Consider the following 57671-nt stretch of genomic DNA (forward strand, 5'->3'; position numbering starts at 1 on the left):
AGTGTAGGGGAGAGTTGTTCAATAACAGGCAGGGATAAAAAGCGATCCATACTCACATGCTCCTGTGAACCGGAGATAAGATAAAATGAACGGTAAATTTCAGTTATAAAAAAAGGCGGCTCAACGCCACCTTTTTATTTGATTCACTCAGGATAACCTATTTTGGCTAATCCACTCGAGATTAATCATTCAGATAAGGTATCTAAAATAATTACTTAGAGATGTGAGCGATCAGATCCAGAACTTTGCTGGAGTAACCCATTTCGTTGTCGTACCAAGATACAACTTTAACGAATTTGTCAGTCAGCTGGATACCGGCTTTAGCATCGAATACAGAAGTTTGACGCTCGCCCAGGAAGTCAGTAGAAACAACTTCATCTTCGGTGTAACCCAGAACGCCTTTCATTGCGCCTTGAGAAGCCGCTTTCATTGCGTCACAGATTTCAGCGTAAGTTGCTGCTTTCTTCAGGTTAACAGTCAGGTCAACTACAGATACGTCTGGAGTTGGAACACGGAATGCCATACCAGTCAGTTTGCCTTTCAGCTCAGGGATAACAACACCCACGGCTTTCGCTGCACCAGTAGAAGATGGAATGATGTTTTGAGCCGCGCCACGGCCACCACGCCAGTCTTTAGCAGATGGACCATCAACGGTCTTCTGGGTAGCAGTTGTTGCGTGAACAGTTGTCATCAGGCCTGATTCGATACCGAAAGTATCGTTCAGAACTTTAGCAATTGGTGCTAGGCAGTTCGTGGTGCAAGATGCGTTAGAAACGATCTCTTGACCAGCATATTCGCTGTGGTTTACGCCCATAACGAACATTGGGGTCGCATCTTTAGAAGGACCAGTCAGAACTACTTTCTTCGCGCCAGCAGCGATGTGCTTACGTGCAGTTTCGTCAGTCAGGAACAGACCAGTTGCTTCAGCAACAACGTCAACACCGATAGCATCCCACTTCAGGTTAGCTGGATCACGCTCAGCGGTAACGCGAACGGTTTTGCCGTTAACAATCAGGTTGCCGTCTTTAACTTCAACGGTACCGTTGAAACGACCGTGAGTAGAGTCGTACTTCAGCATGTAAGCCATGTAGTCAACGTCGATCAGGTCATTGATACCAACAACTTCGATGTCGTTGCGCTCGCAAGCCAGACGGAATACGAAACGACCGATACGGCCAAAACCGTTAATACCTACTTTAATAGACATATTCATTCACCAACTAAGTGTTCGTTGATTAAAAGATGGTTGTAAACTTACAAAAACCCTACAAACCGTCAAGAGGAAATGTGTCAAACCTTGCAGAAAATCATAAAGCAAGACAGATTTCTTCTCTATTTTTTCGTGTTACTTCACTTTTTCAACCATATCCCGATCATAGTTCTACAATTATTTATCGGGTTATTCTACTCATTTTTCAACTCTATTATGCGTGAGCTAAGATGCTGAATCGATAGAGCTAACGAGTATAGTCAGTTTTAATTTGTTTATTGTGATTATTATCACGTTTCTTTGGATGATGGCAAAATGTAACCCACTTTCACGGTATTTTTAAGTACATTTAACCTGTTATGAACATTAATACATCAGAAGTGTGGTGATATGTCTGAGAAAAAGCGTGCATCTGAAATTCTGACCCCTGAGCAACAACACGTTTGCCGTGAGCAGGGTACTGAAGCGCCCTTTTCGGGCCGTCTGTTACATAACCGAAAAACGGGGTTGTACCACTGTGTCTGCTGCGATCATCCGCTGTTCTCTTCAGTGGATAAGTTTGACTCGGGCTGTGGTTGGCCGAGTTTTTCTGCGGCGTTAACCCCAAACTCGCTGCGTTATCTGGATGATTTTACACACGGTATGTGCCGAGTAGAGATCCGCTGTAAACAGTGTGATGCACATTTAGGGCATGTGTTTCCTGATGGGCCAGCACCGGAAGGGGATCGCTATTGTCTGAACTCCGTTGCACTTTGTTTTGTTGATCAGGCATCGGGTGAGAAAACGGTAGGTTAACGTTTTGTGTAAATGTAAAGCTATACCTGAGAATCATTCGATAATAATGAGCCATGATAAATAATCGGTAATACTCGTAACCTGCAATAGAGAGCACATCATAAATAAAAGGGCTGTGGATAGGCCTTCCTTGAGTAAAAAAGGCATTTTTCACCGTAACATTTTCAGGTGCTGTATTTCAGCCGCCATATTTTCAGGAGCAATGAGGATGCAGTTGGACAGTGTGATTGCCGCTATGACGGCCGAGGTGTATGAAAGGTTACGTCAGGCTGTTGAGACAGGTAAATGGGCTGATGGGACACGGTTAACGGATGCACAAAAACAGACCAGTTTGCAGGCAGTATTAATCTGGCAGTCTAAACATAACAGCGATCCGCAGCATATGACGGTTGGGCCAGACGGTGTATTGGCGCATAAGTCGAAACAAGAATTAAAGCAGCAGTTTTCTGCATCTTCGGTTATACCGATAGTGAGTTCGTTATCAAGCGATGAAAACAGACGAACAAAGTAATACGATGTAAAAACAGACAGCCAATATGCTGTCTGTTTTTGTTTGGTTCGATGGTTGTTTGTTTAGCGCCGGTGTCTATTTAATCTCGGCTTAATTCCCCACACAAGCTCTGTTGCATCAGGGCTCGCATGGTATCGACTGGCAGGTCTTGACTAAGCAGGTAATGCAGTTTGGCGAGCGCAGCTTCAACAGTCATATCGTATCCACTGATAACCTGTGCCTGAGCGAGAGCATTTCCGGTGGCATAGCCGCCCATGTTCACTTTGCCGGAGAAACATTGGGTCAGATTGACGACAATAATACCGCGTCTGGCGGCTTCTTGCAGTTCGGCTAGCAGCGCTGGATGTTGAGGGGCATTACCCACTCCGTAGGATCGCAAGATCAGTGCTTTTACCGGCTGGCGCAAAAAGTTACGCACAACTTCTGAGGATATCCCCGGATAGAGTGACACGACACCGATAGGCTGTGGTGTGATGCTGTGCAGTTTCAGTGCGGTGCTATTTGTTGTCTGTGTGGATGGTGTGATGCGGCGGATATGGATGCCCGCTTCCATCAGCAACGGAAAGTTGGGTGAGGCAAAGGCATCAAAGCCATCAGCATGGGCTTTGGTGGTACGGTTACCGCGAAACAGTTTGTTGTTGAAAAACAGGGTGACTTCATTAATAGGATAAGTTGCCGCCAGATAGAGGGCGTTGAGCAAGTTGGTCTGGCCATCTGAACGCAGTTCTGCCAGCGGTATTTGTGAGCCAGTGATGATGACCGGCTTATTTAAGTTTTCCAGCATAAAAGAGAGTGCTGAGGCTGTGTAGGCCATGGTGTCTGTACCGTGCAGGATCACAAAGCCATCATAGTGATCATAATTAGCATAGATATCATCTGCTATGCGCTGCCAGTCAGCCGGTGTCATGTCTGATGAGTCGATCAGGGGGGCATATTCATGAATACTAAAGTCGGGCATTTCGGCACGGTGGAATTCTGGCATCAGCTCCAGTTGCTTTTGCATGTAGCCGGAGACAGGAATGTAGCCATGCGCTGAGTGTTGCATGCCGATAGTGCCGCCGGTGTAGGCAACATAAATAGATTTTTTCTGCATAAATATCCGCTGATTGTGAGCCTAAAGACATCAATAGGGTGGATTATCTGGCCTGTATTGGGAAAAGGGCAGCTAAATGCGCTTTATATGACGCAAATTATAGAAGAGTCTGTGGTGAAAAAAAGCCCAGATTGACTGGGCTTGGATGATTTTTATCAACATAGAGGGTGATTTTTACTGTTCACCCTGTGTGTGTGGTTGAAATAAAGCGCTAACCGGTGATTTGCCCGCAATTTAAGCAGTACGCGTAGCGGCCATTCGGATCATTGAATTCACTGAGTATAGAGGTCTGCTGCTGCCATGCTTTAAGCGTTTGCATCAGCGGAGCCGGAACAGCCACGCCAGCAGGCATCAGAGCCTGAATTTGTACGCTAAATTGCGACAAGATCAGATCACGCGTAGACGGGCTTTGTTGTACCCAATTTAGCTGTGGGTTTTTCAGTTTTGCCAGTTCAGCGGCTTTAGCTACTGCGGTATCGAAATCACCCAAGGCATCAACCAGCCCTTTTTGCTTGGCATCAACCCCTAACCAAACTTGCCCCTGAGCCATGCTGTCAACCTGCGGGATGGTCATTTTCCGGCCTTGTGCTACAAGGGTCAAAAACTGCTGATAGCCGCGCTCGATAGAGAGTTGAATGAGATCAGTTACGTGCGGGTTGAGTTTTTTGGTGATGCTCAGATCAGCCAGCGGGCCGGTAGAGACACCATCAGTATTGACTCCGATGCTGTTTAGGGTGTTTTCAAAGGTGTTTATTACACCGAAAATACCGATTGAACCTGTGATGGTGTTCGGGTTGGCGACGATATAGCTGGCATCGGCTGAGATCCAATATCCACCGGATGCGGCCATTGACCCCATCGAGATAACCACCGGTTTACCGGCTTTCTCTAGTGCGACCACCTCATTGCGGATAATTTCAGAGGCAAAAGCGCTGCCACCGGGGCTATCAACCCGCAATACCACTGCTTTGATTTTGCTATTGGTGCGGGCCTGTCGCAGCAACTCTGCAGTGCTGTCGCCGCCAATGCTGCCCGGTTGCTGTGTGCCATCCATGATTGCACCGCTGGCAATAATAACGCCGATATTACCATCAGCAGGGGTGCGATCAAGCGGGTTGGCGCTGAGGTAACTTTGATAGTGGGTGGCGATAAAGCCTTGCGGAGTTTTATCCTCTCCAAACTCTTTTGCCATGGCGCTGCTCATCTCCTGACGCGTGGCCAGTTGATCAACTAGCTTACGTTGCACTGCGTAGGCTGCGCTGTCACCGCCAAGTTTTTTTAGGCTGGCAAGCAGTGTATCTGCATCCGGAACGAGATCATTGGGGTGCAGTTTACGGTTGGTAGCAATATCGGTTCGGATATTTTGCCACATCAGATCAACCCAGCGCTGGGTGTTTTCACGCGCTTCAGCCGACATGTCATTACGGATAAACGGCTCTACGGCGGATTTGTATGTGCCGACCCGGAATACATGGGTGTTTACCTTCAGTTTTTCCAGCAGGTCTTTGTAGTACAGCGCATTCATGCCCAAACCGTTCAGATCAATACTGCCCTGTGGTGACATGAAAATCTTGCTGGCATAACTGGCAAGATAATATTGGCTTTGTGAATAGGTATCAGCATAGGCATATACCGGCTTCCCGGCCTCTTTGAACTCTTGCAGCGCTTTACCTATATAGGTAATTGACGGTGCGCTGGCACTGGTTAAGTTATTGAGATAGAGAACAATACCTTTTACTTTACTGTCAGTTTTTGCCTGACGGATAGCATCAACCAGATCAAAGACTGAATTTTCCGTGATGCTACTATTATTGCCAAAAAATTCTCGGCCCATTTGTTGAATTGGGTTAGAAAAGCGCGGCTCTTCAACGATAACGCCTGAGAGATCAAGCAGCAGCGCGCCTTGCTTCATTTCGGGGCTTTCGGGCTTTAAAAAACCATAAATAACGATGCCGAACAATACTAGTACAACCAGTATCAGATTAAGAGTGGCTTCGCGAATAAAATTGATGATTCGCCATGCCCAGCTAAACAAATTTGCAACCAGTCGCCACAATAAGCGCATGGTATCTCCAGTAGGTTAAGTGATAATTAATAGGGTTATCAGGCTATCGTAGCGCGAACAGCGCTAAAGATCAGCTTCTCATGCTGTCTGGCAATTAAGCCGATTTTTGTGCGTGTGGTTGCGCAGCAAGATGTAAACAAAATGTTTGCGGTTATTTGCATCCTTTCGTAAGCTGGTCAGACCATAATAATAAGGACAGTTATGTATGCCTTCCTCTATGCCTCCCTCTCTTTTGTTGTCTGAGCCAGTATCACCTTATCCGCATTTGTTGCAGCCACTGGACTTGGGGTTTACCCAATTACGTAACCGTGTATTGATGGGATCAATGCATACCGGTCTTGAAGAGGCGCGCGGCGGGTTTGATAAGCTGGCTGTGTTTTATCGGCAGCGTGCCGAGGGCGGTGTCGGGTTAATTGTCACTGGCGGTATTGCGCCTAATTTTCGTGGCCGTTTAGTGCCACACGGTGCGCAGTTGAGCTTTCCGTGGCAGGTGGGTAAACACCGTAAAGTGACCACCGCAGTGACCGAGGCCGGCGGTAAAATTTGCCTGCAAATTTTACATGCGGGGCGTTATGCTTATCACCCGTTTTCGGTTGCGCCTTCTGCGGTGCAATCTCCGATTACCCCTTTTAAGCCGGGCGCATTATCGGTACGCCAAATTCAAAATACGATACGTGATTTTACCCAAACTGCGGTATTGGCACAGGAAGCGGGTTATCACGGCATTGAAATTATGGGATCAGAGGGGTATCTGATAAACCAGTTTATTTGCGCCCGAACTAATCAGCGCACCGATGGTTGGGGCGGCGATTTTGCTGCACGTAGCCGTTTCCCGCTGGAAATTGTGCGAGCTGTGCGTGAGCGAGTCGGGCGTGATTTTATTATTATCTTTCGTTTATCGATGCTGGATTTAGTTGAACAGGGAAGCAGCTGGGATGAGGTCGTGTTACTGGCTAAAGCGCTTGAGAGTGCCGGGGTGACCTTGCTCAATACCGGTATCGGCTGGCATGAGGCGCGTGTGCCGACCATTGCAACCAGTGTGCCGCGCGGGGCGTTTAGCTGGGTAACGGCCCGTTTGCGTGCTGAGGTAAATATTCCGCTGATCACCACTAACCGCATTAATACGCCACAAATTGCCGAGGATATTCTGGCCCGCGGTGATGCCGATATGGTTTCAATGGCCCGCCCGTTTTTGGCTGATCCTGACTTTGTGCGAAAAGCGGCCCGCAATCAGGCCGACCGTATCAATACCTGTATTGCCTGTAATCAGGCCTGTTTAGATCACGTGTTTATCGGTAAGCGGGCTAGCTGTTTAGTCAACCCGCAAGCTGGGTATGAAACCGAGTTGCGTTATCTGCGCAGTGCAGCGCCAAAAAAGGTTGCGATTGTGGGCGCGGGGCCAGCGGGATTATCTGCGGCTTGCGTTGCCGCAGAGTGCGGGCATCAGGTTACGCTGTTTGAACAACACCATCAGATTGGTGGGCAGTTTAACTATGCTAGCCAGATCCCCGGTAAAGCAGAGTTCACCGAAACGCTGCGTTATTTTGCCGTACGGCTAGCCGACAATGCGGTTGATGTGCGTTTAAATCAGCGGGCTGATGCGGCCATGCTGACCGGTTTTGATGAGGTGATTATCGCCACCGGCATTGTTCCGCGTGTGCCGCCAATCGCCGGGATTGATCACCCAACTGTGCTGAGCTATCTCGATGTACTGCGCGATCACCATCCGGTGGGTAAGCGTGTGGCGATTATCGGCGCGGGGGGGATTGGTTTTGATGTGGCTGAATATCTGGCCGTAGTGTCGGCTATCTCAACGCAACAACAGAATCATCAACAGGATATTGCGCACTGGCTGCAAGAGTGGGGTATTGATGCACAAGTTAAGGCGCGCGGCGGGTTACAACCGGCTGTTGCACCGGTAACACAACGTGAAATCTGGCTGCTACAGCGTAAAGAGAGCAAAGTTGGGGCGGGGCTTGGGAAAACTACCGGCTGGATACACCGTGCAAGCTTACAGCAGCATAATGTACAGATGTGGGCAGGTGTTCAGTATCACAGCATTGATGATCAGGGGCTGCATATTGAGTCTGCCGGTCAGCACCAAATTCTGGCGGTTGACAACATTATTTTGTGTACAGGGCAAGAGCCGCTACGTGAGCTAGCCGATCAGTTGCTGGCATTAGGGCGTAAGCCGCATGTAATTGGCGGGGCTGATGTGGCCAGTGAACTGGATGCCAAACGGGCGATTCGTCAGGGTGCTGAGGTCGCATCGCGCCTGTAATTGTGTGCATAGTGGTTACGCGCTACTAAATCGTTGTGATCACTAATACGTGATCGCTAATAGATAGTAGATGACGTAGATAATAGATGGCGAATAATTTCACAGTTGAGAACTATTCGTATTTGTTAGGCGGCGGTTGAGCATGGTAATCTAACCACAGTTTTGCTTTCACGTTCACTGCCGCTTTGCTGTAACAGCCGTTGCAGTTAGGCGCTATCTTTTTATGCAAAGTGTTATGCAGGGTTTTTGCAGGGAGTTACCTATGCACGCGTTGGATTTACTGTTGCACCGCCGTTCGGCTTCACGTTTGCAAGCCCCCGCGCCACAGGGCGAGGCATTAGATACCATCATTCGCGCGGGTATGCGCGCGCCTGATCACGGTGCATTACAGCCGTGGCGTTTTACCCTGATAGAGGGTGAAGGATTGCAGCGTTTTAGTGATCTGCTAGTCTGCGTGGCTGAGCAAGATAACGAGCCTGCCGAATTTATCGAAAAATCACGCCAAGCGCCGTTTCGCGCACCGCTGATTATTGCAGTAGCGGCGCACTGTAGTGATCACCCTAAAGTACCCCACTGGGAGCAGATTATGTCGGCGGGCTGTGCGGTTCAAGCCATGCAAATGGCGGCGTTTGCACTCGGTTTTGGCGGGATCTGGCGCAGTGGAAAATGGACAGAAGATCAGCGGATTAAAGCGGCTTTTGGCTGTAGTGAACAAGATGCGCTGGTGGGCTTCCTCTATCTAGGTACAACACCGTTAAAACCACAAAAAGTGAAACCGGCTGATATTGCACCTTTTGTCAGACATTTTTAATGTGAATCGGTGATTTATTCCACGAGATAGGCTTTTATCGTACTTTATCACCCACAACACCCATCATTTTTGAGCATCTCACGCTATGCGCGCTTATAATAGGCGCATTGCGTGTTACGGCACGCCTGTCATTTTCATAATTTGATGATAGGATTTTTTCCCCATGAAAGCTCTGCGTTTAACTCAATACAGCCACGGTGCAGGCTGTGGCTGTAAAATTTCGCCAAAAGTACTTGATACGATTTTGCATTCAGAAATGCAGAAGTTTGTAGACCCAAATTTACTGGTTGGCAACGAAACCAAAGATGATGCCGCTGTGTACGATATCGGCAATGGCACGGGCATTATCAGCACCACCGACTTTTTTATGCCGATTGTGGACGACCCGTTTGATTTTGGTCGTATCGCCGCCACTAATGCCATCAGTGATGTGTACGCGATGGGCGGAAAACCCATTATGGCGATTGCTATTTTGGGCTGGCCGATTGCCAAATTACCGGCAGAAGTAGCGCAAAAAGTGATTGATGGCGGGCGTTACGCCTGTCAGCAGGCCGGTATAGCACTGGCAGGTGGCCACTCAATTGATGCGCCTGAGCCGATTTTTGGCCTTGCCGTTACCGGTATTGTTGAAACTGCATTGGTGAAAAAGAACAGCGCGGCAGAAGCCGGTTGTAAGCTCTATTTGACCAAGCCGTTGGGTATTGGCGTGCTAACCACTGCAGAGAAAAAAGGCAAATTACGCCCGGAACATGTGGGTGTAGCAACCGAGACCATGTGCCAGATGAATACTTCAGGGACTGATTTTGCCCACTTAGCTGGCGTTACCGCGATGACCGATGTCACCGGTTTTGGTTTGCTTGGCCACTTAAGTGAAATGTGTCAGGGTTCTGATTTGACGGCTACCTTATGGTTTGATGCAGTGCCAAAACTCGATGCCGTAGAAGCCTATATTGCCGAAGGATGTGTGCCCGGCGGTACGCTGCGTAATTTCGACAGCTATGGCCATTTAATTGCCCCGCTGACTGAATTACAGCGCAATTTATTGTGTGATCCGCAAACCTCGGGCGGGTTGTTACTGGCCGTACGCCCTGATGCCGAAGCTGAGGTTCAAGCCGTGGCAGCGCGGCATAATCTGATACTCTCAGCCATTGGTGAATTACACCAACATGCACTGCAAGGTGCACCGGATACCGCTCTGATCGAGGTTAAAGCATGCCGCGTTTAAATGCAGCTGAAGTGGATTTTAGAACGCTGTTTTTAACGGATACCCCGCTCATGGATGTGCGTGCGCCGGTTGAATATTTGCAAGGTGCATTCCCGACTTCAGTTAACTTGCCGCTGATGAATGATCGCGAGCGGGAGGCAGTCGGGATCTGTTACAAAGAGGAAGGCCCCGAGCGTGCGCTGCGTTTAGGGCATAATTTGGTGCGCGATGATGTAAAAGGCGCGCGTCTTGCTGCCTGGTCAGCCTATTGTCATACGCATCCACACGGTTACATGTACTGTTTTCGCGGCGGTCAGCGCTCGCATATCACACAGGCATGGCTGAAAGAGGCGGGCGTTGATTACCCACTGATTGAAGGTGGTTACAAAGCCTTACGCCGTTTTTTAATGGATCAAACGGTTGAAGCGGCAAAATTACCGGTGACACTGATTGGCGGTAACACCGGCAGCGGTAAAACACGCCTGATTAAATCACTGCCAAACAGCGCCGATCTTGAGGGCGCAGCCCGTCATCGCGGCTCATCTTTTGGCCGTATGGTGGTCGATCAATCTACCCAGATTGGGTTTGAAAATCAGTTGGCCATTGAACTGCTCAAGTGTATGGATAGCGGCGCAAACTCACTGGTGCTTGAGGATGAGGGGCGGATTATCGGCTCGGCACACGTACCGCTAGAGCTGTTCGAGTCAATGACTGCAGCGAAAATTGCCGTTATTGAAGACCCTGTTGATGTTCGATTAGTGCGTCTGCGTGAAGAGTACGTCGATTTCATGCTAAATGGCTTTATCAGTGTCTATGGCGAGCAACAAGGCTGGATGCAGTTTGCTGACTATCTACGTCACGGCTTATTCGGCATTCGTAAACGCTTAGGGATGTCCCGTTTTCAAGAGATTACCGAGCTGCTGGAGAATGCACTGGTTCAGCATCAGCAGGGTCAATCTGCAGACGTACACATGAGCTGGTTAGCGCCGTTACTGGTTGAATATTACGACCCGATGTACCAGTATCAACTGGGTAAAAAAGCCGATCGCATCTGCTTTAAGGGCACGTATCAAGATGTTGAGGCATTCTTGAAAGATCAGCGCGTTTAACCTGTATCGGGTGGCTGCTTTTTACGTTATCACACAGGCCGCATTGCACTCTCATGCGGCCTGTGCTCCACTGTTTATGCTGTATATCACAAAGCGATTTATCATAAAGGTTGTCAATGCGTCTTTTCATCGCGGAAAAACCCAGTCTTGGTCGTGCTATTGCCGATGTATTGCCAAAACCACACCGAAAGCAAGACGGCTATATTGAGTGCGGTGAGGGAAATGTGGTGAGCTGGTGTATCGGCCACTTGCTTGAACAGGCCGAGCCTGATGCTTATGGTGAGCAGTACGCGCGCTGGAATTTACTGCATTTACCGATAGTGCCGCAAAAATGGCAGCTGCAACCTAAACCCTCTTCCCGCAAACAGCTCAACGTGCTGGCCTCACTGGTCAAGAAAGCGACACACATTGTCCATGCCGGTGACCCTGATCGCGAAGGGCAACTTTTGGTGGATGAAGTGCTGCAATACTTGCCATTATCGGCAGCGGCTGCCACCGATATTCAGCGCTGCCTGATTAATGATTTAAACCCCTCGGCTGTTACGCGGGCGATTGACCGTTTGCGGCCAAATCGGGAGTTTATCCCCCTGTGTGTTTCGGCACTGGCTCGTGCGCGGGCCGATTGGCTGTATGGCATCAACATGACCCGCGCCTATACGCTACTTGGCCAGCGGGCAGGTTACAAAGGTGTGCTCTCGGTTGGGCGGGTACAGACCCCGATTTTAGGCTTAGTAGTGCGGCGCGATGAAGAGATAGAGCACTTCATCCCTCGAACCTATTATGAAGTGCGTGCGCATATTCAAACGCCTGCCAACGAAACATTTTGTGCGCAGTGGCAGCCGAGTGAAGCTACCGAACCCTATCAAGATGAAGAGGGGCGGATTATTAGCCTGAAACTGGCACAGCACGTAGCCGGACGCATTAGCGGCAAGCCTGCGCAGGTTGATGATTACGAAGATAAGCGCGAAAAAGAGCCGCCGCCGTTGCCTTTTTCACTTTCAGCGCTGCAAATTGATGCTGCGAAAGCCTTTGGGCTAAGTGCTCAACAGGTTTTGGATACCTGCCAAAAGCTGTATGAAACGCACAAACTGATCACCTATCCGCGATCTGACAGCCGCTACCTGCCGGCAGAGCATTTTGCCGATCGGCATTCGGTGCTCAATGCGCTTACCGTGCATGCTGCATCGCTCGATGCCTCACATGCAGGGTTTGATGGGCAACAGCGTGGACGCTGCTGGGATGATGGCAAAGTAGATGCGCACCATGCAATTATTCCAACTTCCCGCACCAAACCGGCTAATCTGACATCTGATGAACAAAAAGTGTATACCCTAATTGCCCGTCAATACCTGATGCAATTTTGTGCGGATGCCGAGTATCGTAAATGTAAAATCCGGCTGACCATTGATGGCGGGAAGTTTCACGCGCAAGCGCGTAACCTGCAAACCGCCGGCTGGAAAGCGTTACAGGGCAAGCAGGATGAAGAGAAAGATGATGAGAGCAGTGCACCTTTGCCATCGGTCAGTAAAGGCGATGTTCTGACCTGTGATCGCGGCGAGGTGATGCACAAAGAGACCCAACCGCCGCGTGCTTTTACCGATGCAACGTTGCTTTCTGCGATGACCGGTATTGCCCGTTTCGTGCAGGATAAAGATCTGAAAAAAGTGTTGCGTGCAACCGATGGTTTAGGCACAGAGGCCACGCGAGCCGGTATTATCGAGCTGCTGTTTAAGCGGCAATTTTTGCACAAAAAAGGGCGTACGATTCAATCAACACCCGCAGGGCGTGCGTTGATCCACAGCTTGCCTGATGTCGCAACCCGACCAGATATGACTGCGCAGTGGGAGTCAACTCTGACTGCGGTTAGTGAAAAACGGTGCCGCTATGATGACTTTATGCAGCCACTGATTACACAGTTGCAGCAATTGATTGATCAGGCCAGACAATCACGTACACCGCAGGCACTTAGCGGTATCCAGCAGATGCAGTCTGCGGTAGCGGGGAGCACAACACAGACCCGCAAGCGCACGGGGGCGGCAAAAAGTACCTCAGCAACGAAGCGTTCTGCGCAAGCAAAACGTGCCAGTGCTAAAAACACGGATCACAGCACCGCGGCCAGTACCCGCAGTAAAAAAGCACCCGCCAAACACCGTGCGGCAGGTAAAAAGAGTCAGGGTTAACGCTTTGTCTTACTTAATCCTATGAACATACGCTATGAAAAGTATTTCATGAAAAGGAGTTCTTTATGTTTCAGATTTTGCTCTCTAAACGGTTAGAACAGTTGCAGACGTGGCGTAAATTACAGCCGTATTTTCCGTTGTTTTTATTGCGACATTTTAGCGCTGGGCGCCGGTGGCGGGCAGTGTGTTATTGCATGCTGCTTGGCGGAATATCAAGTAACACGGCCTATGCAGACGTTATAACAACCGGCGTACAGGGCATGCAAAACAGTACGGTATTTAGTACCGGAAGCCGTAATCAAACGCTTTCAAATAATCTGATTGCGGCTGATGCCGACTCACTGACGTCAACAACTGAAGCCAACACCAGCAGTACGCGCTGGGGAAACTCTGACCGTACCAAGCTCAATATTGATATTGATAGCGGGGCATTAATGCAAGGTCCGGCCTGTTATTATGCCGACCAGCGTTACTCTGAAGGCGCATTGCTGGATGTCGGAAATAGCGTAATGCGCTGTATCAAACAAAAACCAGAGTTCAATAATAGCCCGCTCGAATGGCAGATTTTTAAGACTAATAGTGAGAAGCCGTGACGAATTCATTTACAAAAATGAACAGAATATGAATAAACTCCTCAGCTCAGATTAAGGCAATAAGGTGTTTAATACTCCTATCAACTATTTGAGGAGTACATCATGAAACCTATTACTATCGTTACCGCTGTATTACTGCTGACTTCTGCTTCTGCAATGGCTGCCGATCACCATACAGCCAATATTCCTGCGGCAGTCAGCCAGAATGCTTATCAGGGGCCGGTGAAAACCACGACTATTGCAGAATTACAGGCAATGAAAACGCCGTTTAAAGATCATAATGTGGTGATGGATGGCTATTTAACCAGCCAGATAGATGCTAAGCACTACACATTTAGTGATGGAAAACAGCAGATTACTGTGGAAATTGACCATGATGTCGTCATGCCACAAGGTGTTACCGATAAAACCAAAGTGCGTTTGTACGGGGAATATGAAACCGGCATCACCAAGTCAGAGCTTGAAGGAAAACGTATTCAGCTACTGTAACCCGCAAAATGGTTATAACTGAATCGAGAAAATAGAGTGGCAATATCGCATGATAATTCCTTGTTTATAAAGGAAAATCCAGAGGTATTACCGCTGCTGGCTGTTACGGATCAGATGAGTCATTTCATGAAGCACACTGAATTACCAGCACTATCATTAGTGATATTACAGGCGCTATTGCTGGCAGTGACGTTAAGCTTTGCTATGCCAATGCAGGCACAGGCTGATCCGTTATCGCCTAATTATGCCCCCCCACCACTAGAGTTTGATGATGATGTGCAAGACACCGCACTGGCAGCAACTCAAGCAGGGCTGATTCAGCCATACAGTGCGTTGCTCACTCAGGTTGAAAAAGATTTCTATGGCCGGATTATCGAAGTTGAGTTAGATGAAGATGATGATGTCTGGGAATATGAGTTAAAGCTGCTCAGTGCAGAAAATAACCTGATTAAAGTTAAATACAACGCTAAAACTCTGCAAGTGATCAAGATGAAAGGCCGCCAACTTGAGAAAGCCTTGAAGCGTAACATTGTGCCGCTTGATGATTAAAGTATTGCTTGATAATTGAAGTATTGCTCGATGATTCAAGTGCCGACTGCGTGTTGTAATTGCAGCTAATGCTCATTACAGATCACGCATTACAGATAACAGATAACAGATAACAGATAACAGATAACAGATTATAGATATCAGCCATACGGGATCGTACATGAAAGTACTGGTGGTAGAAGATGAGCAGACATTGGCGGCGCAAATTGCCGAGGCGCTCACCCAACATCAATGGATAGTTGAGCAGTCGCACGATGGTATTGATGCGTTGTACCGTGCCACTAGTGAAACCTGGGATGCGATAGTGCTCGATCTTGGCCTGCCCAAACTCGATGGCCTGACGGTATTGCGTAGTCTGCGATCAGAAGGTATTCATACACCGATTATTATTTTAAGTGCGCGAGCAGAGCTGCACCAACGTATTGATGCCCTCAATGCCGGAGCGGATGACTATTTAACTAAACCTTTCCAGATGGCCGAGCTGGTGGCTCGGTTATCCGTGCAGCGTCGCCGTGCGGCGGGGCATGCCGCCTCTGTGCTACAGATTGGTGCATTAACGCTCAATACTCAAACAGCCGGTGTGACATGGCAGGGCAAAACAGTGGATCTGACCTCACTGGAATATAAAGTCTTGGCGTATTTAATGCACAATCAAGGCAAGGTTGTCTCCCGTACCGATTTGGTTGAACGTATCTATCAACAGGATTTTGATCGTGACTCCAACACTATTGAAGTCTTTATCGGGCGGATCAGGCGTAAAATTGACAGCCAGATTATTCAGACTGTCCGCGGCTTAGGCTACCGGATTAATGATCAGTAGCCCTGCTAGCCTGCGTCAGCGGGTATTGAGTGCAACCATCGGTTGGTTACTGTTGGTGTTACTCACGGCAGGGGTGTTGTTACCCGCTATTTTTAACCACTATTTGCGTGATGAAGCTAGCAAAACGTTGACGCTGTACCTTGATGAGCTGAGCGCGCGAATCGAATTATCTGCCGAGGGAAAGCCGGTTGTCACCGGTTTACTCAGTGACCCGCGCTTTCGTCAGCCCTATAGCGGGCTTTACTGGCAGGTCAGCTCTCCGGCGGGTGTTATTCGCTCACGATCATTGTGGGATAGCCGCCTGCAGCAAAAACCATCGGAAGATATTATTGCCGCAGACAATGCTGATCGGCAGTGGGTTGGGCCAGAAAACAGTGCTCTAATTACGGTTTCGCGTACGCTCACGTTACCCGACTATGCATATCCGTTGCACCTTCAGGTCGGGCAGGATGAGTCTTCACTGCGGCAGACACTAACACGGCTGACCCACAGTTTTTGGGGCGTATTACTTGTACTCGGCCTTGGCGTGGTGGTGATTATTGGCGGGCTGATCAATTGGTCACTGCGCCCATTACGCCGTATGCAGCAGCAACTTTCCATGGTCAGAACGGGTGAGCAAGAGCAACTCAACGGCACTTTTCCGCGTGAAATTGCGCCACTGGCCGCTGATCTGAACGCACTGCTGTTTCATTACAGTGCACTGCTGACCCGTGCTCGCCACCATACCGGCAATCTGGCACATGCGCTCAAAACCCCGCTGGCGGTGCTTGGCAACCAGATAGCGCTGTTACCTGCGGCTCAACGCCAGCCAATGCAGCAGGTTTTAGCACAGTTGCAACAGCAGATTGACAGCCATCTGGCGCGTGCTCGCATCGCAGGTGCCAACAATATTCTGGCCGTGCGCTGCATTCCGGCGTTACGCGCCGATCGTATTATTATGGCGATGGAAAAAATCTATGCAGGGCGGAATATCGTCTGCATTAATGAGCTCGACAGTGATCTGGCATTAGCCGTGTCGGATGATGATTTTGATGATATGGCCGGTAACCTGATTGAGAATGCCTTCAAGTGGGCAGGTAGCATGATTACGCTCAGTGCCATAGAGCAGGCTGAATCGCTGATGCTGGTGGTTGATGATAACGGCTCAGGGCTGGATGAAAAGCAGTGTCAGCAGGTATTACAACGTGGTGTGCGGCTTGATGAAACCGTGGTAGGCAGCGGTCTGGGGTTGAATATCGTTAATGAGATGGCGCTTTCGTATCGTGGAACGCTACAGCTGCAACGCAGCCCGCTTGGCGGGCTGCGAGCAATACTGATATTACCCAAGGCTCGCCCTAAGGTATATCGAGAATCGTAATCGTAAATGTTTCACGATTTACTGTAGTTACTGCACCATCCCGCGTGCCGGATGGGAATTCTCACACCGCATCTGCCACAGCATCCAGACAGCCAGCAGGGTGCTGCACGCTGGCATGGCCATCCAGATACCGTTAACGCCCCAGAAATGTGAGAATACCAACAGAAAACCACCAATGAACAGCAATTTACCGCCGGTTAGGGTTGAGGCCAGCAGCGGTTTATTTACTGCCTGAAAATAGGTTGCGCCTACCAGTAACAGCCCTTCCATCGGTAAGCCCCAGAAGTAGCGGTAAATCCCGTTAACCGCTTCCCTGTTCAACGCAACATTATCGCCGGCAAACAGCTGAGTCACCAGATGCGGGAAAATATAGAGGAATGTCATGCCCAAAATACCCAATCCGGCGGTAATCCCTAAGGCCAGATTCCGTATTTTTCGCACGCGATCTTCTAGACCCGCACCGGCATTAAAACTGGCAATCGGCTGAATACCGAGCGCGATCCCCTCAAAAATCAGGTAGAAAAAAGCCTCGGCATAGCTGACCACACTGTAGGCTGCTACATGCAGGGCATTTCCCACGCTCATAAATGCTTTGTTGTGCAGTGCCAACACCACTGACAGATAGAGATACATTAATAGGCTCGATGTGCCTAAACGCAGGATCTCTACAATCAATTTTATACGAGGGATCAGTGCTCGCCATGATAGGCGTAACTGGCTGCGCTTAGAGCAAAAATGCGCCAGACACAGCCCACCGCTGATCAGCTGTGACAGCATAGTGGCAAGGCCCACACCGGCTAGCCCAAGCGGAATAATGGCTAGAAAAGTATAATCAAGCAGCACGTTTAGCGTACCGCCAAAAATCATAATATAGGTAACCCGTTTTGGTTCACCATCATTGCGTAGCAGGGCAGAGAAACTCATTGAGAGCATCGCTGAAAAGCCCAGCATAAAATACCAGCGCAGGTACTCAATTCCGGCTGTAAATATCTCTCCGGTAGCACCTAGCCAGCGCAACATAGTACCACCATAGGTCAGCCCGATAGTGCCGATAATAATTGCCGCTGCGATTACCAACACAAGGGCATTGCCGACAATATTTCTTGCCTGCTCAATCTTCCCCTGACCTAAACGCAGTGAAACCAGTGATGATGCACCCATTCCGATCATAGCGCCGATTGCATATAGCACTGATCCCACCGGATACGCCAGCATTACCCCCGCAAGACCCTGTTCGCCCAAATAGTGGCCGACAAAAATACCGTCAACGGTCACGTACACACCACTGATCACCATGGCGGTAATGGTAGGCAGTGTATAGCGCCAAAAAAGCGTTAACAGCGGTTCGGTGGCCAGCGAAGTATCATTTTCCTGTGGCGGTACGGCAGTTGAAGTCATGGTTATTGGCTCGGTCGCGTAATAATTGCGTGATTAACGGATTAGCATAATGAACAGAATAGTCTGCATATTCCGGCGGAATTGTAGCAAATTTACCAATAATGTAGGCGTAGTTACTAATTAAAATACAACAAACAGTCTAAAGTTCTGTGTATCTGTATTGGTATGCAAATAACCGAGAGAAAATCAGCGTAATTCACGGTAAAAAATGTGATATACAACATATTCAGCTGTTCAGATGCGATCATGAATAAGCATTTTGCTCTGCTTTCTGTTTTAATCATGGCAATGTTATTTTATGAATAAAATCAGTGAGGTTACTGGATGTTTGGCTATTCACCGGTGCCACAAGTTCGTTTATCAACTGAGCGGTTAGTTGTGCGTTTGGCACATGAGAAAGATGCAGTGAAAATAGCTGAATATTACCGCGATAATCGTGATTACCTGCAACCTTGGGAACCGATACGTGATGCTGGCCATTTTACCGTTAGTGGCTGGAATGCACGCTTATCACTGATCTCGGAGTATCACCGGCAAGGTGCGGCGTTCAGTTTTTTACTGCTCGATCAGGCCGAATCGCGCGTGCTGGGCGTAATTAATTACAGCAATATTATTCGCGGGGTATTTCAGGCCTGTTATTTGGGCTACTCGCTGGGCAAGCAGTTTGTGGGAAAAGGGCTGATGTATGAAGCCTTAAAAGAGAGCAACCGGTATATGCTGGAAAAACAGCAACTTCACCGAATTATGGCTAATTACATGCCGCATAATCAACGTAGCGGCAATTTACTGGCTCGGCTTGGTTTTGAGCGGGAAGGTTATGCCAAAGAGTATTTGCTGATTAACGGTATGTGGCAGGATCATATCATGACGGCCCTGACAAACCGCAACGGGAAAGGCTGCGCATAAATCAGATTATTGTGCTAATAATAACAAGACTTTCAGCAAGATAGAGAGGTTTATGTGAAGATTCAACTAACGGCTTATGAAGCGCGGGTGATTGGCTGTTTGTTAGAAAAACAGGTAACAACACCGGAACAATACCCTTTATCACTGAATGGCTTAACTACGGCCTGCAACCAAAAAACTAACCGAGATCCGGTCCTCGAACTGTCAGATTCAGAAGTACAAAATGTTCTCGATGATCTGCTGAAAAAGCGCTTAATCCGAGACCTATCAGGGTTTGGCCACCGAGTGGCAAAATATGAGCACCGGTTTTGTAACTCCGAATTTGGGCAGCTAAAGCTAAATCCGCAAGAGTTTGCACTGATTTGCACCTTGCTGTTGCGCGGCCCGCAAACTGCCGGTGAGCTGCGTACCCGAACTCAGCGTTTAGCTGAATTTTCCGATGTACAAGCTGTTGAAACGGTGTTGGAGAAACTGGCTACCCGTGATGATGGCCCGTATGTAGTGCAATTGCCACGTGAAGCAGGTAAGCGCGAAAGCCGCTATATGCATCTTTTTTGTGGTGACAGTGTCTCACCAAATGTGCAAATACAAGAGTCCGAATCACCGGCTTCTGTTCAGCTAGAAAATCAGCGCATAGCAGAATTAGAAGATAGTTTGTACGCACTACAACAACGGGTGAGTGTGTTAGAAGAGAGTTTACAACGGGTTTTATTCGCTCAACAGACGCTATCTGAATAAGCATAATGGCGAATTAAAATAAAAAAAGATCCCACAAGGGGATCTTTTTTTGGCACGTAATGGTTGAGCATGATGCTTGCTTCAACCAATAAGGTGATTACATACGTTCAACCGTATCGATACCCAGCAAATCAAGGCCCTGCTTAAGGGTTTTTGCTGTCAGTGATGCTAGTTTCAGGCGGCTGTTACGCAGGGCCTGATCGTCTTGATTGAGGATCGGGCACGCTTCATAGAAGCTTGAGAACAGACCGGCTAGCTCATACAGGTAAGCACACATCAGGTGAGGTTCACCTTCACGCACAACGCTGTAAACCGCTTCTTCAAACTGCATCAGTTTGATTGCCAACGCTTTTTCGCGGTCATCATTTAAAATGATGTTACCGGTTAAGCCGTTTTCATCAATATTGGCACGCTTAAAGATAGAAGACACACGGGTATAGGCATATTGCATATACGGTGCGGTGTTGCCTTCAAAGCTCAGCATGTTTTCCCAATCGAAGATGTAATCGGTTGTCCGGTTTTTTGACAGGTCAGAATATTTTACTGAACCCATTGCCACGGCATTAACAACCGAAGCACGCTCTTCTGCGCTCAGATCCGGATTTTTGTCGGCAATTAACTTTTCTGCCCGCTCGGTAGCTTCATCGAGCAGCTCAGAAAGCTTAACAGTACCGCCTGAACGGGTTTTGAACGGGCGGCCATCTTTACCTAGCATCATACCGAATGCACAATGCTCAAGTGTCATGCTTTCAGGGATATAACCGGCTTTGCGGACAATGGTCCATGCCTGCATCAGATGTTGATGCTGGCGTGAGTCAATGAAGTATAAGGCACGATCTGCTTTGAAGTTATCCCAGCGATATTTTGCACAGGCAATATCGGTGGTGGTGTACAGGTAGCCACCATCGCTCTTCTGCACGATAACGCCCATGGCTTCGCCATCTTTGTTTTTGAACTCGTCAAGGAACACCACTTGTGCGCCTTCACTTTCAACTGCCAGACCGCGTGCTTTCAGATCAGCCACAATACCTGGTAGCATTGAGTTGTATAGGCTTTCACCCATCACATCTTTACTTTTCAGGCTAACATTCAGGCGATCATAAATGCGCTGGTTTTGCTCCATGGTGATATCAACCAGCTTACGCCACATGCTCAGACAATAAGCATCACCGCCTTGCAGTTTCACCACATAACCACGTGCACGCACGGCAAAGTCTTCATCTTCGTCGTAGCATTTTTTCGCTTCGCGGTAAAATGCCTCGAAATCAGACAGTACAAGATCAGCATTGCTGTCATTCTGGATTTTTTCCAGATAAGCGATCAGCATACCAAATTGTGTGCCCCAATCACCTAAGTGGTTGGCACGAATAACATTATTACCCAAAAATTCAAGGGTACGAACAACAGCATCACCAATAACAGTTGAGCGAATGTGGTGAACGGCCATCTCTTTGGCAACGTTAGGTGCTGAGTAGTCAACCACAATGGTTTGGCTTGGCTGTGTTGCACAGACATTTAACTTATCGTCAGTCAGTGCTAGCGCGGCTTGTTCAGCAACCCACTCCGGGTTTAAGAAAATGTTGATAAATCCAGGGCCGGCAATTTCAGTTTTACAGGCGATAGCACCCAGACTCAGATTCTCAAGCACTTTCTCCGCCAGTTGACGTGGTGCGATACCGAGTCGTTTCGCTGCGCCCATCACACCGTTAGCCTGATAGTCACCAAATTGTGCTTTTGCTGATTGGCGGACCATAGAATCACAATCAGCAGGTGCACCCGCTGCGATCAGCGCTTGGCTAACCTTATCGGAAATAAGAGCTTGTATATTCATCTGATTGCCTTCAATCGAACAGTTAATTATTGTGCACATAAACAAACAGCAACGATATCATCGGTATTGATAAGCGTTATGCCGAAGAATAATGCGTGAAGCCGTGCACAGAGATACAGAATACTGGGTATCATACCCGTGCAACAGAGCCATGAAAACCCCACAGGTCATCCTGACATGTGTATATAAGCTTAAACGAGGATAAAAGATGTCAACCCCATTTGCATGGATAAATGAGTTAGCAGATCTTTCTGACACACTGCACGATTTTGTGACGCAAATCACGCAGTTAGCCACAGATCTTGGGGTCGATATCCGCCGTTATCCGGCCGATCATATTGCGGTGCGTTGCAATTCACAGGAAACGGCGGCGCGCTGGCATCAGGGCTTATTGCAGGCCGGTGAAATGTTCTCACAAAAAAATATCAATGGCCGCCCGATTTGTCTGTTTTCACTGCATCAGCCGTTATCAGTTGGGCCGTGGATGATAGATTGTCTGGAGTTGCCTTATCCAAATGCAAAGCACTATCCGCGTGAGGGATGGGAGCATATAGAACTGATTGTTGCATCAAAAGCCGAGAGTATCGCTGATATGGAGTCTGCTGCGTTACAGGCGATTCCAACATTATCAGCATGGATGAATACAAAAGTAGCATCATCAGAAACGACAACGGTGCGCTACAAAGCGAGTATGCCACGTGCTGATGATGAACAGCATGCAAACCCGACGCTAGCATTTTCCCGCGATGGTATTACCCTAAAAATTCACCCCTTATCTATCCGTGATGTTGTCGGGGGCATGATAAAGCGGTCTTAAACATGTCGTTATGTGCTGTATTTGAGCAGAGTTTTGTACAAAAATAAATCAGTGAAATGTGGCGAATATCCGTGAAATATTTGTAAACATAAGACAAGCATTGTGACAACTTTTCGTTAGTCTTTTTGCCGTTAAATCGTCAATTTAGCGGTCAGCTGAACAGTCGTGTTAAATGACTGTTTTTTGAAAGATTGATGAAGGTGATTACAATGAAATATACAGCAGGTGCTGCTTTGATCCTCGGCGTATGTGCGCTTTCTGGTTGTGCAAATACCGGCATGTATGCCGGTGACGTATTTTCAGGCCAAGATGCCAAAATGGAGCAAAACATCAGTTACGGCACGATAGTATCGGTTAGGCCGGTAAAAATTCAGGGTGGCCAGCAGCAGGGGCCTAGTCTGGGCGGTATCGGCGGAGCGGTAATCGGTGGTCTCATTGGTAGCGAAGTGGGCGGCGGTGTCGGGCGTGATATTGCCAGCGCTGCGGGTGCATTGGCCGGTAGCGTGGTGGGTTCAGACGTGGGGAATCGTCTAGATCAAACCGAAGGCTTGGAAATGGTGATCCGTAAAGACAATGGCCAGGAAGTGGTAGTGGTACAGCAAGCCGCACCCGGTTTTGTGCCGGGCGCGCGCGTTCAGCTGGTGGGTAACGGCGGTCAGGCGACCGTTTCACTGATTGGTGCAGGTTACCCGTACGGCAGTGCCTATTCTGCCAATAATGGGTATGCACAATAAATAGCTGAGCAGGTATCACCGCTGGATATATACAACTGTTGAGCCCGTGGCCACCTCTTGCTAGCTTGAATGCTGATCCGATTCACATTAAGAAAAGTAACGGGAAGACAATTATCCCTTGTGATGTGACAGGGTCGGCTATACTCACAGCGTAGCAGTTGACAACATTCCGTATTTGATAATCGCACGGTGGTTTCTTTTTAGTGTGTTTACCCGTGGTATAACATGGCTAGTTTATTGTTGTTAATCTGTGATAATAGTTGATTAATCTGCTGTTTTTTTGATTAATGGCACGTTTGTTACACTAAAGCAGTGTGTTTGGCTGTTATATTTTACCGTTTTTCAGTGATAACTCTGTTTCATGACATATGCAGCATCAGATGTATGTGACTGATGTGAAATGCCAGTATGACAGCAGGTTAACGGTATCTGAATGGCAGTGTTGCAGGTTTTAGTGATGCGGTTTACAAGCTCTGTGCTTGCAAATAATGGTTATGCTAACGGAGGTTACAATGAACACACGTTTAGGTGCTGTTGCGCTGATGGTAATTGGTCTGGCCGGTTGTGCGAATACAGGCATGTACTCGGGTGATGTATACAGCGGCTCGCAAGCGAAAACTGTACAAAATGTGCAGTACGGTACAATTGTGTCGGTGCGTCCGGTCAAGATTCAGGCTGAAAGCTCGGGCTTAATTGGTGGTATTGGCGGTGCAGTAGTTGGTGGATTGCTCGGCAGCACGATTGGTGGTGGTACGGGGAGCGATATTGCAACCGCCGCCGGTGCGATAGCGGGTGGTGCGCTGGGTAAAAAAGCCGAAGAGGGCATGAACCAGATTGATGGCGCTGAGATGGAGATCCGCAAAGAGAACGGCACATCTGTTGTTGTCGTACAAAAAGCCGATCCGCGTTATCAGCCCGGTGTACGCGTGCGTATGGTCGGTGGCAGCAATGATATGACGGTTTCTGTAATGTAACGGTCTCTGTAATGTAATGGGCGTAAATCGCCCATTATATGAAAATCAAAAGCTGTACACCGAACTAACGGGTACAGCTTTTTGTTATCTGCGTAGTGTAACCTCTGCGATATAACACCGATCATCACACCAGTTTTCTATCAGTGAACTGTTTTTGTCAGTCAACAGAAATTTTATCAGTGACAGGGAAACCACAGAGACAGCGATCTTACCTTTATTGCTGTTCTAGTGAAGCTTTAAGCGCAAAAACGGCTCTTTCCATACGATCAAGTGCTTGATTTAGCAGCGCACGGGTACAGCCAAAATTCAGCCGCACAAACGCGGCATCACCAAAATCGCCTCCAGCAGATAACCCTATTCCCGCATGTTCAAAAAAACGGTGCGGATTTTGTACCGGCAGGGCAGAACAGTCAATCCACGCCAGATAAGTGGCTTCCGTGTGGGCCAGCGTTAAATACGGCATCGCGTTAACTCTCTCTTCGGTGATATCCCGATTGATCCGCAGATAGTCAAGCTGCGCCTCGAGCCATGCATCTCCGGCCAGATAAGCTGCTTCTGCCGCCGTGTAAGCCATAATGTCGACACTCGGCACAATACCGGTACGCGTCTTAATAAACTGCTGGCGTAATTTATCATTAGGAATAATGGCGATAGACGCGCCTAATCCGGCAATATTAAAGGTTTTTGATGGTGCCATCAGGGTGATTGAGCGCTGCTCTGCATCAGCATTAAGTGCGGCAATCGGAATATGAGGCTGATTATCCAGCAGTAAATCACAGTGAATTTCATCACTACAGATCAGTAAATTGTGCTGACGGGCAAATTCAGCCTGTGCCAGCAGCTCTTCACGGCGATAAATTGTGCCGCCCGGATTTTGTGGGTTACACAGCATCAGCAGTTTTTCATTGCCCTGCATCTCACTGGCGATACTTTCTAAGTTCATCACCCAGCGGCCTTGTTGCAGGGTTACGGGGGCCATAACCTGTTCAATACCGGCAAAAGCCGATGATTTTACAAACGGTGGGTAAATCGGCGAGGGGGCAATGCTGCGCTGACCTTGGGCAGTAAACGCTCTAACGGCTAGATTCAGGCCACAGACCAGACCGGGCAGGAACACCAACCACTCAGGCTTGATAGCCCAGTTATAGCGAGTTTGCATACGGGCAATAAATGTCTCGATCAGCACTGTTGATGCGCCATAACCATAACCAAACACACCATGTTCTACCCGTTTATGCAGCGCTTCAATCACCGCAGGTGGAGAGCGAAAATCAGTGTCAGCCACCCACATCGGTAGAATATCTTCACCGGCATATTTGTTCCATTTATCGCTATCACTGTTGTTACGATTAACTAAGGTATCAAAATTAAACAGTGTGTGTGTATTGTCTGTGAAAGGTTCGGGTGATTGCATTGACAGGCTCTCCTTGCCAGCCCGAAATGGGCATCTCTGATGTTATCCCGCATAAGTATGGGGATAGGGCGTTTACGAATCATGTCTTTAAGATAGCGAAAATGCAAGGTGTGCAGAGAAGAGAAAGTGAGGGGAAAGTAAAGAATAAAAAAAGGGCCCCGTAAGGCCCTTAGAATGCGTTGGCAATACTGCGTTATACACGCAAACTATGCGTTATCGCGATCCATATTTTCAGTCTGCTCTAACCATAAGGCATTGATAATGCCAAATGAACAGGCTAACAGCACACCGAGAATCCAAGCAAAATACCACATTGTTCTGGTCTCCTAAGAGGCTGATTAATAAGCTGAAGGGTTATCTTCAATATGCTTGGTATCGATACGGCCAAACATTTTGTAGTAGCACCAAATTGTATAGGTCAGAATAATTGGTACAAAAATCACGGCTGCACCGAGCATGATCCCCAGCGTTTTCTGGCTTGATGTTGCATCCCACATAGTCAGGCTTTGTGCCGCCATGATGCTTGATGGCATAACAAACGGGAACATAGTGACACCGGCAGTCAGGATGATGCAGGCAATCGCCAGCGATGATGTCAGAAACGCTAAACCGGCCCGCTCAAAATGCGATGCAATGATAGTCAGCAATGGCATAAACACACCTACCGCAGGGATAGCCCACAGAATAGGGAAGTCATTGAAGTTCTTCATCCATGCACCAATCTCTACCGCAACGTCTTTATGCAGCGGGTTAGATGGGCCGTTCGGATCAATCACCGAGGTGATGATATAACCCGGAATGCCTTTCATCACCCACACACCAGCCAGTGCAAAGCAGACGGTGGTGATTAGCGCGGTGATTTTTGCCGCAGTACGGGCACGCACATGCAGCTCACCCATGGTTTTCATTTGCAACCAGGTAGCGCCCTGCATCACCAGCATCATCAGGCTGACAACACCACACAGCAGACCGAACGGGTTCAGCAAGCCGAAGAAACCACCTTGATACTGTAGACGCAGCAGGTTGTCTATTTCAAACGGGACACCTTGCAGCAGGTTACCAAAGGCAACACCGAATACCAGCGCAGGCACTGCGCCGCCGATGAACAGGCCCCAGTCCCACATGGTGCGCCAGCGGGCATCTTCAATTTTTGAACGGTAATCAAAACCGATAGGGCGGAAGAACAGTGCGGCAAGCACTAACACCATCGCCACGTAGAAGCCGGAAAAGGCTGCTGCGTAGACCATTGGCCATGCGGCGAACAGCGCACCCCCTGCAGTGATCAACCAAACTTGGTTACCATCCCAGTGCGGTGCAATGGTGTTGATCATCACCCGACGTTCGTTATCTGTTTTACCGATGATCGGCAATAGCGCACCGACACCCATATCAAAGCCGTCAGTGATAGCAAAACCAATCAGCAGTACACCGATCAGCAGCCACCAGGCAAAGCGTAGCAATTCATAATCAATCATGGTTGGCTCCTGAGTTATGCGTTAGTGTCAGTAACAGCGGGTGCACTTTTTTGTTCAAAATGGTAACGGCCGGTTTTTAGGCTGCTTGGGCCTAAGCGGGCAAATTTGAACATCAGATACATCTCTGCAATCAGGAACAGCGTATACAGACCACAAATCAGCAGGAGTGAGAACAACACCTGACCTGAACTGATGGATGATACCGCTGAGGATACTGGCAATATCTCACCAACAGCCCAAGGTTGACGGCCATACTCAGCAACAAACCAACCCGCTTCAATAGCAATCCACGGCAGCGGAATGCCCCACAGTGCAAGTTTTAGCAACCATGGTTTTTGGTCAATTTTGTGGCGTGTTGTTTGGATAAAGGCCATGCCGATGATAAACAGCATCAAGAAGCCGACACCCACCATGATCCGGAAGCTAAAGAACAGCGGTGCAACTTTCGGAATAGAGTCTTTTACCGCTTGCTGAACTTGTGCGTCAGTGGCGTTAAAGACATCCGGTGCATACGGTTTTAGCAACAGGCCATAGCCCAGATCTTTTTTCGCATCATCAAACTGTGCACGCAGCTCAGGTGTATCTTGACCGGAACGCAGCTTTTGCAGCAGGTCATAGGCAACCATACCGTTACGGATACGCACTTCGTGCTCTTTCATCAGATCTTTCAGGCCGATGACAGGTGTATCAATAGAACGGGTGGCAATCAGGCCCAGTGCATAAGGAATGCGGATAGCGTAATCGGTACGCATCTCTTCCTGATTAGGAATACCAATCAGTGTAAATGCGGCTGGCGGTGCGTGTGTTTCCCACTCTGACTCAATGGCAGCGAGTTTCACTTTTTGCACATCACCCAGCTCATAGCCTGATTCATCACCCAACACCATAACAGAGAGGATAGATGCCATACCGAAGCTTGCTGCAATAGCAAATGAGCGGCGTGCAAATGGCATATCACGCTTTTTCAGCAGATAGTAAGAGCTGATACCCAGTACAAACATTGCGCCTGTGACATAACCGGCTGCCACAGTGTGAACAAATTTCACCTGCGCGACAGGGTTCATCACCAGATCAGCGAAGCTGACCATTTCCATACGCATGGTTTCAAAGTTGAACTCTGAACCTACTGGGTTTTGCATCCAACCGTTGGCAACCAAGATCCACAGTGCAGACATATTGGTACCAATTGCGGTTAGCCATGTCACCATCAGATGTTGGCGCTTAGACAGGCGATCCCAACCAAAGAAGAACATACCCACAAAGGTAGATTCAAGGAAAAATGCCATCAGGCCTTCAATGGCCAGCGGTGCACCGAAGATATCACCGACATAGTGAGAGTAGTAAGACCAGTTTGTCCCGAATTGGAACTCCATGGTCAGACCGGTTGTAACGCCCAGAGCAAAGTTAATAGCAAATAACTTACCCCAGAATTTGGTCATATCTTTGTAGATTTGTTTGTTGGTCATTACATAGACCGACTCCATAATGGCAAGCAAAAATGCCATGCCAATCGTGAGCGGAACAAACAAAAAATGGTACATTGCAGTCAGAGCGAACTGCAATCTAGATAGTTCAACAACGTCTAACATCACGACTCCTTGCTTTTTGCAGGAAGACTCCAGCTCTTGATCTTCAATCCTTGACGAAAGATCGTTATCTGTATTTTTGCGCTACAGATAAGCAAAAATACATGAGCCACAGAGGATTCAATTTCTGCGTTCATAAAGTGAGCAGGCGCACTTTATGAACGAAGTCATCACATAACAGCAACCTAAATGACAGGGTGACTAAATATTACGCTTCTAATCCCTTACACGGAATAGGTTTTTTAGTGATTCAAGTTATATTTTTTGTTGTCAGGTCAATTACATTTAACAACCTTCAACAGTAAAAATTGATCACGGTCAACACGCGCAGATGATACTCTCATTCAGAAATTGATGCAGCTCAATTCCAGCTAAATTAAAGCAAAATATGTAAACGATTTGTTTTATTTCAGCATGTTAGTCGTAACGTAGATACTGCATTCATTTAATATAGCCTGTTTTTCGGGTAAAACACGTAGGTCAATTAAATTATTTATCAATGTTAAAACAAATAAGTAACAAGTTGATTTGAACCGCTTACAATGTGTGTCTGGTATTAGTAATTCTAATGGCTAAGGCTTAAATTTTGTCGTTTCTGTTTTTCCCACCAACTGCATATAATTTGCGCCATCAACAGGGTAATCCATGTTGAAACCTTCTTTTTAATGAAAAAGTTTGAACCTCATCACTTCGGAGCAGATATGCGCACCAATACGCTTAACAAGTTCGTAAACTCTTATAAGAAATTATTCAGCGACTTGTTTATGCTGCACAATAAGTAGTGATTAGCTGAACTTACATGAACCCCGCATTGAATGTGGGGTTTTTCTTTTTAGGGATAGGGCAAAAGACATTGCAGCGCAATGTGTGATCTGTGACGCAACGAAGGGGGTAAAAATAGCGAAATGGCATAAAGCAGAGAGACCGCTTTATGCGCATACAGTAACCTGACCAAAGGTGTATGTGATCCGTTATCTTTTGAACAGGTCTTTTCTGCTCAGTTTTCTTGTGTGGGGGTTAAGCCGAAATGCTGGTATGCGCGTTGAGTGGCAATACGCCCGCGTGGTGTACGCTGTAAAAAACCTTGCTGGATCAGATAAGGTTCAAGTACATCTTCAATGGTATCACGCTCTTCACCGATAGCTGCTGCAAGGTTATCTAACCCGACTGGCCCACCCATAAATTTATCGATGACCGCTAGCAGCAGTTTCCTGTCCATGAAATCGAACCCTTCGACATCCACATCAAGCATATCGAGCGCCCGATTGGCGATATCAAATTCAATAGCACCGGTGCCTTTGACCTCTGCAAAATCACGCACCCTGCGTAACAAACGGTTGGCGATACGCGGTGTGCCCCGTGATCGGCGAGCAATTTCCAATGCGGCAAGATCGTTCATTGGTAATTCAAGACAGCGGGCACTGCGCTGAACAATCTGGGTTAACTCTTCGGTCTGATAAAACTCAAGGCGCTGCACAATACCAAAACGATCGCGCAGCGGCGAGGTTAATGAGCCTGCGCGTGTGGTTGCGCCTATCAGTGTAAACGGGGGTAAATCGAGTTTGATAGAGCGTGCAGCGGGGCCTTCGCCAATCATGATATCAAGCTGATAATCTTCCATGGCAGGATAGAGCACCTCTTCGACAGCCGGTGATAGCCGGTGGATCTCATCAATAAACAGCACATCATGGGGTTCGAGGTTAGTCAGCATGGCGGCCAGATCACCGGCCTTTTCCAGTACTGGCCCAGATGTGCTGCGCAGATTGACCCCCATCTCATTGGCGATGATATGGGCGAGCGTGGTTTTACCCAGACCCGGTGGGCCAAATATCAGCACATGATCCAGCGCATCTGATCGCATTCTGGCAGCCTGAATGAAAATATCCATCTGAGTACGGACATGCTCTTGTCCGATATATTCATCAAGCAGGCGGGGGCGAATAGCCCGATCAATCACTTCCTCTTCACGAGGGGCACTGACAGGGGAGATCAGACGGTCAGCTTCTATCATCCGGAAACCTTTTATTATCTATCAGCCCCGTGTTAGGGCTGATATCAGCAGTAGAGGGCTATAATGCAAGTGTGCTGTTGATTTGGCAATTACAATGCCGCGCGTAACGCGTTACGGATCAGTGTTTCGCAGTCAGCCTCTGGGGTGGCTATTTTGCTGATCATCCGGCTGGCTTCTTGCGGTTTATAACCGAGTGCAATCAGTGCAGATGCAGCTTCTTCTTCGGCATCGGCCTGCTGTACTGCAGCCTGAGAGTGGTGAATTGCCGAGGCAAGCTCATCAGGTGGCGTGAACAAGTCAAAGCTGCCCATCCCTTTGAAGCGATCTTTCATCTCGACAATCAGGCGCTCGGCGGTTTTCTTCCCGACACCCGGCAGTTTAACCAGCGTGGTAATATCTTCACGCTCAACAGCGCCGACAAATTGTGCGGCTGACATGCCCGATAAAATGGCCAGTGCTAGTTTGGGGCCGACACCGTTGGTTTTGAGCAGCTCACGAAACAGCGCACGCTCTTGTTTGTTGTTAAAACCATACAGTAACTGCGCATCTTCACGCACCACAAAATGGGTGAACAGGGTGGCTTCTGCACCAATATCCGGCAGATCGTAAAAACAGGTCATCGGCATGTTGACTTCATAACCTATACCGCTGACATCGAGAAGAACTTCAGGCGGCTGTTTTTCGACGATAAGCCCACGTAAACGACCAATCACAGATTATCTCCTCGTTGTATGTTTCGCTGCGCATAGATCTGTTTATGCGCGATTATTATTATCGCGTGCAGTACGGTAATTTCTGAGCATAGCATAACGAAAAGGCTGGATAAATATCCAGCCTTTTATCATGCAAGCCTTTTGTCATTATTGATACCAAGATCCAGTGATCTTATCGGTATTGCTAATGAAAGTATCAGTGCCACTTATGTTATCGGGTGATGTACAAATATCCGCCAGACGCTTTTCAACGAAAACGCCCTTGGGTGATTTGTAACCGCGGATCCATAATTTTTGCCGCATGCTGACAGATTTGCGCATGTGTCATAGCAATAGCCAGTGCATCGGCAGCATCTGCTTGCGGGTTACCGGGCAGTTTCAGCAGGGTTTTCACCATATGCTGGACTTGGGCTTTATCTGCTGCACCGGTGCCGACTACGGTCTGTTTTACCTGACGAGCGGCATATTCAAAGACAGGAAGATCATTATTGACCGCAGCAACAATCGCCGCGCCGCGCGCTTGCCCCAGTTTGAGTGCCGAGTCTGCATTACGTGCCATAAACACTTGCTCAATGGCAAAAATATCAGGGCTAAACTGGGTGATGATTTCACTGACGCCGGCATACACCAGCCGTAAGCGGTTGGGAAGATCATCAACCTGAGTACGAATGCATCCGCTACCGAGGTATTCAAGATGCCGCCCTTGTTGGCGGATCACGCCATAACCGGTGATCCGCGAACCTGGGTCAATACCCAAAATAATTGACATCCGTTACAGCTGTTCTGCAACTTCGTCAGAGATATCACCGTTATGGTAAACCTCTTGAACATCGTCACAATCTTCAAGCATATCGATAAGGCGCAGCAGTTTTGGTGCGGTATCAATATCAAGTTCAGCTTTAGTGGAAGGGATCAGCGAAACTTCGGCCATTTCAGCGGTTAAGCCGGCAGCATCTAACGCATCTTTGACTGAACCGAAATCTTCCGGCGCGGTGTAGACATCAATGGTGCTGTCATCATTGACAACCACATCATCAGCACCCGCTTCCAGTGCCGCTTCCATAACGGTATCTTCATCCAAACCTGCAGGGTAAGAGATCACCCCTTTTTTAGTAAACAGGTAGGATACAGAGCCATCAGTACCCAGATTTCCGCCGGTTTTGGTAAACGCATGGCGAACTTCTGATACGGTACGGTTACGGTTATCACTTAAACACTCAACCATGACCGCAGTACCACCCGGGCCATAACCTTCATAAATGATGGTTTCCATATTGCTATCATCATCACCACCGACACCGCGTGCAATCGCACGGTTTACAGTGTCGCGGGTCATGTTGTTAGAGAGCGCTTTATCTACCGCTGCACGCAGACGCGGGTTAATCCCGACATCTCCACCACCCATTTGAGCGGCAACAACCAGCTCACGAATCAATTTAGTGAAAATTTTGCCTCGTTTAGCATCTTGCGCTGCTTTACGGTGCTTAATGTTGGCCCACTTACTATGACCTGCCATAACAATCTCCGCTTTTTAATCTTATTTTGGGGCTATTTCGATTTTCGCAGTACCGATTGCGCAGTACTGATACTGCAGTCGAACTGCCCGATCTTAGTGTATTGCTGTTTCAGCTATTATCATCTGCTACCCGCTTTGTTATTGGTTATAATCGCAATAGCAGGGTAGGCTGAGCAGTAAAACACTCTGTGTTGTACTGCTCAGTCTGCAAGCATGGCTTAAATGCGTATTACGTTGAGGCGATACAGCACAGTTCAATGGCCTGTTGATTGCTCCATGATTTGGTCAGTTTTGCCGCTTCATGTGCATTCAGCCATTGGTAAGCATGGTGCTCAGACAGCACAACCGCGCGTTCTGAAGGCAATGCCAAACAAAACCAGTGCTCTTTATTGCGAGTGACATCTGGCGCATAACGATGACGGACATGCTCAAACAGTTCAAATTCAACGGTATGATGCAAATCAATCAGCGTTAAATGCTCTGATTGGATATCAATGGCAACCTCTTCTTGTACTTCACGCAGTGCCGTTTGTTGCGGCAATTCATCACCTTCTAGGCTACCGGTAACCGACTGCCAAAACTGCGGATTATCTTTGCGCTGCAACATAAGCACCCGCTCTGTATGCGGACAGTGGATCACCACTAATACTGATTCCGGGCGCTTAAAGGTCATGCTTATTCCTTTGATGCTTTCACAACGTTGATAGACAACTCTGCCAGTGAAGCCGGATTAGCAAAGCTTGGTGCTTCGGTCATCAAACAGGCTGCCGCCGTTGTTTTCGGGAATGCGATAACATCACGAATATTGTCGGTGCCGGTAATCAACATCACCAAACGGTCAAGGCCAAAAGCCAGACCGGCATGCGGTGGTGTACCGAATTTCAACGCATCAAGCAGGAAGCCAAATTTCTCACGCTGCTCTTGTTCATTAATGCCCAAGATGCTGAATACGGTTTGCTGCATATCGCTGTTGTAAATACGCACAGAACCGCCACCCACTTCATAGCCGTTAATCACCATGTCATAAGCATTGGCAATGGCAGCGGTAGGATTCGCACTCAGCTCAGCCGGTGTCATATCACGCGGTGAAGTGAACGGGTGGTGCATCGCAGCCAGATTACCTTCGTCATCTGCTTCAAACATTGGGAAGTCAATTACCCACAGCGGTGCCCATGCACTCAGATCGGTCAGCTTGAAATCGCGGCCAAGTTTGATACGCAAAGCGCCCAAAGCATCGGTGACCACGTTCCAGCGGTCAGCACCAAACAGCAGAATATCGCCGTTTTCTGCGCCACTGCGGGATAAGATTTCTTCGACAATCTCAGCATTCAGGAATTTGGCAACAGGGCTTTGTACACCCTCAAGGCCTGCGGCACGGTCGTTGACTTTCATCCACGCCATCCCTTTTGCGCCATAAATACCAGCAAATTGGGTATATTCGTCGATAGTTTTACGGCTCATCTGTGCACCTTGCGGAACACGGATCAGGGCTACGCGGCCTTTTGGATCATTGGCTGGGGTAGAGAAAACATTGAATTCAACGTCTTTTAGCAGATCAGCAACATCAACAATTTCTAGCGGGTTACGCAAATCTGGCTTATCAGAGCCAAAACGGCGCATCGCTTCTGCCCATGTCATAATAGGGAAAGGGGCAAAATCTACACCTTTCACTTCCTGCCACAGCTCGCGCACTAAACGCTCCATCACTTCACGCACTTGCTCGGCGCTCATGAAAGAGGTTTCAACATCGATTTGGGTGAATTCAGGCTGGCGATCGGCACGCAAATCTTCATCACGGAAGCATTTTACGATTTGATAGTAGCGATCAAAACCCGACATCATCAGCAGCTGTTTAAACAGCTGTGGAGATTGTGGCAGTGCGTAGAATTTACCTTTGTGTACACGGCTTGGTACAAGGTAATCACGCGCGCCCTCTGGGGTTGCTTTGGTCAGCATCGGGGTTTCGATATCAAGGAACTGGTTATCATCCATAAAACGGCGCACAAAGCTGGTCACTTTGGCACGCATTTTCAGGCGATCAGCCATCTCTGGACGGCGCAGATCCAAATAACGGAACTTCAGGCGCTGCTCTTCGGTGTTGGTCTGGTTGAAATCGAGTGGCAGTGGCTCTGAGCGGTTGATGATGTTCAGCTCTTGGGCAAAAACTTCAATCTCACCGGTAGCCATATCGCTGTTGATTTGGCCGTCAGGGCGGGCGCGAACAACGCCTTTAATCTGAATACAGAACTCGTTACGCAATTCAGACGCTTTTGCAAATGCAGCCTGATGGTCTGGATCAAAGAATACCTGAGTAATGCCTTCGCGATCACGCATGTCAATAAAGATCAGGCCGCCTAAGTCTCGGCGACGGTGCACCCAGCCACATAGGGTAACATCTTGCCCTTCGTGGGTGCGATTAAGTTGTCCGCAATATACGGTGCGCATGGTTTACATCCTTTTGGTAAAACAGAGTACGTCGGGAGTGTTCCGTAATAACCGCTCGGGGGTTGTTACAGTTGCGATAACGCGTTGTTTTGCGATACCTGCGAGTTGCTCGCCGAGACTCTGCCTGATTATTTTTACCAATACTGAGTTTGCTGAACGCGCATTACTGCGGAGCAAACTGACCGGCCTTGTGATCTTTTACAAAGTGCGGCCTTCGACAAAAGAGCGACATTATAAAGGATAACGGCAGCCCAATAAAACTAAAGCCCCGAGATTAATCGGGGCAAATGTAGGTAATTGTACAAATTTTGTGGCTTTGCATCGTTTACTGGCCCTAAGGCGATGCCAAGCCTGCATATTCTGGTGTGATTATCGGCGATTGCCCATGATACGTAACAGCATCAGGAACAGGTTGATAAAGTCTAAATACAGGGTTAGTGCCCCCACAATGGCATATTTACGGAAGTTCTCGTGATCGCTTTCTGAGATCTGCTCACCCAGCATTTTCAGCTTTTGGGTATCGTAGGCGGTTAAGCCAACAAACAGCACCACACCAATATAGGTGATGACCCACATCAGAGTGTCACTTTTTAGCCACATGTTGACCAGTGAAGCAAGAACCACACCAATTAATGCCATAAACAGCATATTACCCATACCGCTTAAATCACGTTTGGTGGTGTAGCCGTACAGGCTCATTGCGCCAAACATACCCGCAGTAACAACAAATGTTGCTGCAATTGAACTGGCGGTATAAGCAATAAAAATGCTGGAAAGGGTTAATCCTGTCAGGGCGGAGTAGAGCATAAACAGGCTGGTGGCCATTGTTCCGCTCAGGCGTTGCAACATACCTGATAGCACAAATACCAGAGCTAACTGTGCGATAATTAGACCAAAAAAGGTAATTTTACTGGAAAAGATGAAGTTGATAACGGCAGGTGTACTGGCGGCATACCACGCGACAAACGCGGTAAGCAACAAGCCACAAGTCATCCAGCCATACACTTGTGACAGGTAAGCCTGTACACGAGTACCTGTTCGCTCAGCGAACACATTGTTTGAACGTGGATTCATAATTGACGACCTTTTGCGTTAATTCGAGTCAGTGATCTTGATAGTAAAAATGTTGATGGTTAGGTGCTGATTCCAACTGATTATTTAATAAACTGTTATGTAATGAACTCTATGATCGACTTGATAATCAATAGATTGCTACAGAAGCTTAAGGATGACACTAGATTACGGTTATTCTGAAATTAGCAAGTTATGCAGTTTATTCAAGCTTAATTATACGCCTGAGCTTGACCGCATTGTTTCTATTTATGTCTTTTTTGCCTAGAATTGCCTATTGGTTATTTCTGCTTTACGTTTTCTAATTGGCAATACTGCCTTTTTACCAAGATAAAGAGAGTTAGGTGCAAGCATGATTTTGTTAAATCAGCCAACATATCGATACGTATTAGTGCGTTCAAAGCGGGTACGGTTTATGTCTGGAATGCTCGTGTTAACTTTTTTAGCGCTGTTGAGCTGTTTTCCCAGTTATGCACAGTCTACGGTTACTGCACCAGAAAAAAGCGGGAAAACAGTATTAACATTAACGAATGGCCGAACAGGTGTGTTGGCGATGTCAATGGGGCAACTGGATGCATTACCGCAGTATGATATTACAACGTCAACCCCGTGGCATACACAAGCTAGAACATTCAGTGGGCCGCGCCTGAGCGATGCATTAGCACTGGGTGATATTCAGTCAGATCGAATAGAGATTGGCTCAATAAATGGTTACCAAATTACACTATCATCGGCTGAATTAGCGCCTTATGATCCGATACTTGCAACGCACGTTGATGGTAAAGAGATGCGGATCCGTGATAATGGCCCAATCTGGCTCATCTTGCCGCTTGATCAATATCCGAGCTTACACAACTCGGCATTTTATGCTCAAATGGCTTGGCAAATCAGAAGTATTAATGCGGTTAAGGATTGACTGCTGACATGATGAGGGTTGGGATGACCTGGCTAAAAAAGTGCAATAAATGGCTGATGATCACCGGCGGGTTATTTGTGATCAGTGCCGTTTTTTCATTGGTGCTGTTTGGTATGGGGGTGGGCTCACTGAAAGTGACACACTCGAACAGCTCATGGGCGCTGATGCAGTTGCAAATGGAGCAGCAAAAAATAGAGTCGGCACTCAAGCTGTATCAGGCAGGTTTGGTTGATATGGATGAGATGTATCTGCGCTATGAGCTGATGTGGAGCCGATTCCCCGTATTACTCGAAGGTGAAGAGGCGTCTGCTATTGATCAGGTAGTGGGGGCAGATACACTGCTTCGGCAGTATTTTAGTGATTTTAAATCACTTGAGACGTTGTTTAATCAGCGCAATATTTCAGATCAAGATATTGGCACTATTCAGCGTAAAATTGCGAAAAACAGTAGTGACTTAGACCGTTTAATTAACCAGTTTTTTCATGAATATCGCTATTATCAGCTAACTGGAAATAACAATACGGTATTGGCAAGTCATCTGCTTGGGATATCGTTGCTAACATCGTTATTTTTTGCCTTACTCTGCTTTTTTCTCTTTTACCGCCAAACTCGCCGATTAGAGCAGCAAAACCATCAGGATACACTGACCGGCTTACCTATGCGCGATCAGTTATTTACGGCCTTACAAACTGCCAATTACGATAAGCAGCGTATAGGGCTGATGTTGTTTGATTTGGAATTTTTCCGGATGATCAACAGTGTTTCTGGTTTTGATGTTGGCGATAATGTCTTACGAGTGATGACCCAAAGTTTGCATGATGTCAGACCTGAAGGTAGCCAGTTATTCCGTACTGGTGATGATCAGTTTGCTCTGTTGCTCAGTGTGAATAAAGACACTGACTTACAACCTATCGTTGAACGGTTGAAAACCAAACTACACTCACTGAACCATGATTTGCCACAACGCACCTCGGTTTTGTTTTGTTGCGGCGCGGCAGTGAGTAATAACCAGCGTCAGAAAGATACCTTACTAAAGTGTGCAGAGCTGGCATTAGTTGATGCACAGCAGCAGCACCGAACCGGTATCGTGACCTTTTCTCGCCCATTATTAGCGCATAAGGCTGAACGTCTACGGGCATTGTCTGAGATGTTGCGTCAGGATCTGGAACAGCAGGTACTTAATTTGCATTTCCAACCGGTTCTTGACTGCACCGGACACGAAGTTAGGCTGATTGAAGTTAACCCGCGCTGGTATCACCCTCGTTTCGGTCAGGTCAGTACCCGTGAGTTATGGCAGCTCGCTGAGAGTAATTCACTGACACAATCATTAAGTTGCTGGATGCTTGAAAAAAGCTGCCAACAGCTGCATCAGTGGCATCTTGATTTCCCTGAACGGAAGTTAGGTTTGTGTATACCGATAAGCCATTATTTATTGCATCCTGAATTGCCGGCGCTGATTCGTTCACTGTTGGCGCGCTATCAGTTGCCAGCACACTGTCTGACGTTGCAAATTGATGGTGAAAGCCCTAGCGATACCATGACATCGGTATTGTTTAATCTGCATACCATGGGGGTAAAACTGGCGCTAGGCGGGTTTGGCCGCAATCCGGCATCTCTGGTGGCGTTTCAGCGGGTATCTCTTGATTACATTAAAATTGATTGTGCGCTATACACCGATTTAACCCGTAACCGTAAACAGCAAATTTTGGTACGGGGCATTTTACAAATAGCCCGCAGATTAAATATCAAAGTGATTTTTGATCAAATTAATACGCAAAAACAGTTTATTGCAATGGGCAGAATGTTGTCATCTAACTGGCTGCAAGGTGATCACTTTTGCCGAGCGCTACCTGCAGAGGGCATCAATATGTTTATTTTGAATCATCCGTTTTTAGATACTGAACTTGCGCTGAGTCATGCTTCTACTCATTAAGTTGTTTCAGATGTTTATGTGGGGATAAAAATCAGACTAGGTTATGCCATTGTCTAGAATTTTAGTATAGTAAACCACGGTGTATTTATCACACAACGTTATGATGACACGATAAATATGGAAATTTACCAATAAAAATGTGAACAATACGCACGCAGTAAATATAACATATTGATTCATTATGTGGTCGTGCAGGCAGTATTGTTTGTTGCGGAGTAGATGACGATGATTAGCGCCCTTTATGCGGTGCTCGGCGCGCTGTTATTGATCAAGTTTTCTCTTGATGTAGTGAAGTTGCGTTTTCAATACAAAGTATCTTTTGGTGATGGCGGGTTTTACCAGCTACAAACCGCAATTCGTATCCACGGTAATGCGGTTGAGTATATCCCAATTGGGATTTTACTGCTGATCGTGATGGAGATGAATGGCGCGGAAACCTGGTTACTGCATTTTACCGGTCTGATGCTGGTTATTGGCCGTTTATTGCACTATTTTGGTATGCATGAGCGTGAGTTCCGCTGGCGACGTGCCGGAATGGGGGCGACCTATGCGGCGCTGATTTTAATGATCATCGGTAACCTGTATTATATTCCGTGGTCACAGATTTTTTATCTACAATGATACGATATATGATTACCGCTACGGCCTGTAGCGGTAAGATACAAGACAGTTCTGCTTCAATCCTCTAGAATACCCTGTTTTTTTATTATCTTCCTATTCACTCAGGTCACTCAGGTTTCGCTATGTCTAGCCGCGATACTCTCTTTTCTGCCCCAATCGCCCAATTAGGTGATTTTTCTTTTGATGATCGTGTTGCGGATGTTTTCCCCGACATGATTAAGCGTTCCGTTCCCGGTTATAGCAATATCATTGCAACTATCGGTATGCTGGCAGCGCGCTTTATCCAGCCAAATACGCAGGCCTTTGATCTTGGTTGTTCATTGGGAGCAGCGACGCTTTCAATGCGACGAAATATCGATGTCGAAGGCGTGCGTGTGATTGCGGTTGATAACTCTGCAGCGATGATTGAACGCTGCAAACGCCATATTGATACATTTCGTTCAGAGACACCGGTAGAGGTGATTGAGGGCGATATTCGTGATGTGGCTATTGAGAATGCCTCAATGGTGGTGCTGAATTTTACGCTGCAATTTTTACACCCGGATGATCGGCAGGCACTGTTGAATAAAATTTATGCCGGTTTGCGCCCCGGTGGTGCATTAGTGTTGTCAGAGAAGTTTTCGTTTGCCGATACGGCGATTGGTGAGCATTTGTTTGATATGCATTTAGATTTTAAACGTGCCAATGGTTACAGTGAGTTAGAGATCAGCCAAAAGCGCAGCGCGCTTGAGAATGTGATGCTAACTGATACGGTAGAGATGCATAAGCAGCGTTTAGCCAGTGCAGGGTTTGAGCACGCTGAGGTGTGGTATCAGTGCTTTAATTTTGGCTCTATGTTGGCGATAAAATCAGAAAATGCATAAGAGAGCAGCACAATGATTGAGTTTAACCATTTTTATGCATTGATAGCGAAAACGCCACTGGCACACTGGTTGGAAACATTACCTGCGCAGTTGGCGGTTTGGCAAAAAGAGAACCAAAACAGCCAGTTTAAGCGTTGGGAAAAGTCGGTCAATTTTCTGCCCGAGGTGCCAGTTTCGTCGGTTAATTTGGCTTCTGCCGTTGCGGTGGGGGATGGTGAGAGCATTTCTGACGGTGAACGCCAGCGGATCACCTATTTATTGCAAGGGCTGATGCCGTGGCGCAAAGGGCCGTATGATTTACACGGTATTCACCTTGATACCGAATGGCGCTCAGACTGGAAGTGGGATCGGGTATTGCCTCACATCACACCGCTGGCTGGCCGTACGGTATTGGATGTAGGTTGTGGTAGTGGCTACCATATGTGGCGTATGGTTGGCGAAGGTGCGGAGTGTGTGGTGGGTATTGACCCAACACCGCTGTTTTTATGCCAGTTTGAAGCGGTACGTAAGTTGCTGGGCAATGATCAGCGCGCTAATTTGATCCCTCTGGGGATTGAGCAGCTGCCTGAGCTGAAAACCTTTGATACGGTATTTTCAATGGGGGTGTTGTATCATCGCCGATCGCCGTTGGATCACCTGTTGCAATTGAAGGCACAATTACAGCCGGAAGGTGAATTGGTGCTGGAAACGCTGGTGGTTCCGGGTGATGAAAATACGGTGCTAGTGCCGGGTGAGCGTTACGCCAAAATGCGTAATGTCTATTTTATTCCGTCGGCTGCCGCGCTGGTGAAGTGGCTGGAAAAATCAGGGTTTATTGATGTGCGGGTGGTGGATGTTGAGATGACATCGCTCGATGAACAGCGTCGAACGGAGTGGATGATTACTGAATCACTGGCTGATTTTTTAGATCCGCTAGACCCGAGTAAAACGGTGGAAGGGTATCCTGCTCCGTGCCGTGCCGTGATTGTTGCACGTAATAAATGTGTGCAGCAAGGGCCTAGCAACCTTAAGGAATAAGCGTATGTCAGTACTATCACGGCCAAAAACAACTCTTGAACAGTGGCGGATGTTTCAGGCCGTGGTGGATCATGGTGGCTATGCTCAGGCGGCAGAGAAGCTCAATAAAAGCCAGTCTTCGCTGAACCATGCGGTGTCAAAATTGCAAGAGATGCTCGGTGTGCAGTTGTTAGAGGTGCGTGGCCGTAAGGCATTTTTAACCGATGCCGGTCGGGTTATTTTGCACCGTAGCCGCCAGTTGACGGGGCATGCGCTGGCAGTTGAAGAGCTGGCAGCCAATTTGGATCAGGGCTGGGAAGCGGAGATCCGCATTGCCATTGAGTCAATCTATCCGCGTCAGCCGTTACTGGATGCGATTACGCAGTTTTATCCGCAAAGCCGTGGCAGCCGGCTGATTATCAAAGATACTATCCTGACTGCCACGCAAGAAGCTATTCGTGATGGTTGGGATCTGGTGATTACACCGCATGTTCCGGCTGGTTTTTTGGGCGAACCGTTATGCGGTATTTCGCTACATCCGTATTGTCACCCTGAGCATGCGCTGGCTGAATTTACCGCGTTAAATGAGCAGGATTTAGTCGGGCATTTGCAAATTGTAATCATGGATAATGCGCTACAGCCGACCATGGAGATTGGCTGGTTGAAAGCCGGTCAGCGCTGGAGTGTCAGCCATTTTTATGAGGCAAAAAACTTGCTGCTGTCCAATATGGGGTTTGCATGGTTGCCTGATCATATTGCTGAGCCGGAGTTTCAGCAGGGGTTATTGCACCGTTTGCCGGTACAGTTTGGCGGTGAGCGTCGTTTAACTGCTCAGTTGCTGTTGCCTCGTGGTGAGCAGACTGGGCCGGGGGCAAAAACACTGGCAAATTTAATGATTCAGGCTGATCAGGCACAGGTTTCAGCTGTTTTTCAGGATCAGTAAAACTTTTGGCTATTGTATCTCAGTATTGCTAGCCGATATAGCTAGGCTGTATCAGTGTATATAGGTGCTAGATAGCCAGACAGCATCCTGTTACAGGATAGGGTGCATAAACGGCAATAGGGGGAGCACGGTACTGTCTGGGCTATAGTGCCTATCTGTACGGAAAACACCACTGCTACAGCATTATATCTCTGATAAGCGCGCTTTCATTTGGCTGACGGCATACGGGTCAACTTCAACACGGGCAAACTCATCGGCACCGCTATCGCGGCTCATATTTACACCGGGTTGGTGGTAGCGCATCGGCGAAGGTACGCAGTGTGATGCCGAGGAGTGAATTTCGTGCGCACCGGCTTGAATAAAGGTGTGCATGTTGCTGAGCCTAATCCCTGAACCGGGCAGAATAATAGGCCCATGCGTATCGGCGGTTTTAGCCCATAGAGTTTGCAACAGCGGTAAGCCAAGTTCTGCAGTATCACGCTGCCCTGAGGTAAGAATACGGCTAACGCCTAAATCTGTCAGTTGTTGCAGCATCAGCATCGGATCTGCGCACATATCAAATGCGCGATGAAAGGTAATTTCCATTGTACCGGCTAAACCAAGCAGGGTTTGCATACGTGTACTGTCTAGCTCACCGTCTTCATTTAGCATACCCAACACAACCCCGGGATAACCGAGTTCACGCATCAGCGATAAGTCTGACTTCATCTCTTCAAACTCTTGCTGGCTATAGCAAAAGTCACCGCCCCGTGGGCGTAAAATCGGGAATACCGGAATAGTTAGCTGATCACGGGCACTAAGCAGTGAACCGTATACAGGGGTCGTTCCCCCTTCTAAGCGGCCGGCACACAGCTCAACTCGGTCAGCTCCGGCTTTTTCAGCCTGCAACGCACAACTGACACTGTAGCAACTGATCTCTAATATACGGCGCATTGGCATAATCGATTTTCCTGTCTGATTTTTTTCTCAGGGTAGCAGTGTTTTTATTTTGAATCTTAATTTGCACGATAAGACGTGATCAGTGTTCACATTCTGATTATCACGCTGTTAATTCAGTACTATTTCTATTTTTACATTCAATCGTATAGGGATAGAGCTCTTACTTGTGGTCAGAATAGAGTGCAGGGGTATTTAGATACTTTGAATATAAAGGTGATATTGCTGGATATAAATTCTGGAACAGAGTATGGCGATATGCACAAAGCTGATGCTATCTATGTGAAAAAAATTGCCTTTCCTGTATCCGGTTACGGTGTATTTCAAAATACGTCTGCCCGGTTGATCTATAAATTCTCTCGCCTTACATTAAATTCATCAGGTTACATGAATGCATATGCACTCAAAACCTATATCAGCGTTTAATAAGTCACTATATCTGCCTTGTTAATCTTTTCCATGATACAGAAGGATATTGAAAATGAAATCTTATGAAGCGAACTGGGATGAAAAAGGCCATATTCACAATGATGCAAAAGCATGGGCAAAATATCGTCAAGATATGCTGGCTGCATTTCCATCGCCTTTTGGTGATGAGCAAGACGGGCTTGCAACCGCTATCGGGCATGCAGTAAAAAAATTAAATCAACTACGCCCGCAAAAAAATGGGCCTGCTTATTTGGGTGAAAATCCGGCATTGACTATTGACTTTGCGAAAGTAAAAGATGTAGCAATGGCCGATAAAATGAGCTCAACAGAAAAAGTGATTAATGAGACAACACAGTTATTTGAAGGGCTGCCAAATTGGGGGCATCCATTAACCATGTGTAATGTTATTCCACAGGCTAACTCAGCTTCTATTATTGCTGCCGTATTATCAGAGATATTTTCACCCAATATTTTAGAGGGGGAATACTCATGGAACGTGCATCGCGCTGAATTAGAGAGTGCGGGGATGCTCGGTAATTTAATTGGCTGGAATCCGCTTAATACCGGCTGTATTTATACATATGGTGGTTCAGGTTGCTGGACTTACCATGTGAAATACGCGTTAACACGTGTATTGCCTGATTCACGTAATTCTGGCGTGCGTACAGATGCTAAAGTTATTTGTTCTCAGCAGGCTCATTATACTATGCTCAACAGCACCGACTGGATGGGCTTGGGTATGGATAATATTATTAAAGTCCGTACCGATCCTTTAACGAATGCTATGGATGTGGTGCATCTAGAGGAGATTCTTAAAGATCTGAATGAGAAAGAAATACCTGTGGCATCTGTCGTGTGTACAATGGGGACAACCGATGCAAATGCATTCGATCCGGTCGAGAAAGTTAGAAAGCTGTTGGATCAATATCCAAATGCTCAACCTTATGGTAAAGCGTTGCTGTATTGTGATGCGGTAGTGTGTTGGTCATGGTTGACTTTCAAAAAGTATGATTTTGATAAAAATCCGCTTCAGTTTAGTAATGAAATTCTTCCTTATATTAAACGTAACTATAAATCACTAGAAGGCATGAAATATGCTGACGCTGTGGGTATTGACTTCCATAAAGCGGGCTGGTCTCCTTATGCGAGTAGTTGTTTTGTCTATCAAAACAGTGATGAATTTGAAACATTATTAAAACGCCCGGGTTCTGCCTATTTACAACCTCGTTCACCGTATAATCCGCTGGATTACACATTAGAGGTTTCACGTGCTGCAACCGGTGCTCTGGCAGGCTGGGCAACATTAAAATTCTTTGGCTATGAAGGATTTCACGCTATTCTTGGCGGGATCTTAGAAAATCAATTCTATTTCCGTGAGGTGTTGCATGAAAATGCTAGTACGGTTTGTACTAATGCGGATGATTTCGGTTTAGTTACCGTGTTCCGAGTTTATCCTAAAGATGTATTAGCCCATGAGCAGTATCAACGGGAGCTATCAGATATTAATTATAAAGACCAATTGATAGCTAACAATAAATTAACGCTGGATGTAGGTAATAAACTCTATGCTTGGTATCGTGGTGGTAAAAAAATTAATGGGCAATATACCCCATATTTAAGCTTTAGCACCGGATTTAGAACTGCTGAATATAATCGTGATGGTGAAGATAAAGATGCTTATATCTTTGCATTAAAAGCATTCCCGATGAATGTTTATATCACACCAGAAATTATGCAGCATGTGGTTGACTGTGTTATTGCTGCACGTGATGAAGTTATCAGTGAAAAATAGCCACTGAGTGTTGTTTTTGATTGATTTGAGTGGTGGCTGTGTTATCAAGTTGAGTCCTCATTATCTTGGTGATGTAGCCATCACTTTTTTATTACTTCGCTTTATGGCTTTTTATAATGATAAGTTGATTTTCATGTCTTGTTGATCAAGATAAGGATAAGTTATGTCTGGCAGTGTCAGTACAAAAAAATCCGCTAGTACAGTGGCTAAAGCAACCGTGGCTAAAATAAGTGTCGCAACATTGGCAATTATGAATATTACCACCGTCGTCAGTTTACGGGGGCTGCCTGCTGAAGCTGAGTACGGTATTACCTCTGCATTTTACTATATATTTGCAGCGCTTTTTTTCTTAATTCCGGTGGCATTAGTTGCGGCAGAGTTGGCTACGGGGTGGCCACAAAAAGGGGGCGTTTTTCGCTGGATAGGTCAGGCATTTGGTCATCGCTGGGGGTTTGTTGCTATTTATTTACAATGGGTAGCGACCACGATTTGGTTTCCTACCGTGCTTATTTTTGCCGCAGTTTCGCTGGCTTTTATAGGGCCTCATCAGAGTGCTGATGCGGCATTAGCAGGAAATCGTCTGTATACAGTAGGTATTGTACTGGCGGTATATTGGCTAGCCACGGCAGTAACACTACGAGGGATTAAATCCTCTGCAAAGGTAGCAACCCTCGGGGGGTTAATTGGTACTATTATTCCTGCCTGCATCTTAATGGTATTAACACTGATTTATGTATGCACAGGAAACCCAATTCATTTTACCGCATCAAGTGCTGATTTTTTCCCAGATTTGTCTAACTTTAATAACCTAGTGCTGGCAGCAAGTATCTTCCTATTTTTTGGCGGAATGGAGATTAATGCCGTGCACGTTGTTGAAGTAGAAAATCCGTCTAAAAACTATCCGATTGCTATTATTACCGCTGCAGCATTAACAGTATTGATTTTTATTTTTGGTACATTGTGTATTGCTACATTAATACCAAAATCACAAATTAATTTAGTGCAAAGTTTGCTGGTTGCGTATGACGCTTTATTTGCACATTTTGGATTAAGTTGGTTAGGTGAGTTAACCGCGGCTGCATTAGCATTTGGGGTGCTTGGCCAAATTACAGCTATTGTTGCCGGCCCTTCTACTGGGTTATTGCAAGTTGGTCGCGAAGGTTACTTACCACCTTTTTTCCAAAAAACCAATAAAAATGGTGTCCAGTCACACATTCTTATTTTTCAAGGTATCATCGTCAGCATTATGTCAGTGTTTCTGGTTGTATTGCCGTCAGTTCAGTCTACTTACCAAATACTAGGGCAGTTGGCGAGTATTTTATATTTACTGATGTATATTATGCTTTTTGCTGCCGCCATTTATTTACGTTATAAAGAGCCTGAAACCCCGCGTCCTTACCGTGTTCCTGGTGGTAAAGTAGGTATGTGGATTATTGCTGGAGCAGGTTTTATTGGTTCAGTATTAGCCTGTGTATTGAGCTTTATTCCACCATCTCAAATATCAGTAGGTGATCCCTCTTCTTATGTCATTATTCTTATTGTCGGTACAGTGTGCTTTTTTGTTGTGCCTTTGATTGTATATGCATGCCGTAAGCCAGCATGGATTATGGATTGGGATGAAAAAGAAACGGATAAATAATATAGGTGAATGGCTGAATTAACTGACATTGGCCGTTTTATATTTAAATGCAATGCCATTATCACATTTGTTAATGGCATTGTTCATAAACTAGTAAGTAAAATTACCACGGTTTTTATAAGAGATGATATCTGATGCTATAAATAGATGTCTGGAGAGTAATTATGCCAAATCAAGACGATAGCATAAATAACAATCATCATAGTGACACAAAAATGATTAAGCCTGCTGTGTTAAGCGTAGGGACATTCATTTTGATGAATATAACTACCGTAATCAGCTTGCGTGGTTTGTCAACGGAAGCTGAATATGGTTTAGCTTCGGTTTTTTATTACTTATTTGCAGCTCTGTTTTTCTTAGTTCCTGTTTCGCTTGTTGCAGCAGAATTGGCAACGGGTTGGCCTCAGAAAGGGGGTGTTTTTCGCTGGATCAGTCAGGCATTGGGGGATAGGTTAGGGCTATTGGCGATTTATTTACAGTGGCTAGCAACAACGATTTGTTTTCCTACAATGCTGATTTTTGCTGCCGTATCATTAGCGTATACAGGCAATAACCCTATCAGTGATGCTGTTTTAGCTGCAAATAAAATGTATACACTGGTTGTGGTTTTATGTGTCTATTGGCTGGCCACATTTATTACAGCGCGCGGTGTAAAATCAGCATCACGTATCAGTGCAGTTGCCGGATTAATCGGTACTATCATTCCGGCTATTATTCTGATTGTCTGTGGTGTTTTATATGTAGTTACCGGTCACCCTATTGCATTTACGCTCTCTTACGCTGCAGCTATTCCTGACTTTAGTCATTTCAGTAATATTGTACTGGCTGCGAGTGTTTTTCTATTTTATTCCGGCATGGAAATTAATGCTGTACATGTTAGCCAGTTAGATAACCCCTCACGCAATTACCCGATAGCTATTGGGTTAGCAGCTATATCAACGGTTGTTGTTTTGGTATTAGGCACATTAACAATCAGTGCGGTAATTCCACAAAATCACATGAATTTAGTGCAAAGTTTATTAATGACCTACGATCATCTGTTTACTGCATTAGGTGTTTCTGGGTTGGGTAAAATCATTGCAGCTATGCTGGCAATTGGGGTGTTAGGGCAGGTTACTGTGATTGTTTCAGGCCCTTCAAGTGGCTTGTTTGCTGTGGGAAAATTAGGTTATCTTCCGCCAGTATTGCAAAAAGTGAATCGTCATGGTGTACAGCGAAATATTTTACTGATGCAGGGTGTTATTGTTACTTTGCTCTCTATATTGCTGATATTTTTGCCGTCAGTGCAGTCTGCTTTTCAGATTCTGGGGCAGCTTTCAATTATTTTATATTTATTGATGTATATTATGATGTTTATTGCTGTCATTGCTTTACGTTACCGAGAACCGGCTACTGTTCGGCCCTATAAAATTCCGGGCGGAAAAGCCGGTATATGGCTAATTGGTGGTGTTGGGCTATTTTCTTCAGTACTGGCTTTTGTGGTCAGCTTTATTCCTCCGGCACAAATATCGGTAGGTAACCCACTGATTTATAGTTTGATATTGGTATTGGGTGCAGCAGCATTTGTTGCGATTCCGTTGATATTGTATGCCTTTCGTAAAGCCTCTTGGGTAAGTGAAACCTAAATGGTGGGTTATCGTCTAATCAGAGGCTCTATCTTGATCAGGGTCAATTCCTGCTTTCAAACTGTCTGTGGCCTTGTTAGCATTCTGGGTATCTCTTTTTATTGGTGATAATAAGTATAACTTATGAAATTCATATCTTTTAATATCAATGGTTTACGCGCAAGGCCACACCAGCTGGCTGAAATTGTACAGCAGCATCAGCCCGATGTTATCGGGCTGCAAGAGATTAAAGTGCACGATGATGCCTTTCCATTAGCTGATCTTGCTCCTCTGGGGTATCACGTTTTTTATCATGGGCAGAAAAGCCATTACGGTGTTGCACTGCTGACTAAGGCTGAACCACTAGCAGTACGTAAAGGCTTCCCGACAGATGATGAAGATGCGCAGCGCCGTATCATCATGGCGGATTTGGCCACCCCTGCAGGCACATTAACGGTAATTAATGGCTATTTTCCGCAGGGTGAAAGTTGTGATCATGAAACCAAGTTTCCAGCAAAACGTAAGTTTTATGCTGATCTGATGCACTATCTCAATACCAGCCATAATCCCGAGCAACCGATTGTGATTATGGGTGATATGAATATCAGTGCTACTGATCTGGATATCGGTATTGGTGAGCAAAACCGTAAACGCTGGTTACGTACCGGAAAATGTTCATTTTTGCCTGAAGAGCGTGAATGGATGGAAACTCTGTTGCAGTGGGGGCTTATTGATACTTTCCGAGCAGAAAATCCTGATGTGAATGATCGGTTCTCATGGTTTGATTACCGCTCAAAAGGGTTTGATGAAAACCGCGGTTTACGTATCGATCAGATTTTAGCCACTAAAATGCTGGCTGAGCGTTGCCAAGATACGGGAATTGATTATCAGATCCGGGGAATGGAAAAACCGTCAGATCATGCGCCAATTTGGGCTAATTTTACGTTGTAACGCTATCCAGACAAAAAGCCGGTTTAAACCGGCTTTTTGTCTTCCACACTGCTTTGTAGCTATATCTAACCTTACGATAAAGGGCGTAGATGCCGTTGCCAGCGTTGTTCCCACTGTTTAAATATTCCAACAATCATCAGTGTTAAGCACAGATAAATCAGCGCGGCAAAGCAAAAGGCCTCAAACGGTGCGTAATACCGCGCATAGGTATCACGTGCCGCGCCGGTAATATCAATCACAGTAACTACACTGGCCAGTGAGGTGGCATGCAGCATATAAATCACCTCATTAGAGTACGCGGGTAACACGCGGCGAAAAGCCGAGGGCAAAATGATCCGCCGCAACAAACAAAAAGGCGACATGCCGTAGGCTCGTGCAGCCTCAAGCTCTGTACGCGGCGTAGCCTGCATTGCACCACGTAAAATTTCAGTACTGTAGGCCGCAGTATTAAGGGAAAATGCCAGCAAACAGGGGTAAAGCGGGTTTTGTAAGAGTGGCCACCAGATAGAGCTCTGTACGCCATCAATCATACTCACGCCGTAATACACAATATAGAGCTGGATCAGCAAAGGTGTACCACGAAACAGATAGGTAAAAATCCACACCGATCCTGAAATAATACGGCTCTTGCTGCATCGGGCAATGGCTAACGGAATAGCAAGTAACCCACCAAACCACAATGAAATAACCAGCAGTTGCAGTGTGGTCACCAAACCATTGGCATAGTGCAGCAGCGTTTCAGAGGTGAAAATGGTGTTACTGTCTAACCAGGTGGTTAAAATGTGTAAAAATGGCGAGTTCATCTTGTCTACTCCCTGACAACACCAATGCTGTAGTGTCTTTCCAGTGCTGAAATGCCCCATTCAGAAAGGGTGGTTAATGTTAGATAGATAATGGCAACCGGAATAAAAAAAATAAATGGCTCGTGTACCGCACCGGCAGCTTCTTTGGCCAGTTTGACCATATCAGTTAACCCAATAACTGAAGCCAGTGCCGTTGTTTTGACCAGAACCTGCCAATTATTGCCCAATCCGGGCAGTGCATGGCGCATCATTTGTGGGAATAATACTCGCCTGAAAACCTGAGCCGAAGACATACCAAAAGCTCGTGCTGCATCAAGCTGGCCACGATCTACTGCCAAAAATGCACCACGAAACGTTTCGCCCATGTAAGCCCCGAAAATCAGCCCAATGGTCAGTACGCCAGCCGTAAATTCATCAATATTGATATAAAAATCAATCTGGTAGTGTTCTGCTATCCAATCGCCTAACATATTTACCGCAATTTGAATGCCAAAAAAGATTAGCAACATCAGTACCAGATCTGGCACACCGCGGATTACCGTTGTATAGAGCTGGCCAATAACGCGCAGCCCACGATTTGATGATAATTTAGCCTGAGCCGTAAGTAGCCCGAGTGTAAGGGCAATCAGTAGTGATAAAAACGCCAACTTCACTGTCAGCAGTGCACCATAAAAAATAGACGGGCCGTATCCGTGGAGATCAAGCATAATATTCTCCGTAATGGGGGGTGCACAGCGTATAACTATCCTGATACGCATATTTTTGTTGATGGGAGGATTATTAATATACAAACATAAATAAAAGGTACGGCAGGAGTGCAAACTACGCTAAAAGCAACCTACCGTACTCAACGTAAAATAACGGCATAGCCTCTCAGAAGATTATTTCTTCACATTATATTCAAAATATTTTTTCATAATCGAATCATACGTGCCGTTACTCTTAACGGTGCTTAATGCCTGATTAAATACCGCTTTCAGCTCTGTATCATTTTTACGAAATGCCGCACCCACACCATCTCCGAGCTGGAATTTATCCCCGGTTATCACAAAATTCTCACCGTCTGCGGTTTTTAAAATCGTGCTTTCCCCTACTGGATAATCAATTAATACTGCATCTAATCGGCCACCTTTCAGGTCTAATACCACCTCATCGCCGCTGTTATAACGAATAATCTGTGCTGTTTTACCGTATATCTTGCTGGCCTCAGTATCTTGAATCGTACCGCGCTGTACGCCCAGCTTTTTACCGGCTAATGTTTCCGGCTTAGCAGGGTTAATATCAGTCACTTTCGGTGTAAACCATGCACTTGGGGTATTGTAGTAAGCATCAGAAAAATCAACTTTGGCTTTACGCTCTTCATTAATCGACATAGATGAAAAGATCACATCATATTTGCGGGCTAACAAACCGGGAATAATACCGTCCCATGTTTGTACTACCCACTCACACTTGAGTTTAGCCTGTTGGCAGACTGCGTTGCCCAGATCAATTTCAAAACCGGTGAGTGAGCCATCGGGTTTTTTAAACTCAAACGGCTCATACGGCACATCCACCGCAATACGAACCTCTTTCCACTCTTTGGCGATAACAGAACTGCTTATCAGGCAAGTTGCAGTGATCAGCATACTCAGCGCAACATGCTTATTCAGTGTGGGGATTCGGGCCATATTCAAATTCCTTCTTCAACAGGGGAGTTAACGCAATACACACCAACGGCGCTTACATGCGGCTTTGTGGGTGATACTGGCTATTCATAGCAGGAGTGTTACCTACTGATTATTCACCCAATAATGGGATGTATCTCTGTCTTAGCGTAGTTGGTATCTCACTATTTAGCCTATTTGTGGGTAACATTTAAGGCGTAATATTTAGATCTAATATTTTGGCGCTAAAAATTGCCGCATTCGCTCTGATTGGGTGTGATAAAAAACCTGTTCAGGTGAACCTTGCTCTTCAATTTTACCCTTATGCAAAAACACCACGTGGCTGGAAACATCACGGGCGAATGACATCTCGTGCGTAACCACCAACATGGTTCGCCCCTCTTGAGCAAGGCTGCGCATCACATTTAGCACTTCACCCACCAACTCTGGATCAAGTGCTGATGTTGGTTCATCAAACAGCAGAACTTCCGGTTGCACTGCCAGCGCGCGGGCAATTGCTGCGCGTTGCTGTTGCCCGCCGGAAAGGTGGCCGGGGTAATAATCACGGCGCTCATACAGGCCGACCTTGTGCAGCAACACCTCGGCATTCTCAATTGCACTGTGGCGTGGTTCACCCAGAACATGTATAGGTGCTTCGATAATATTTTCCAGCACCGTCATGTGCGACCAGAGATTAAACCCTTGAAAGACCATTGCCAGCCGTGAACGCAGCCGTTGCACCTGCTTTTCATCGGCCGGAAAACGCTCTCCGCGCCGGTTTTGCTTCATGGTGATAAGCTCACCCTTAATCCGTATTTCACCTGCGCTGGGGGTTTCTAGCAAATTAATACAGCGCAAAAATGTAGACTTACCTGATCCTGATGAGCCTAAAATTGAGATCACATCCCCCTTATGGGCACTCAAACTGATACCTGACAACACGGGATTTACCCCGAAAGATTTATATAAATCAGTAATTTGTAGTGCGGGGATATCTGACATCTGCAACATCCTTGGTTCTGTACGAAAAAACAGATCAAAGGCTAAATTACTGTATGTTGGTATTTTTGTTAATAGTCAGTGAATAAAATGCGGGTAATTTGGCTGATCGGAGCAGTGACTTCTTCTGCTATTAATCCCTACATTAGGGATGTTATGTGTTATTTCTGATAATTACCGTTTTTAAAATAGGCAGTAACGGCTAATTGCAGTCGATCACTGTTAATTTATGGTTAATAGGGAAAGGGTAAATTGTGTATAAAAATCAATAACAAAAAAGGAATAGATGAAGAGGGGATGGAATACATAAACGTAAAATCAGTGTACATAAATAGGGGGAATGCAGATAAATGCGGGCCGAAAAATTTTTGAATATAGTGAGGAAAAGGAAAACAGAGTGAGAATAGAAAAAAGAGAATGGTGGAGAGAGAAGGATTCGAACCTTCGAAGGCTGAGCCGTCAGATTTACAGTCTGATCCCTTTGGCCGCTCGGGAATCTCTCCACACAGGTTTTGCGGTTATATAGCACTGCAAGCCAAAGCAATGCGTTGTAAATAGATGGTGGAGAGAGAAGGATTCGAACCTTCGAAGGCTGAGCCGTCAGATTTACAGTCTGATCCCTTTGGCCGCTCGGGAATCTCTCCACACAGGTTTTGCGGTTATATAGCACTGCAAGCCAAAGCAATGCGTTGTAAATAGATGGTGGAGAGAGAAGGATTCGAACCTTCGAAGGCTGAGCCGTCAGATTTACAGTCTGATCCCTTTGGCCGCTCGGGAATCTCTCCACACAGGTTTTACGGTATATAGCACTGCAAGCCAGAGCAATGCGTTTTAATAAATGGTGGAGGGGGAAGGATTCGAACCTTCGAAGGCTGAGCCGTCAGATTTACAGTCTGATCCCTTTGGCCGCTCGGGAACCCCTCCAGAGCAAGCGGGGCGCATCATATCAAATGAACACGGTGTGTAAAGGTAAAAATACTAAAAAGTTGTCTGTCCGCTGTTTTTTTATGCGCAGTGCCGAAAATAGACGCACTTAGTACCTTGAAATAGAAAAATGCCTAAATAAAGATAAAGAATTCAGCGAGGTTGCCGTTACGTATTCCGTGCATAAAACAGGATATTTTTGTGATTGATCGTATCGATACCCGCGTATTAACCGATGAGCTACAGCTAAATGGCCGCTTACCTAAAGCCATCGAGCAGGGGCAGCGTACCGATTTTTCGCTGCTTTTAGCCATGTTGTCGGCTAACGTGTGTGATCAAGCACAATTTCAAATGCCTGAACCGCAAACACAAACCGCCAGTTTAAACTTACCTGTTCCACCAAAAAGCCGTTTATATGGCCATGAAGATGATGTGCAGTGGGCCGATCAGCGCACCGAGGCATTTCATCAGGGGGGGCTGGCTTCTACATGGTTGCTTGAGTGTTTGCAACCTGACCCGCTTATCTACCCGCCACAAAATACTGCCGGTTTACAGCCTGAAGTGTACGGTAACATGTCGTATACCGAGCGTGATGAGCTGGAAGGGAAGAAAACAACCAAGGCGGCCGATCACCGTACTCAACTGTTTTTAACCTGCCTGCAAGCGGCTCGTACGCAAGCATCGCTTTCACACTTGCAAGTCGCCGCCTAAATACAGTGTTAAACATCGCCATTGCTACTATGTGTATTTACAATATATCAACTATGGTGAGTACTGATATCGGCACGCAGAGCGCGCCGATAAAAATATAGCCCAATATCAGCTATCAGCAGGCAGATCATAGAACAACAGTGCGGTTTCCATGTACAAAAACATGCTGATCAAGCACTAAACGCAGTGCGCGGCTAAGCACATTCTTCTCTACATCACGGCCTGCCAGCATCATATCTTCTGCTGAATAGGTGTGATCAACATTAATCACATCCTGCACAATAATTGGCCCTTCATCGAGGTTATCATTGACAAAATGTGCCGTTGCCCCAATGATTTTCACCCCCCGATCATAAGCCTGATGATAAGGTTTTGCGCCGATAAATGCCGGTAGGAAAGAGTGGTGAATATTGATGATTTTATTTGGATAATGCCCCACAAACTCAGGTGTTAGTACCCGCATATATTTAGCCAAAACTAAATAATCTGGGTTATAAGCATCAATCTGTGCACACATTTGTTGATCATGCTCTTCACGGCTCAACCCCTCATGGCTGACACAGTGATAGGGGATCTCAAAACGCTCAACTAGCACACGTAGCGTTTCGTGGTTGCCGATGACCGCAGCAATATCAACATCTAGCCCACCATAATAGGCTTTCATCAGTAAATCACCGAGGCAGTGCGCCTCTTTTGTTACCAAAATCACCACCCGCTTACGCCCGGCCGCAATCAGCCGGCGTTTTGTCCCTTCAGGCAAAGCATCATCTAGATCAGCCAATAACGTGGTGTCATTGAAGATCCCCTCTAGTTCTGTACGCATAAAAAAGCGGCGAGTACGGTGATCAACAAACTCATTATTTTGGATGATGTTCAGTTGATGCTTGTAACAGATGTTGGTGATTTTTGCGATCAACCCCTTGGCATCGGGGCAGTCAGTTAACAGAATTTTGCGTTCCATATCAGTCCATCGAGTCGGTGTGGTTATGCTGTCTACTTTTGTACTCTGAATCGATTCAAGGGTCAAAATGATTCCGTGACAAAAACACTGAAAAAAATATGGCAACCTACAGCTGTATTATTTGTGCGAAAATAGGCCTTAAAGGCTGAAATACAGTGAATAACACGGCTGATTTATCTCTGTAAGTTTAAGCCGCTATATCTAGCATCAGGCTGCCGTATCCTCATAATTATCCGCAACATTTCTTGTATTTCTTCCCTGAACCACATGCACAGGGGTCATTTCTACCAATTCGTATGGCTGGTTTTAGGTTGTTGGGTGTTACACCATCAATATAAAGCCAGCGGCCAGCCTCATGAACAAAACGTGAGCGCTCATGCAGCTCGGTGCGAACACCGGCCTCTTCAAACTGTGCGATAAACTCTACAAAATCCTCTTGCGGCATATTTTGTACAGTAGATTGCCCGATAATCGGCTGCTGACTCGATGTTGAATTACATGAATCTGCGCTATCAACAATAGTCAACCCCAGCCATGTGACCTGTTCACATGCATTCACAATATCATCACGAAAAGTCTGTGCTTGCCGCGAAGGGTGATAAGTGTCAATGATATACTGAACATTATGCGTTACGTGTGCAGTATAACGTGAGCGCATCAACGCTTCGGCATTCGGAGCTACAGCGCCATCAAGCAACGGGCCACAGCATTGCGCTAAAGCCTGCAGACTGCCACAAGGGCACAGTGTTTGTTCGTTCATTTCCATCTACTCATCATAAAAACATTACGGGAATGGCGATTATTTTACGGCAATCAGGAGTGTATACATAAAATTATGGAGAAAATAAAAATCGGTATTGCGCTGGGCGCAGGTGCGGCAAAAGGGTGGGCGCATATTGGTGTATTAAAAGCCTTATCTGATTGCGGGATAGAAGCCGATATTGTAGTCGGTACTTCTATTGGTGCGTTTGTTGGTGCCGCGTATGCCAACAACCGGCTTAGCGAATTGGAAACATGGGTAAAAGACTTCAGCTATTGGGATGTGATCCGGTTGATGGATTTTGAGTGGGGAAAAGGCGGCTTGATCCGTGGTGAGCGTGTGTTTGATATTGCTGCTGCAAAAATAGGTAAAAAGAATATCGAAGATTGCATTAAACCATTTGCAGTAGTAGCAACCGAGCTGGAAACCGGACGCGAACGTTGGCTAATGAAAGGTGATCTGCAACAAGCGGTCAGAGCATCATGCAGTATGCCCGGCTTACTCGCACCTATGCAGCTTGATGGCAAATGGATGGTTGATGGCGCTG

Annotated in this window: 53 protein-coding genes and 4 tRNA genes (2 of these 57 running past the window's edge); 29 read left to right on the forward strand and 28 right to left on the reverse strand. The window is 46.7% G+C overall.

What is annotated here, in order from left to right; all coding sequences use genetic code 11:
* Window positions 1-50: the 5' portion of a D-hexose-6-phosphate mutarotase gene (locus AC1HDJ_RS07485; protein WP_479534695.1), read on the reverse strand. Its footprint begins 817 nt before the window's first position; 50 of the gene's 867 nt are visible here — the first part of the coding sequence; it begins with the start codon at window positions 48-50; its stop codon lies off the left edge, out of view.
* Window positions 51-211: 161 nt separating this feature from the next.
* On the reverse strand, window positions 212-1207 hold the full coding sequence (gene gap / locus AC1HDJ_RS07490; RefSeq protein WP_438622965.1) for a type I glyceraldehyde-3-phosphate dehydrogenase: 996 nt from the start codon (window positions 1205-1207) through the stop codon (window positions 212-214).
* 393 nt (window positions 1208-1600) lie between these two features.
* Between gap and msrB the strand changes: the two genes are divergently transcribed.
* Together msrB and AC1HDJ_RS07500 are read left to right on the forward strand one after the other, a co-directional pair.
* Window positions 1601-2005 (forward strand): peptide-methionine (R)-S-oxide reductase MsrB, encoded by a 405-nt coding sequence (msrB, locus tag AC1HDJ_RS07495; RefSeq protein ID WP_479534698.1) that lies wholly within the window; start codon window positions 1601-1603, stop codon window positions 2003-2005.
* 208 nt (window positions 2006-2213) lie between these two features.
* Window positions 2214-2516 (forward strand): YeaC family protein, encoded by a 303-nt coding sequence (locus tag AC1HDJ_RS07500; RefSeq protein WP_479534700.1) that lies wholly within the window; start codon window positions 2214-2216, stop codon window positions 2514-2516.
* Window positions 2517-2595: 79 nt separating this feature from the next.
* On the opposite strand, the gene ansA is transcribed toward AC1HDJ_RS07500, so the two are convergent.
* Both ansA and sppA read right to left on the reverse strand, forming a co-directional pair.
* Entirely contained in the window at window positions 2596-3609 is a 1014-nt protein-coding gene (gene ansA, locus AC1HDJ_RS07505; RefSeq protein WP_479534702.1) for an asparaginase, read from the reverse strand.
* A gap of 211 nt (window positions 3610-3820) precedes the next feature.
* Window positions 3821-5674: a signal peptide peptidase SppA gene (sppA, locus tag AC1HDJ_RS07510; RefSeq protein ID WP_479534704.1), complete on the reverse strand. Its 1854-nt coding sequence runs from the start codon at window positions 5672-5674 to the stop codon at window positions 3821-3823.
* A gap of 205 nt (window positions 5675-5879) precedes the next feature.
* Here sppA and AC1HDJ_RS07515 point away from each other — a divergent pair, with 205 nt between their 5' ends.
* The 10 genes from AC1HDJ_RS07515 to AC1HDJ_RS07560 all read left to right on the forward strand — a co-directional run bounded on the left by AC1HDJ_RS07515 (window position 5880) and on the right by AC1HDJ_RS07560 (window position 17067).
* Entirely contained in the window at window positions 5880-7955 is a 2076-nt protein-coding gene (locus AC1HDJ_RS07515) for an FAD-dependent oxidoreductase (RefSeq protein WP_479534706.1), read from the forward strand.
* A gap of 262 nt (window positions 7956-8217) precedes the next feature.
* Window positions 8218-8766 carry an NAD(P)H nitroreductase gene (locus tag AC1HDJ_RS07520; protein ID WP_479534708.1) on the forward strand — a complete coding sequence of 183 codons (549 nt, stop codon included), beginning with the start codon at window positions 8218-8220 and terminating at the stop codon, window positions 8764-8766.
* A gap of 163 nt (window positions 8767-8929) precedes the next feature.
* Entirely contained in the window at window positions 8930-9991 is a 1062-nt protein-coding gene (gene selD / locus AC1HDJ_RS07525) for a selenide, water dikinase SelD (RefSeq protein WP_479534710.1), read from the forward strand.
* Window positions 9979-11079, forward strand: a complete 1101-nt coding sequence (gene mnmH / locus AC1HDJ_RS07530; RefSeq protein ID WP_479534712.1) for a tRNA 2-selenouridine(34) synthase MnmH — start codon at window positions 9979-9981, stop codon at window positions 11077-11079. The genes selD and mnmH overlap by 13 nt, the downstream gene beginning before the upstream one ends.
* Window positions 11080-11195: 116 nt before the next feature.
* A complete protein-coding gene (locus AC1HDJ_RS07535; protein WP_479534713.1) occupies window positions 11196-13259 on the forward strand; it encodes a DNA topoisomerase III in 2064 nt (687 codons plus the stop codon).
* Between the two features lie 65 nt (window positions 13260-13324).
* Entirely contained in the window at window positions 13325-13852 is a 528-nt protein-coding gene (locus AC1HDJ_RS07540; RefSeq protein WP_479534715.1) for a DUF1496 domain-containing protein, read from the forward strand.
* Between the two features lie 102 nt (window positions 13853-13954).
* Window positions 13955-14341, forward strand: coding sequence for a YgiW/YdeI family stress tolerance OB fold protein (locus AC1HDJ_RS07545; RefSeq protein ID WP_479534717.1), 387 nt, complete (start codon window positions 13955-13957; stop codon window positions 14339-14341).
* Window positions 14342-14467: 126 nt separating this feature from the next.
* A complete protein-coding gene (locus tag AC1HDJ_RS07550; RefSeq protein WP_479534719.1) occupies window positions 14468-14890 on the forward strand; it encodes a PepSY domain-containing protein in 423 nt (140 codons plus the stop codon).
* 160 nt (window positions 14891-15050) lie between these two features.
* Window positions 15051-15710 (forward strand): response regulator transcription factor, encoded by a 660-nt coding sequence (locus AC1HDJ_RS07555; RefSeq protein WP_479534721.1) that lies wholly within the window; start codon window positions 15051-15053, stop codon window positions 15708-15710.
* Window positions 15700-17067 (forward strand): sensor histidine kinase, encoded by a 1368-nt coding sequence (locus AC1HDJ_RS07560; protein WP_479534724.1) that lies wholly within the window; start codon window positions 15700-15702, stop codon window positions 17065-17067. The genes AC1HDJ_RS07555 and AC1HDJ_RS07560 overlap by 11 nt, the downstream gene beginning before the upstream one ends.
* 27 nt (window positions 17068-17094) lie before the next feature.
* Here the strand turns inward: AC1HDJ_RS07560 and AC1HDJ_RS07565 are convergent, their stop codons facing one another.
* Window positions 17095-18465 (reverse strand): MATE family efflux transporter, encoded by a 1371-nt coding sequence (locus AC1HDJ_RS07565; protein WP_479534726.1) that lies wholly within the window; start codon window positions 18463-18465, stop codon window positions 17095-17097.
* A gap of 324 nt (window positions 18466-18789) precedes the next feature.
* Here AC1HDJ_RS07565 and rimJ point away from each other — a divergent pair, with 324 nt between their 5' ends.
* On the forward strand, window positions 18790-19371 hold the full coding sequence (gene rimJ, locus AC1HDJ_RS07570; RefSeq protein WP_479534728.1) for a ribosomal protein S5-alanine N-acetyltransferase: 582 nt from the start codon (window positions 18790-18792) through the stop codon (window positions 19369-19371).
* Between the two features lie 54 nt (window positions 19372-19425).
* Window positions 19426-20109 (forward strand): YceH family protein, encoded by a 684-nt coding sequence (locus tag AC1HDJ_RS07575; RefSeq protein WP_479534730.1) that lies wholly within the window; start codon window positions 19426-19428, stop codon window positions 20107-20109.
* A gap of 97 nt (window positions 20110-20206) precedes the next feature.
* Here AC1HDJ_RS07575 and argS read toward each other — a convergent pair whose 3' ends face one another.
* Entirely contained in the window at window positions 20207-21940 is a 1734-nt protein-coding gene (gene argS, locus AC1HDJ_RS07580; protein ID WP_479534732.1) for an arginine--tRNA ligase, read from the reverse strand.
* A 208-nt stretch (window positions 21941-22148) separates the two neighbouring features.
* On the opposite strand from argS, the gene AC1HDJ_RS07585 reads away from it, so the two are divergent.
* The 3 genes from AC1HDJ_RS07585 to AC1HDJ_RS07595 all read left to right on the forward strand — a co-directional run bounded on the left by AC1HDJ_RS07585 (window position 22149) and on the right by AC1HDJ_RS07595 (window position 24465).
* Complete coding sequence (locus AC1HDJ_RS07585) at window positions 22149-22757, forward strand: VOC family protein (RefSeq protein WP_479534734.1); 609 nt, start codon at window positions 22149-22151, stop codon at window positions 22755-22757.
* 209 nt (window positions 22758-22966) lie between these two features.
* On the forward strand, window positions 22967-23491 hold the full coding sequence (locus tag AC1HDJ_RS07590) for an outer membrane lipoprotein (RefSeq protein ID WP_479534736.1): 525 nt from the start codon (window positions 22967-22969) through the stop codon (window positions 23489-23491).
* 512 nt (window positions 23492-24003) lie between these two features.
* The gene (locus tag AC1HDJ_RS07595; protein WP_479534738.1) at window positions 24004-24465 is read left to right on the forward strand and encodes an outer membrane lipoprotein; all 462 of its coding nucleotides are present in this window, start codon (window positions 24004-24006) and stop codon (window positions 24463-24465) included.
* A gap of 214 nt (window positions 24466-24679) precedes the next feature.
* Here AC1HDJ_RS07595 and AC1HDJ_RS07600 read toward each other — a convergent pair whose 3' ends face one another.
* The 11 genes from AC1HDJ_RS07600 to AC1HDJ_RS07650 all read right to left on the reverse strand — a co-directional run bounded on the left by AC1HDJ_RS07600 (window position 24680) and on the right by AC1HDJ_RS07650 (window position 36699).
* Entirely contained in the window at window positions 24680-25879 is a 1200-nt protein-coding gene (locus AC1HDJ_RS07600; protein ID WP_479534740.1) for a MalY/PatB family protein, read from the reverse strand.
* Between the two features lie 206 nt (window positions 25880-26085).
* The gene (gene cydX / locus AC1HDJ_RS07605; RefSeq protein WP_438622987.1) at window positions 26086-26193 is read right to left on the reverse strand and encodes a cytochrome bd-I oxidase subunit CydX; all 108 of its coding nucleotides are present in this window, start codon (window positions 26191-26193) and stop codon (window positions 26086-26088) included.
* Between the two features lie 24 nt (window positions 26194-26217).
* On the reverse strand, window positions 26218-27354 hold the full coding sequence (gene cydB / locus AC1HDJ_RS07610) for a cytochrome d ubiquinol oxidase subunit II (RefSeq protein ID WP_479534743.1): 1137 nt from the start codon (window positions 27352-27354) through the stop codon (window positions 26218-26220).
* Window positions 27355-27368: 14 nt separating this feature from the next.
* On the reverse strand, window positions 27369-28943 hold the full coding sequence (gene cydA, locus AC1HDJ_RS07615) for a cytochrome ubiquinol oxidase subunit I (protein WP_479534745.1): 1575 nt from the start codon (window positions 28941-28943) through the stop codon (window positions 27369-27371).
* Window positions 28944-29937: 994 nt separating this feature from the next.
* On the reverse strand, window positions 29938-30951 hold the full coding sequence (gene ruvB / locus AC1HDJ_RS07620; RefSeq protein ID WP_479534747.1) for a Holliday junction branch migration DNA helicase RuvB: 1014 nt from the start codon (window positions 30949-30951) through the stop codon (window positions 29938-29940).
* 89 nt (window positions 30952-31040) lie between these two features.
* Entirely contained in the window at window positions 31041-31664 is a 624-nt protein-coding gene (gene ruvA / locus AC1HDJ_RS07625) for a Holliday junction branch migration protein RuvA (RefSeq protein ID WP_479534749.1), read from the reverse strand.
* A gap of 247 nt (window positions 31665-31911) precedes the next feature.
* On the reverse strand, window positions 31912-32433 hold the full coding sequence (gene ruvC, locus AC1HDJ_RS07630) for a crossover junction endodeoxyribonuclease RuvC (RefSeq protein ID WP_479534751.1): 522 nt from the start codon (window positions 32431-32433) through the stop codon (window positions 31912-31914).
* 3 nt (window positions 32434-32436) lie between these two features.
* Window positions 32437-33180: a YebC/PmpR family DNA-binding transcriptional regulator gene (locus tag AC1HDJ_RS07635; RefSeq protein ID WP_438622993.1), complete on the reverse strand. Its 744-nt coding sequence runs from the start codon at window positions 33178-33180 to the stop codon at window positions 32437-32439.
* A 229-nt stretch (window positions 33181-33409) separates the two neighbouring features.
* Complete coding sequence (gene nudB, locus AC1HDJ_RS07640) at window positions 33410-33853, reverse strand: dihydroneopterin triphosphate diphosphatase (protein ID WP_479534754.1); 444 nt, start codon at window positions 33851-33853, stop codon at window positions 33410-33412.
* A 2-nt stretch (window positions 33854-33855) separates the two neighbouring features.
* Window positions 33856-35625 (reverse strand): aspartate--tRNA ligase, encoded by a 1770-nt coding sequence (gene aspS / locus AC1HDJ_RS07645; protein WP_479534756.1) that lies wholly within the window; start codon window positions 35623-35625, stop codon window positions 33856-33858.
* A 369-nt stretch (window positions 35626-35994) separates the two neighbouring features.
* On the reverse strand, window positions 35995-36699 hold the full coding sequence (locus AC1HDJ_RS07650; protein ID WP_479534758.1) for a Bax inhibitor-1/YccA family protein: 705 nt from the start codon (window positions 36697-36699) through the stop codon (window positions 35995-35997).
* A gap of 412 nt (window positions 36700-37111) precedes the next feature.
* Between AC1HDJ_RS07650 and AC1HDJ_RS07655 the strand changes: the two genes are divergently transcribed.
* From AC1HDJ_RS07655 to AC1HDJ_RS07680, 6 genes are all read left to right on the forward strand, one after another.
* A complete protein-coding gene (locus tag AC1HDJ_RS07655; RefSeq protein ID WP_479534760.1) occupies window positions 37112-37612 on the forward strand; it encodes a putative pterin-binding protein in 501 nt (166 codons plus the stop codon).
* A 23-nt stretch (window positions 37613-37635) separates the two neighbouring features.
* A complete protein-coding gene (locus AC1HDJ_RS07660; protein ID WP_479534763.1) occupies window positions 37636-39546 on the forward strand; it encodes an EAL domain-containing protein in 1911 nt (636 codons plus the stop codon).
* 225 nt (window positions 39547-39771) lie between these two features.
* Window positions 39772-40167, forward strand: coding sequence for an MAPEG family protein (locus AC1HDJ_RS07665; protein WP_479534765.1), 396 nt, complete (start codon window positions 39772-39774; stop codon window positions 40165-40167).
* A 122-nt stretch (window positions 40168-40289) separates the two neighbouring features.
* On the forward strand, window positions 40290-41030 hold the full coding sequence (gene cmoA, locus AC1HDJ_RS07670) for a carboxy-S-adenosyl-L-methionine synthase CmoA (protein ID WP_479534767.1): 741 nt from the start codon (window positions 40290-40292) through the stop codon (window positions 41028-41030).
* A 12-nt stretch (window positions 41031-41042) separates the two neighbouring features.
* On the forward strand, window positions 41043-42047 hold the full coding sequence (cmoB, locus tag AC1HDJ_RS07675; protein WP_479534769.1) for a tRNA 5-methoxyuridine(34)/uridine 5-oxyacetic acid(34) synthase CmoB: 1005 nt from the start codon (window positions 41043-41045) through the stop codon (window positions 42045-42047).
* Window positions 42048-42051: 4 nt separating this feature from the next.
* Complete coding sequence (locus AC1HDJ_RS07680; protein WP_479534771.1) at window positions 42052-42969, forward strand: LysR family transcriptional regulator; 918 nt, start codon at window positions 42052-42054, stop codon at window positions 42967-42969.
* A gap of 183 nt (window positions 42970-43152) precedes the next feature.
* Here AC1HDJ_RS07680 and cutC read toward each other — a convergent pair whose 3' ends face one another.
* A complete protein-coding gene (gene cutC / locus AC1HDJ_RS07685; protein ID WP_479534773.1) occupies window positions 43153-43908 on the reverse strand; it encodes a copper homeostasis protein CutC in 756 nt (251 codons plus the stop codon).
* Between the two features lie 478 nt (window positions 43909-44386).
* Between cutC and AC1HDJ_RS07690 the strand changes: the two genes are divergently transcribed.
* From AC1HDJ_RS07690 to xthA, 4 genes are all read left to right on the forward strand, one after another.
* On the forward strand, window positions 44387-46126 hold the full coding sequence (locus tag AC1HDJ_RS07690) for a pyridoxal-dependent decarboxylase (RefSeq protein WP_479534775.1): 1740 nt from the start codon (window positions 44387-44389) through the stop codon (window positions 46124-46126).
* A 163-nt stretch (window positions 46127-46289) separates the two neighbouring features.
* Entirely contained in the window at window positions 46290-47765 is a 1476-nt protein-coding gene (gene gadC / locus AC1HDJ_RS07695) for a glutamine/gamma-aminobutyrate antiporter GadC (protein WP_479534777.1), read from the forward strand.
* A 215-nt stretch (window positions 47766-47980) separates the two neighbouring features.
* Window positions 47981-49390 (forward strand): glutamine/gamma-aminobutyrate antiporter GadC, encoded by a 1410-nt coding sequence (gene gadC, locus AC1HDJ_RS07700; protein WP_479534779.1) that lies wholly within the window; start codon window positions 47981-47983, stop codon window positions 49388-49390.
* Window positions 49391-49513: 123 nt separating this feature from the next.
* On the forward strand, window positions 49514-50320 hold the full coding sequence (gene xthA, locus AC1HDJ_RS07705) for an exodeoxyribonuclease III (RefSeq protein ID WP_479534781.1): 807 nt from the start codon (window positions 49514-49516) through the stop codon (window positions 50318-50320).
* 71 nt (window positions 50321-50391) lie between these two features.
* On the opposite strand, the gene AC1HDJ_RS07710 is transcribed toward xthA, so the two are convergent.
* The 8 genes from AC1HDJ_RS07710 to AC1HDJ_RS07745 form a co-directional block, all read right to left on the reverse strand.
* The gene (locus AC1HDJ_RS07710) at window positions 50392-51123 is read right to left on the reverse strand and encodes an ABC transporter permease (protein ID WP_479534783.1); all 732 of its coding nucleotides are present in this window, start codon (window positions 51121-51123) and stop codon (window positions 50392-50394) included.
* A 5-nt stretch (window positions 51124-51128) separates the two neighbouring features.
* Entirely contained in the window at window positions 51129-51830 is a 702-nt protein-coding gene (locus AC1HDJ_RS07715; protein WP_479534785.1) for an ABC transporter permease, read from the reverse strand.
* Between the two features lie 174 nt (window positions 51831-52004).
* On the reverse strand, window positions 52005-52793 hold the full coding sequence (locus tag AC1HDJ_RS07720; protein ID WP_479534787.1) for a transporter substrate-binding domain-containing protein: 789 nt from the start codon (window positions 52791-52793) through the stop codon (window positions 52005-52007).
* A gap of 207 nt (window positions 52794-53000) precedes the next feature.
* Window positions 53001-53771, reverse strand: coding sequence for an ABC transporter ATP-binding protein (locus tag AC1HDJ_RS07725; protein ID WP_479534789.1), 771 nt, complete (start codon window positions 53769-53771; stop codon window positions 53001-53003).
* Window positions 53772-54186: 415 nt separating this feature from the next.
* Window positions 54187-54271 (reverse strand) — tRNA-Tyr (locus AC1HDJ_RS07730).
* 56 nt (window positions 54272-54327) lie between these two features.
* Window positions 54328-54412: transfer RNA gene (locus tag AC1HDJ_RS07735), tRNA-Tyr, on the reverse strand.
* Between the two features lie 56 nt (window positions 54413-54468).
* A tRNA-Tyr gene (locus AC1HDJ_RS07740) sits at window positions 54469-54553 on the reverse strand.
* A gap of 54 nt (window positions 54554-54607) precedes the next feature.
* Window positions 54608-54692, reverse strand: a tRNA-Tyr gene (locus AC1HDJ_RS07745).
* Window positions 54693-54893: 201 nt separating this feature from the next.
* Here AC1HDJ_RS07745 and AC1HDJ_RS07750 point away from each other — a divergent pair.
* On the forward strand, window positions 54894-55403 hold the full coding sequence (locus tag AC1HDJ_RS07750; RefSeq protein ID WP_479534791.1) for a VC2046/SO_2500 family protein: 510 nt from the start codon (window positions 54894-54896) through the stop codon (window positions 55401-55403).
* Window positions 55404-55530: 127 nt separating this feature from the next.
* On the opposite strand, the gene purU is transcribed toward AC1HDJ_RS07750, so the two are convergent.
* A complete protein-coding gene (purU, locus tag AC1HDJ_RS07755; RefSeq protein ID WP_479534793.1) occupies window positions 55531-56364 on the reverse strand; it encodes a formyltetrahydrofolate deformylase in 834 nt (277 codons plus the stop codon).
* A 229-nt stretch (window positions 56365-56593) separates the two neighbouring features.
* Window positions 56594-57124 (reverse strand): YchJ family protein, encoded by a 531-nt coding sequence (locus AC1HDJ_RS07760; protein ID WP_479534795.1) that lies wholly within the window; start codon window positions 57122-57124, stop codon window positions 56594-56596.
* A gap of 75 nt (window positions 57125-57199) precedes the next feature.
* Between AC1HDJ_RS07760 and rssA the strand changes: the two genes are divergently transcribed.
* Window positions 57200-57671: the 5' portion of a patatin-like phospholipase RssA gene (gene rssA / locus AC1HDJ_RS07765; RefSeq protein ID WP_479534797.1), read on the forward strand. The gene runs 446 nt beyond the window's last position; 472 of the gene's 918 nt are visible here — the first part of the coding sequence; the start codon lies at window positions 57200-57202; its stop codon lies off the right edge, out of view.

The sequence above is a fragment of the Plesiomonas sp. ISS29 genome (assembly GCF_056522795.1).

Coding starts and splice junctions, on each gene's coding strand:
- gap (WP_438622965.1), bottom strand. CDS start 1,207: ATGTCTATTAAAGTAGGTATTAACGGTTTTGGCCGTATCGGTCGTTTC.
- msrB (WP_479534698.1), top strand. CDS start 1,601: ATGTCTGAGAAAAAGCGTGCATCTGAAATTCTGACCCCTGAGCAACAA.
- AC1HDJ_RS07500 (WP_479534700.1), top strand. CDS start 2,214: ATGCAGTTGGACAGTGTGATTGCCGCTATGACGGCCGAGGTGTATGAA.
- ansA (WP_479534702.1), bottom strand. CDS start 3,609: ATGCAGAAAAAATCTATTTATGTTGCCTACACCGGCGGCACTATCGGC.
- sppA (WP_479534704.1), bottom strand. CDS start 5,674: ATGCGCTTATTGTGGCGACTGGTTGCAAATTTGTTTAGCTGGGCATGG.
- AC1HDJ_RS07515 (WP_479534706.1), top strand. CDS start 5,880: ATGCCTTCCTCTATGCCTCCCTCTCTTTTGTTGTCTGAGCCAGTATCA.
- AC1HDJ_RS07520 (WP_479534708.1), top strand. CDS start 8,218: ATGCACGCGTTGGATTTACTGTTGCACCGCCGTTCGGCTTCACGTTTG.
- selD (WP_479534710.1), top strand. CDS start 8,930: ATGAAAGCTCTGCGTTTAACTCAATACAGCCACGGTGCAGGCTGTGGC.
- mnmH (WP_479534712.1), top strand. CDS start 9,979: ATGCCGCGTTTAAATGCAGCTGAAGTGGATTTTAGAACGCTGTTTTTA.
- AC1HDJ_RS07535 (WP_479534713.1), top strand. CDS start 11,196: ATGCGTCTTTTCATCGCGGAAAAACCCAGTCTTGGTCGTGCTATTGCC.
- AC1HDJ_RS07540 (WP_479534715.1), top strand. CDS start 13,325: ATGTTTCAGATTTTGCTCTCTAAACGGTTAGAACAGTTGCAGACGTGG.
- AC1HDJ_RS07545 (WP_479534717.1), top strand. CDS start 13,955: ATGAAACCTATTACTATCGTTACCGCTGTATTACTGCTGACTTCTGCT.
- AC1HDJ_RS07550 (WP_479534719.1), top strand. CDS start 14,468: ATGAAGCACACTGAATTACCAGCACTATCATTAGTGATATTACAGGCG.
- AC1HDJ_RS07555 (WP_479534721.1), top strand. CDS start 15,051: ATGAAAGTACTGGTGGTAGAAGATGAGCAGACATTGGCGGCGCAAATT.
- AC1HDJ_RS07560 (WP_479534724.1), top strand. CDS start 15,700: ATGATCAGTAGCCCTGCTAGCCTGCGTCAGCGGGTATTGAGTGCAACC.
- AC1HDJ_RS07565 (WP_479534726.1), bottom strand. CDS start 18,465: ATGACTTCAACTGCCGTACCGCCACAGGAAAATGATACTTCGCTGGCC.
- rimJ (WP_479534728.1), top strand. CDS start 18,790: ATGTTTGGCTATTCACCGGTGCCACAAGTTCGTTTATCAACTGAGCGG.
- argS (WP_479534732.1), bottom strand. CDS start 21,940: ATGAATATACAAGCTCTTATTTCCGATAAGGTTAGCCAAGCGCTGATC.
- AC1HDJ_RS07585 (WP_479534734.1), top strand. CDS start 22,149: ATGTCAACCCCATTTGCATGGATAAATGAGTTAGCAGATCTTTCTGAC.
- AC1HDJ_RS07590 (WP_479534736.1), top strand. CDS start 22,967: ATGAAATATACAGCAGGTGCTGCTTTGATCCTCGGCGTATGTGCGCTT.
- AC1HDJ_RS07595 (WP_479534738.1), top strand. CDS start 24,004: ATGAACACACGTTTAGGTGCTGTTGCGCTGATGGTAATTGGTCTGGCC.
- AC1HDJ_RS07600 (WP_479534740.1), bottom strand. CDS start 25,879: ATGCAATCACCCGAACCTTTCACAGACAATACACACACACTGTTTAAT.
- cydX (WP_438622987.1), bottom strand. CDS start 26,193: ATGTGGTATTTTGCTTGGATTCTCGGTGTGCTGTTAGCCTGTTCATTT.
- cydB (WP_479534743.1), bottom strand. CDS start 27,354: ATGATTGATTATGAATTGCTACGCTTTGCCTGGTGGCTGCTGATCGGT.
- cydA (WP_479534745.1), bottom strand. CDS start 28,943: ATGTTAGACGTTGTTGAACTATCTAGATTGCAGTTCGCTCTGACTGCA.
- ruvB (WP_479534747.1), bottom strand. CDS start 30,951: ATGATAGAAGCTGACCGTCTGATCTCCCCTGTCAGTGCCCCTCGTGAA.
- ruvC (WP_479534751.1), bottom strand. CDS start 32,433: ATGTCAATTATTTTGGGTATTGACCCAGGTTCGCGGATCACCGGTTAT.
- AC1HDJ_RS07635 (WP_438622993.1), bottom strand. CDS start 33,180: ATGGCAGGTCATAGTAAGTGGGCCAACATTAAGCACCGTAAAGCAGCG.
- nudB (WP_479534754.1), bottom strand. CDS start 33,853: ATGACCTTTAAGCGCCCGGAATCAGTATTAGTGGTGATCCACTGTCCG.
- aspS (WP_479534756.1), bottom strand. CDS start 35,625: ATGCGCACCGTATATTGCGGACAACTTAATCGCACCCACGAAGGGCAA.
- AC1HDJ_RS07650 (WP_479534758.1), bottom strand. CDS start 36,699: ATGAATCCACGTTCAAACAATGTGTTCGCTGAGCGAACAGGTACTCGT.
- AC1HDJ_RS07655 (WP_479534760.1), top strand. CDS start 37,112: ATGTCTGGAATGCTCGTGTTAACTTTTTTAGCGCTGTTGAGCTGTTTT.
- AC1HDJ_RS07660 (WP_479534763.1), top strand. CDS start 37,636: ATGACCTGGCTAAAAAAGTGCAATAAATGGCTGATGATCACCGGCGGG.
- AC1HDJ_RS07665 (WP_479534765.1), top strand. CDS start 39,772: ATGATTAGCGCCCTTTATGCGGTGCTCGGCGCGCTGTTATTGATCAAG.
- cmoA (WP_479534767.1), top strand. CDS start 40,290: ATGTCTAGCCGCGATACTCTCTTTTCTGCCCCAATCGCCCAATTAGGT.
- cmoB (WP_479534769.1), top strand. CDS start 41,043: ATGATTGAGTTTAACCATTTTTATGCATTGATAGCGAAAACGCCACTG.
- AC1HDJ_RS07680 (WP_479534771.1), top strand. CDS start 42,052: ATGTCAGTACTATCACGGCCAAAAACAACTCTTGAACAGTGGCGGATG.
- cutC (WP_479534773.1), bottom strand. CDS start 43,908: ATGCCAATGCGCCGTATATTAGAGATCAGTTGCTACAGTGTCAGTTGT.
- AC1HDJ_RS07690 (WP_479534775.1), top strand. CDS start 44,387: ATGAAATCTTATGAAGCGAACTGGGATGAAAAAGGCCATATTCACAAT.
- gadC (WP_479534777.1), top strand. CDS start 46,290: ATGTCTGGCAGTGTCAGTACAAAAAAATCCGCTAGTACAGTGGCTAAA.
- gadC (WP_479534779.1), top strand. CDS start 47,981: ATGATTAAGCCTGCTGTGTTAAGCGTAGGGACATTCATTTTGATGAAT.
- xthA (WP_479534781.1), top strand. CDS start 49,514: ATGAAATTCATATCTTTTAATATCAATGGTTTACGCGCAAGGCCACAC.
- AC1HDJ_RS07710 (WP_479534783.1), bottom strand. CDS start 51,123: ATGAACTCGCCATTTTTACACATTTTAACCACCTGGTTAGACAGTAAC.
- AC1HDJ_RS07715 (WP_479534785.1), bottom strand. CDS start 51,830: ATGCTTGATCTCCACGGATACGGCCCGTCTATTTTTTATGGTGCACTG.
- AC1HDJ_RS07720 (WP_479534787.1), bottom strand. CDS start 52,793: ATGGCCCGAATCCCCACACTGAATAAGCATGTTGCGCTGAGTATGCTG.
- AC1HDJ_RS07725 (WP_479534789.1), bottom strand. CDS start 53,771: ATGTCAGATATCCCCGCACTACAAATTACTGATTTATATAAATCTTTC.
- purU (WP_479534793.1), bottom strand. CDS start 56,364: ATGGAACGCAAAATTCTGTTAACTGACTGCCCCGATGCCAAGGGGTTG.
- AC1HDJ_RS07760 (WP_479534795.1), bottom strand. CDS start 57,124: ATGAACGAACAAACACTGTGCCCTTGTGGCAGTCTGCAGGCTTTAGCG.